Origin of the sequence: Leucobacter sp. G161 (genome assembly GCF_001482305.1) — a bacterium.
In the GTDB taxonomy this organism is placed as follows: Bacteria; Actinomycetota; Actinomycetes; order Actinomycetales; family Microbacteriaceae; genus Leucobacter.
Window position 1 is genome coordinate 1 of the sequence record NZ_LOHP01000065.1, and the last position, 57,671, is coordinate 57,671.

Here is a 57,671-nt window from a genome sequence, read left to right on the forward strand (position 1 = left end):
GTCGCACACGGTGAGTTTCACCGAAGAGCTCTCGAGCCCAGAGCCCGCAGCCACCCACGACAACGGGACCATCACTCTCCCAGAAGCCGGCGTGTACCGCCTGACCTACACGGCAACACCTTCGTCGGTCACCACCCCGGCATCGGCATCAATTGCAACCGACGTCACTTCGACTTGCTCGCTGTACCATAACGGTACGCAGCTCCCCAGCTCCGTCGTTGACCTCCCAGTCCTCAACGTGAACGTCCCTCTCGTCCTCACAGTGCGGGTGCCCCTCCAGGGCGGCTCGTTTGGCACCACGACATACCTGGAGGCACAGGCAGGAGACACCATCTCGTTCGCGAGCGAACTCGCCCCGCATGTCCCCGCCGCAGACACCACGGTCACGCTCTCCGTCGAACGAATCGCGTAACCCTAGATGCGCTCTCGCGACTGGCCAACAGGGTGAAGAACGCAAGGTTGCGTTGCTCCACGGCGCGCCCCAACACTGCATGTAGCGTGTCATTATCAACGTCGAGCGCCTCAGCATCACTATCAATTCCGCCGGCGGCAAGTGTCTCGGCTATGCCGCTGCGCCGCGGCGGCGCAGTTCCTGCCGCGTTACCCCGTACAGTTCGAGCAGCGCACGATACATCGTCGATGCCGATCCGAACCCGGACCGCTCAGCGACCTCCCCGCTCGAGAGCGCGTCATGCTCGGGGTTCTGCAGCAGCGACCGCGCGACCCTGCCCCGCTCCCGACGGAGCTCAGCTGCGACGCTCGTCTCATGCCGCGCAAACGCGAGCTGCAGTTGCCGCACGGAGCAGCCGATGGTCTCTGCGAGCTCAGCCGTGTTGAACCCGGGGCGCTTGCACTCACGCGCGATCACACCGATGGCGTTACGCCACACGTCAGAGACTCCCCTGGCGGGCTGCCCCGACAGCATTGGGAAGCGGTGCCGCAACAGGGCTCCCGCCATTTCGATCGCGACGCGAGACACCGTCGCCGCGTCACCCGGGCTCACCTGGGGCGGGGCGGCGGCCAGCTCAGTCAGATAGCTGCGCATCGCCCGCTCAGGCAGCGTGAGTTCCCCATACACAGCAGCCACTTCGGGCAGGTTCGAGAGGAACGGCAGGAGCACCTCACGGTCAATCCGGACGACCAAAAACTTCCACGGCGTCAAGAAGCGCACGCGGAGCGGGAGGCCGCTTGGCGCAATCAGGAGCGGGGCGTCTGACTCAATCCAGGCTCCGTTCTCCAGGTAGGCAAAGGTGCCGCGTTCAACGAAAACGACATCGAAGGTCGGCATACCAGGCACCAACGGCCGGCGCTCGATCTCCGTCGGCCCTCCCGAGGCATCGATGACATACACCGGGCCGAACGCGTGGACGACCGCATCCATGGCGAGCGAATCGCGGCTGCGGGTACCCTCGCGCTGCAGGTCAGCGCTCGAAAACTCGGCCACGTCGCGGTCGGAGATCTGACGCGGGGCACTGGAGTGGGGCATGTGTCAACGGTACCGAACTGTTGACCGCCCCACGGCAGAGACACGGCCGCCTTGTCACACAGCCGCCTGTGTGCGCTGCATGCTTACTCGCGCCGTTTGCTGCGCCAGATCGTGCAGGGCTGCGTCGACCCACGCCGCACTCCGCGGCAGGGTTCAATGATGAAGCTTCCGTCGCTCTCGCGATAGTTTGCAGGGTCATCAGCATCGCATTCCTCGTAGACGTTCCAGAAGATCTCGCAATCGCAGAAGCCGCCGCGCCTGCCCAGGCGGTCGGCGAGCCCCGTGGCGGCGGGCGCTCTCAGATCTCGGAAGCGTTCAGTGAAGCGCAGCGTGGTGTCGCACCCGAACTCACCCAGTTGGCGGCTGACGTAGCACGCCAGACACTCTCGATGATTCGGAACTGCGAGCGTGGACGCGGCCTCACGCAGTAATCGTTCGGCGTACTCGGTCACTTCGTTGTGTAGAGGTTTCATGGGGACAGTATGCACTCGACCTCCGACATGTACACCTCACTCGTTGCCGAACAGGGAAGCAACGCAATAACACCCAGCCTGGCTGGACATCTCAGCTCAGGCCTCAGGGAGCACGATCACGGGTGCCGGGCCAGCCCACCGCGGGCGGGCAAGGAAATCACGTTTGCGTAACTTCAGGAACGCCGCTTGCGCATCAAGTTCGGCAAAATTCCCAACCGCCCACCACGTCACACACTGAGTCCCCCACAGGGCAGGCGGACCAGTACGCAACGTTCGTAGTGCACTAATTCGCAACTGCACCACGGAAAGTCACCACTTGCGGCCTTGTCGAGCCCTCACCTAGTGTCGGGTCATGGCTCAGGCACAGCAGCAGGTCACGGGGACGCCGCCGGGCACCCCAGACAACCACGCTGCCCGCGCCCTGCCGGATTCAGGGCCGGTCGCTGATGTCGAGGTCGGCCAGTTCCTGAACCGCGGCTTGTCCCCCGGACAAACCCCGCCATGAAACGCACTGGTACCTCTCGCCGCACGACTGTCGCCGCCGGAGGTACCGCGCGCCGGTCCACGGCGTGAGTGGGACGCATTCGTCACGGAACCCGAACACCCCTGGGGCAGCACGACCCCGTGCGTGTCCCAGCCAACCACTTCCGCACTGATCCACGCTGTGCTGAAAAGCTCACGGCGGGCGACGTCGCGCACCGTCGATGCGTGGCCCCCGCAGGCCGCGATGCTACCGCGCTGGCTCGCGCGCCGGTGGCCGAACACCCCGCACCGAGACGATGGAAGGACACCTATGCAGTCATTCAGCGATATCCCGCTGCACATTCAGCAAGCGCTCTCCGCGCAGATGCGCCGCGTGGTCAAACATCAGCTCGATCGAATGGCGCGCCAGCCTGGGGCAGCAGCCCAGGGCGGCGAAGGCGCGGGCCAGGCCAGCGGCCCGCTCTCATCGGATGCGCCCGGCGCGATCATCACAGCCGCCCGCGCCGAATATCTCGCAGAGCGTACGTTCTGGAACGTCGGCGGGCCAGACATGCACGAGACACGGGAGCTCACCTTTGATCTCTCGGGAACGCAGGTCCGAGCACGCATGCACCGCCCAACGGACGCGCCCGTTCTACCGGCGATCGTCTTTATGCACGGCGGCGGGTTCATGCTCGGAAATCTCGACTCCCACGATCGGATCGCGCGGGTCCTCGCGGGAGCCTCTGGCGCTGCCGTCGTCGCCATCGACTACTCCCTCTCTCCCGAGGCACGATTCCCCCAGGCGCTCCTTGAGTGCGCCGGAGCCATAGCTCACCTCTCGCTCGGCGGCGAGCGCTACGGTATCGATGGCGGACGTCTCGCCGTCGCAGGCGATTCGGCGGGAGCCATGCTCGCGCTCGGAGCGGTGCTCATGCTTCGCGACGAACCCGCTCGCGTGCCGGGAGCCGTGGCTCAGCCCGAGCGAGTCGTTGCGGCGATCAAGGCGATGCTGCTCTACTACGGCGGGTACGGCCTCGAGGACTCCCCGTCACGGCACCGCTTTGGCGGGTTCTGGGACGGTATGTCGCCCGACGACCTCGCCCTCATCGACGACACCTACCTCACCGAGCCCTCGGATCGAGACAGCCCGTACGCCGCGCTCCTCACCGCCGATCTCGACGCACCGCTGCCACCGGCGTTCGTCGTGGGCGCGGAACTCGATCCCCTCCGAGATGACACGGAGGCGCTCGCACTCCGGCTCGCAGCTGCCGGACACGACGTGCAGTGGTCGATCGTTCCAGGAGTGCTGCACTCGTTCCTCCATTTCGGCCGCATGCTGGATTCCGCGTCGGCCGCCCTTGCGGACGGCGCCGAGTTCGCGAGACATCGCCTTGCGACACAGAGCCCGACGCCCCCGGTGTTCGTGCGCTCCAATGGCAGTCAGGAGAGCCCCAGACAGACACGTTGACCCAAGCGCCAAGCCTCGCACCCTCGGCGCCTCACCTCCTACCCAGCATGCGTTGGGTAGGAACATGCGAAAGGAAGCGATTCAATGGTGAACAGTGCCCCCAGTGTGCGCAGCTCACAGCCCCGGCAGACCCGCCGCCGCGTTCTCGGAGCCGCGCTCGCGCTCGGCCTCGCCACCCTCCTGGCAGCCTGCGGCGGCCAGACGATTCCCGACGCCGGGAGTATTGGCCCAGGATCCCCAGTGGAGGGAGGCACACTCCGCGTCGGTTTCGTCGGCGGTGGCGCCGCAGACACCCTCGACGGCGCGGTCGCGACGAACCTCGGGGACATCGCGCGTGCCGTCAACATGTACAACTCTCTGCTGTACCGCGATGATGACTTCGCGCTGCAGCCGATGCTCGCCACCTCGGTCGAGCCCAACGCCGACGCGACGGTCTGGACGGCGCATCTCCGCACGGACGTGAAGTTCTCGGATGGGAGCCCGATGACCGCTGACGATGTCGTGGCAAGCATCGAGCGCATCGTAGACCCGGAGGACCCAAAGGTCGGCGCGGCCGGTCTCGGGCATCTGCGGGAGGTCGTCGCCATCGACGACGCCACCGTGGAGTTCCGGCTGAGCCAGCCAGACTCCGCGCTCGACGACGGGCTCGGGCAATACACCATGACAATCGTTCCTGAGGACTTTGACCCGGCGGCCCCGGTTGGCACCGGCCCCTTCATGCTCCAGAGTTTCGCCCCCGGGCAGTCGACTGTTCTCAAACGGAATCCCTACTACTGGGGTGACGACGGCCCGTTCCTCGACACGATCGAACTGCTCAACTTCAATGACACCGACGCGCTCATCAACGCACTGCTCTCGAGTCAGGTCGACGCGGTCGCCCAGATTCCCGCGGCCCTCGCCGAGGTCATCGACTCCGATGCACGCATGCATATCCTCGACTCCGAGACCGGAATGTGGTTGCCCTTTACGATGCGCACCGACGTCGCTCCCTTCGACGACGAGCGGGTGCGACAGGCGTTTCGCCTCGTCGTGGATCGCGAACAGATGGTCGAACAGGTGCTGTCCGGCTACGGCACAGTGGGCAACGACATGTTCGCGAGTTTCGACCCGGCCTACCCGGAGTTCCCGCAGCGCACGCAAGACATCACGGAGGCGAAGCGTCTGCTCGCCGAGGCGGGCTACCCAGACGGCCTCTCCGTCGAACTCGCGACAGCCCCCATTCAGGCGGGCACCGTGGAGGCCGCGCAGGTCTTCGCCGAGCAGGCCGCCGAAGCGGGCATCACGGTGAAGATCAATCGCATGGACCTCACGACCTACTGGGGTGACTACCTCGAGTACCCGTTCTCGCAGAGCTTCTGGTACACCCGCAACTTCCTGCCGCAGGCGAACTCGGGCGCCATGCCAGATTCGCCATTCAACGAGACCAACTGGACAGATGAGGAGTTCGTCGACCTCGTGGTGCAGGCCCGCGGCGAGATCGACGAGGCCGCGCGCAGCGCACTCATCGAGCAGGCGCAGGCGATCATGTACGAGCGCGGTGGGCTCATTATTTGGGGCTTCGCAAACCAGCTCGACGCCTACCAGTCCTACGTCGGCGGGCTCGTCCCGAATGCCACGGGGATTCCGCTCTCGGGATTCCAGCTGCAGCGCGTCTGGATTGGAGACATGTCATGATTCTGCGACTCATCGCGCGACGCCTCGCCATCAGCGTCGCGATCCTCATCGTCGTCTCGATGGTGATCTTTTTCATCACCCTGCTCCTGCCCGGCGACCCGGCACAGGCCATCCTTGGGCAGCAGGCCACGCCCGAACGCATCGCAGCGATCCATGAACAGATGAACCTCAACGAGCCGTCGTGGAAGCGCTACGTGCTCTGGCTCGGCGGGCTGTTCGTCGGGGACTTCGGGATATCCGCGGCGACGTCCCAACCCGTCGCCGCGCTCATCGGCGAGCGGGTGGGTGCCTCGTTGTTCCTCATGGTCGCAGCAGCGGTCATCTCGATCCCGGTCGGCATCATCGTGGGCATCTGGTCCGCGCTGCGCCGCGGCCGGCCGACTGACACGGTCATCACTGGCATCTCACTCGTGCTCGCAGCGCTCCCCGAGTTCGTTGTTGGCATTGCACTCGTCGCCCTGTTTTCGACCACGGTGTTTCAGGTCCTCCCGGCTGTGACGATGCAGCCCCCAGGGACGCAGGTCTGGGATTTCCCGTCCCAGCTGGTGCTGCCCGTGCTCGTGCTCGTGCTCGTCGTGACTCCGTACATCGTGCGCATGATGCGCGCGACAATGCTCGAGGTGCTCGATTCGGGCTACGTCGAGATGGCACGCTTGAAGGGCGTGCCGGAGCGCCGCGTGATCATGCGCCACGCGCTCCCGCACGCCATCGGCCCTGTCGCACAGGTCATCGCGATCCAGCTCGCCTGGATGGCTGGCGGCGTGGTCGTCGTCGAGTTCCTCTTCAGGTACCCGGGCCTCGGCCAGGCACTCATCGAGGCAGTGAACTACCGCGACGTGATGGTCGTGGTCGCGATCACCATGATCGTTGCCGTGATCTACGTCGTCGTGAATCTTCTCGCCGACATCGTCGGGATCCTCGCGAACCCGAAACTCCGCACTCGAGGAGGGAATTAACATGTCGAATTCGCAGAACACCTCCGGCTCGCAGCCGACCGACACCCTGTCAGCACAGGATCTCGCCCAGACGAAGTCCGCACACACCGGCGCAAACGTGTCGCTCACACACCGCTTCTGGCGGCAACGGCAGGCAAAGACCGGAGTGATACTCACCGCCGCCGTCGTGCTGCTCGCGTTCCTTGGCCCGCTCCTCTTACCGTGGGCGACAGGGTATACGGCGACAGAGTTCGCCAGCCGCCCGTTCCAACCCGACGGCCTGTTCGGCACCGACAACCTCGGCCGCGACGTGTGGTCACGGTTCTTGGCAGGCGGGCTCAGCCTGCTCATCTATTCCGCGCTCGCCACACTCGTCGGGCTCGTCATCGGTGTCGCCTTCGGCATGACTGCGGCGTATACCGGCGGCTGGCTCGACTCGCTCCTCATGCGCGCGAACGACGTGCTCCTCGCCGTGCCGCAGCTGCTGTTCGCACTGCTCGCGGTGACGGTGCTCGGCCCACAGGGCTGGGTGCTCGTCACCGTGATCGGTATCACGCACGCACCGCGGATCGCTCGAGTCGCGCGTTCTGCCGCACTCAACGTCATCAACGAGGACTACATTCTTGCGGCTGAGATGTACGCGGTCCCTCGCGGCCGGATCCTCACCCGTGAAATCCTGCCGAACATTACCGGTCCGCTCGCCGTCGAGGCGGGGCTCCGACTGACGTACTCGATCGGCGCGATCGCGTCGCTCTCGTTCCTCGGGCTCGGAATTCAGCCGCCCGCGGCAGATTGGGGCCTCATGATCAACGAGAACCGCATCGCGCTGTCACTCCAACCCGCTGGCGTGCTCCTCCCGGTCCTCGCAATCGCGATCCTGACCGTCGGTACCAACCTCATTGCGGACTCGATCGCACGCGCGTCCGCCAACACGAACGCAGGTGAGCAGTCATGACCCAGCACTCCCCCGTCGCGCCCATCGCGACGGATGCGCACAAGCACGGCACCGCCTGGCAACTTCGCATGTCCGCCGACGAGCCGATCCTCGAGGTCGACGATCTCACGATCGCGGCAACAGCGACCGACCTCGCTGTGGTGTCAGAGGTCAACCTCGACCTTCGAGCTGCAGAGATTCTCGCACTCGTCGGGGAATCCGGATCTGGCAAGACGACCGTCGGCCTAGCGATCCTCGGCCACATCCGCCAGGGTCTCGCGCACACCGGCGGCACGGTCACGCTCTACCCGTCTGACAGTCCGCAACCTCGGGAGATGCTCACGCTCGACGAGTCGTCGAGGCGCCAGCTCCGCGGTGCGCGCGTCAGCTATGTGCCGCAGGATCCGGCGCTCTCGCTCAACCCAAGCATTCGCGTTGGCGCACAGATTCGCGAGGTGCTCGACATTCACGACTATGGCGCGTCAGAGGCCGAGCGGGCGGATCGAGTGCGCTCGGTGCTCCGCGAGGTGGGGCTCCCGGATAGCGACGAGTACTTGCGCCGCTGGCCGCACCAGCTGTCGGGCGGACAGCAGCAGCGCATCGGAATCGCGATGGCGTTCGCGATGTACCCCGACGTCATCGTGCTCGACGAACCCACCACCGGCCTCGACGTCACCACGCAGGAGCAGGTACTCGACACCATTCGCGACATGACCGTGAAGAACCGGGTTGCGGGGCTCTACATCACCCACGACCTCGCCGTCGTTTCGGAGATCGCTGACCGGGTCGCGGTGATGCTCCGCGGCGAGATCGTCGAGGTCGGAGACACCAGCCAGGTACTTGTGCGCCCACAGCACGACTACACACGCCGCCTCCTCGCTGCCGTGCCCGATCTTGCAGGCAAGAACCAGCTCGGCAAGCTCTCGAAGATGAACGCGCGCACCACAGAGTTCTTGACGGGCGAGCTCGACATCCTCAAGCACACCGCCCCCGACATGGTCGTCTCCCGCTCAGGCAACGGCGACGGGGGTGGCGTCACCGGAGGTGGCGCCCACGATGCTGACGACGCTCCGGCCGGCGCGGCGCCGGTTGCGGGGGCGGCGCAGATCTCGATCCGCGACCTCCGCGTCGCTTACGGCAAGAACCAGGTGCTCCGCGGTATCAACCTGGATTTCGCGGCGGGCGAGAGCACGCTCCTCCTCGGCCAATCAGGATCGGGCAAGACAACACTCGCCCGATCCATCGCCGGCCTGCTCAGAGGGTATACGGGTTCCGTGAGCTACCACGGCGAGGAGCTCGCGACGTCCACGCGGGGGCGAACCCAGGAGCAGCGGCGGGAGATCCAATACATCTTCCAGTCCCCGTTCTCGTCGCTGAACCCGCGACGCACGCTCGGGCAGTCGCTCCTCGTGCCACTCGAGATGTCGAGCGAGCACAGCGCAGAGGAGCGCCGCGAGCGGGTGAGAGACGCCCTCGACGCCGTGCAGCTCGGCCGCCAGTTCTACGACAGGCGGCCTGGCGACCTCTCGGGCGGCGAGCGTCAACGCGCCGCAATCGCGCGCGCCCTCGTCAACATGCCATCGGTGCTCGTGTGTGACGAGATCACGTCGGCACTTGACGTCTCGGTGCAGGCGAACATCATCTCGCTCCTCCACACCCTGCAGGAGGAACGAGACCTCACCGTGCTCTTCGTCACGCACAACATCGCCCTGGCGCGCCACGTCGCCTCGCGCGTCGCCGTACTCAACCGCGGCGAGATCGTGGACGATGGCCCGGTGGACGAGGTCCTGAACAACCCGAAGCACGCCTACACGAAGGAGCTCCTCGCCAATATTCCGACGCTGTAGGGCCGCGCCCACGTATCCGCCGTGGCGCGAGGCGTTGAGGATGACGCTCGCGGGTGCCGGGTCAGTCGGTCACGGGCAGGCCCGCGAGGAATGCCTTCGTCTCTGCCACGACCTCGTCACTCTTCGTGTGATGCAGGTAGTGGTCGGCGTCGATCTCGCGCGTCACCGCATAGTCGACGGTCTCCGCCTGCGCCTCGTGCATCGCGTTCCACGTCGGGAAGTCAGGGTTCTTCGCCTGGTACATGAGCAGCAGCGGGAGATCCTTCGGGAATGTCTCGCCCGCGGCGCCGGCGAAGTTCTCCCCGAGGTGGTTGATCTCGTCGATGTAGGTGGGCGCCATCGAGTTGCGCATCGTCAGCACGTCGAGCCGCTCCCGATCCAGATCTGAGTACGCGGGGTTCCCCTCGAGCGGGCTGCCCGCGAGCGACGTGACGACCCGCATGATGCCGAGCCCCCGCAGCGCGGGGCCCGCTCCGATGATGCCGGGAACCTCGTCCATCCCCGGCTGCTCGGGCACCGAGGTGTCGATCCCGACAAACGCTGTGACCTCGTCGGGGTACGTGTTCGCATAGCGCAGGCCGTAAATCCCAGTGATCGAATGCCCCATGAGGATGTATTCCTCTGCGCCGACCGCGGCAACGGCCTCGTGGACCTCGCGCACGATGTTGTCCGTGGTGCGTGGCGTATCGGCCTGATCGCTGAGCCCGTACCCGAAGGGTTCAACGGCGATGATGCGGTATTCGTCCTCAAGCCCTGCGATCACGGGAGCGAAGTCGGCGACGGGCGAAGCGGTGCCAGCTCCGGGCGTGAGCACAATGGTCTGCTCGCCCTCGCCGAAGACTGCGACGTTCATCTGCTTCCCGTCAACCTCGACGAGTTCACCGTACGGTTCGAGGTCTGCGACCTCCTTGTTCGTGAGCACCACGTTGGCGATCGATGTCGTCGCGAGGGTCACGCCGACGAGCGCGACGACCGTGCCCAAACTGATGAGGGTGATTTTCAGGGGCTTCTTCACGGAGACCTTTTCGTTCGGCAGCGGATGCGGTGAAGGGTTAACTGTGTCATGGCTCGGGCGAATTGGCCTGGGAAATACCCGGGCAGGGTGCAGAACAGTCGCGGGTTACGCTGGAGGCGTGCCGTCGTTTCGTTGCTTCGGTGCGTCGCGAGATGAGGGGTGTCATGGGAGAACCGACGACGTGGACAGCCGGGGACGCTGAGGGGTTTCTCGCTGCGCCGGGCCGTGACACCCATAAGTACTCGCGCGGCGTGCTCGGCCTACGCACCGGGTCCGCCGCGTATCCGGGCGCTGCCGTGCTCGGCGCCGAGGCCGCGTGGCGCACAGGCATCGGGCTGGTCCAGTTCTCGCCGCAGCTCGAGGACGCCGAGCCAGCGTTCGGACTGCCCTCCCCCGCAGCGGCAGTCCTCGCCCGACGCCCGGAGACCGTCGTGTCCGAGGTGACGGGGCGCTGCGACGCGTGGCTCATTGGCAGCGGAACCGACCCCCGATTGCGGACGGCTGCCGAGCAGGCCGCATTGGAAGCGCTGCTGTCGGAGAGGAACCCGGTGGTCATTGATGCCGGCGCGCTCGATCTCGGCGCGGTCCGGTCGACCGAGCGCCGTCGCACCGCGCCCGCAATCCTGACTCCACACGCCGGTGAGTTCGCTGCCCTCTGGAATGCGCTGGAGGCGCCGCGCCCCACGTCGAACGCGGACGCGGCCGCAGACCTTGCGCGGCGCCTCGACGCGACGGTGCTCCTCAAAGGATCGATCACGATCGCCGCGGCGCCCGACGGCACGATCCTCCGGGTGGGGCCCGCTACCCCCTGGCTGGCCGCGGCTGGCACTGGCGACGTGCTCGCCGGGATCCTCGGCGCGCTCACGGCGAGCCACGCTGACGCGGTCCGCGCGAATCCGGCGCTCCTGGCGGAGCTCGGTGCTACGGCTGCGCTCGTGCACGATGCGGCCGCGCGGATCGCGGCGAACGATCCACACGGCCCACACTCCACGTCGGGCACCCCGATCACCGCGCTCGACGTGGCGGGCGCTATTCCCGCGGCGGTCGGGCGGCTGCGGGAGGCACGGGGCTGAGTACTCCGCTGAGCGCAGCGAGCACTGTGTCCCGGCGCAGTCGGGCAGGATCGTCGGCAAATGCTCCCTGCAACACCGACCCGACATGGGCGGCAGTGACCACCCTGGCGGCCTCCTCGACATCGGGCAGCAGCGCCCCGCCAACCGCATCGGCAATCTGGGTGAGCACGGGAATGAAGCCCGCTTGGAACGCCTCGCCGTGCTCGCGCAGCACCGCGCTCAGCGCCGGGTCCGCCGCCGCGCGCAAGCCATACAGTGCTCGCAACGCGTACCACTGGGCGTCGGCTGGGATGACGGCGAGCAACTCGTCGACGACCGCCTCGAGCGTGCCACCGGCCTCGCTGTCAGCGAGCCCCATCGGTCGAGGCGCCACCGCGTGGCTGCGCAGGCGCTCGATGAGGGCAGCGGTTTTCCGTTCGTACAGCGCAAAGAACACGTCATCGACCGTGCGGAAGTTTGAGTAGAACGCACCGCGCGTGAAGCCCGCGCGCGCACAGATTTCGTCGATCGAGGCGCTCGGCGTGCCATGCTCGGCGAAGAGCGCTTCCGCCGCGTCGATGATCGCCGCACGCGTGTGCGCTCTGGCTCGTCGCTTCGGCGCCGCGCCCTCGTGAGGCTCAGTGCCACCTGAGAGTTTTGGCTCGACCTTCGACATTTCCTCCCCTTCGCCGCAATCTCGATACATAATGAATTCAGTAGAAACTGTATCGAATACTCACGGTGAGCACATCACCAGGAACGAGGGATCCCATGCAATTCGCACTTCCAGCAGACGCAGCACAGCGGCCGATCGTCATCGTCGGCGGCGGCACCCTCGGGCGCCGCATCGCCGCGGTCTTCGCATCGGGCGGAGCTGACGTACGGATCGCCGACCTGCAGGAGGCCCAGCGCACTGGCGCACTCGAATACGTCGAGGCAACCGTGCCCGAGCTCACCGCTCGACTCGAATCGCAGGGCATCTCGGCAACGGCCGGAACCGTCACTGCCGTGGCAGACGTCGAGTCGGCGCTCCCCGGAGCGTGGCTCGTCGTCGAGGCAGTTCCCGAGCGACTCGACATCAAGCGCCCGCTCTTCGGCACACTGGACCGGCTCGCTGACGCAGACGCGTTGCTCGCCACGAACTCGTCCTCCTACGCATCGAGCAACGTCATCGACGAGGTCTCGAACCCGGAGCGCGTCTTTAACATGCACTTCGCCATGCCACCGCAGAGCATGGCCGTCGAGCTCATGAGCGACGGCCACACGACCGAGGGCCTCCTCGAAGCCGTTGCAGGCGAGCTCAAGCGCTTCGGGCTCGCGCCGTTCATCGCGCACGCCGAAAGCACGGGCTTCATCTTCAACCGCATTTGGGCTGCCATCAAACGCGAATCTCTCGCAGTGGTCGCCGCTGGCGTCAGCACCCCCGAGGACGTCGACGCGATCATGCAGGCCAACATGGGCATCGCGGTCGGCCCGTTCGCGCTCATGGATCAGGTCGGACTCGACGTCGTGCTCGACATCGAACAGCACTACGCCGACGAGAACCCGCACCTTCCCGAGGCACCGCGCGAGCTCCTGAAGACCTACGTTGCGGCGGGCAAGCTCGGCCGCAAGACCGGCGAGGGCTTCTACAGCTACGACAAGTAGCCGATGACACCGGGTGCGATCGCCAGCCTTCCTGGTCGGCGATCGCACCCGACTCACGCACCCCGTTTACTCCTCCGGATGGAACGTCAGCACGAGCTGTGCATCCTCGATCGCGTGCACCTCGTGCACGACATCTCCAGCGGCACGCACGAGCGCGCCCTGCCCGAGTTCGTGCGCGTGGCCTCCAATGTCCATAGTGACGCGTCCGGAAGCCACATGGATGAGCACCGGAACTCCAGAGACATGCTCGGCGAGCGTGACACCGGCCGGGATATTCAGTGTCCGTACGCGGAGCCGGTCGCCGTCGAACACCCTCCCGACACTCACCCGCCCCTCACGCGTCGGCGCGAGGGAGACAAGCGCCGGGATGCCGGTTGCGAGGATATCGAAATCATCCGCGTGGTCAATCATACGTGTGTGCTCTTTCTGTTGCTGGGGCGGCCCGTTTAGAGGAGCCGCACCCGTTTGCGTTCAACCTCAATGAGGGTTTCGTCTTGCATGCGTCGCAGTTCACGCATGAGCGCTTTCGGGTTCACTCCAAGGTAGTCTGCCCAGTCAGCTCGCGAATACGGGAGGAGAATCTCGCCCTCACTGGAACGGCCAAAGGACTCGAGCGACATGAGGATCCTGTTACGCAATCTCGGCTCCGCAAGCAGATTCAGACGCACGCTGAGGTGCACGAGTTTCTTTGACATCTCCTGCACGAGGTTCGCGTGCAATCGGGCTGCACCACGCTGGCTCGCCCCGAGCAGCCGGCCCCGGTGGAGGAGCAGAACCTCGGCGTCGGTGAGCGCGACGATTTCCACCGGCGAGGGGCCGTCGCTCATGACCACAGCTTCCGCAAACGAGTCCCCCGGACCGAACCGCTCGACGATTTGTGTATTGCTGCCGCGGGGCACCGTCGCTTGGACGGCGCCGGTAAGCATGACCGGGAAGAAACTCATCCGCTCCCCGATGCGGATGATTGCCTCTCCCTGCCGATAGCTCTGGGTGATCGCACGGACTGATTCGAGGAGTCCCGCGTGTTCCTCGCGCGGAATGCCCGCAAATACGCGGGAGCGATAGGTTGCGGCTGCGTGGTTCGCCATGCCTCTCCTCACTTCTTGCCGTCACTGGACGAGAGCGTGAGCGTGTGTGCGTCGAGCAGTCCCGCGTCGTCACGACCGTGCGTCGCGGCAAGCACCGTCCGGCCTGCCGTGCGAGACCTGAGGTACCCAACGACTGTGTGTTTCGTATCCCAGTCGAGTCCGGTGAAGGGTTCATCGAGCAGGATCAGTGTGCTCGGAGCGAGCACCGCACACGCGAGCGACACCCGGCGACGCATACCGCCAGATAGCTCACGCACAGGCTGCGCAAGCGAGCGCTCGGGCAACAGTTCAGAGAGCTCCTCACGAATCCACGGCTTCGAGACGCGGCGGTCCGGGTGAACGAGCGCGACGTTCTCCACTGGGTTCAGTGTTTCACTCAGGCGATCTTCTTGGAACATCACCGAGAGTGCCCTCGGGTCAACACCCAAGATACGGCCGCTATCAGCCTGTTCGAGGCCCATCATGAGCCTGAGCAGGCTCGTCTTGCCGACTCCAGACGGACCCATGAGACAATACCTGCCACCTGCGTCGAGCCGGAAGCTCACGTTATCAAGCACCTGGTGTAGTCCGAAGCGCTTCGACAGCCCGTCAACACGGATGTCCCCCACTATCACTGCTCCTTCCCCAGCCAGCCGCCGCACGGGCGCGAACACCAGCGCAGCACAAGCATCACTAGTCGTTCACAGAGGACGCTCAACACCATGACAACCACCGTCCACGCAAACAGGGTCGGCGTATCGAGAAACGTCTTCGCGGTAAACAGCTCCTTGCCGATAGACCCTGTGGTCGTCGCAAACAGCTCTGCCATGATCCCCGCCCGCCAGCTCATCCCCACGCCCACTTTGCATGCGTTGGTGAGGAACGGCATGAATGCAGGCCGTGACAGATACCAGAAGCGCTTCCACTTGGAGAGACGAAAGACCCGAGCCCGCTCAAGATCCAGCACGCTCACCGCCCCCAGCCCAGTCAGCATGCTCGTGTACACGAGCGGCAACACGATAAGAAACGCGAGCCATGAGGTGAGCGCCTGGCCACCGAGCCAGATGAGCAGCATGATGATGAAGGACACCACCGGAACTGTCTTGATCACGGACATGAACGGCGCGAGGAGTTCACGGAACCACTGCAGGCGGTGGCCAACGACAGCAAGAAGAATCCCTGCGGCAAGCGCGGCGCAGAAGCCGAGCACGATACGCCCGAGCGACGACCCGGCGATACCCCAGAATGCCGGTTCGGCGGCCGCGGCGATGAGTGCTTCCAACGTGCGGATTGGGCCCGCCAGCAGGAGCCGGTTGTCGACGATTTGGTCCGTGAGCTCCCACAGACCCAACCAAAACAGCACAATCGCAGTCTTGCGGAGATACCAGGATCGGCCGCGTGACACCGGCGTCCGGCCGCGGGTGCGCTCGACGTTGTTCGCGCTGGCGAGGGGCGAGAGTCCTTGCGCCGAAGCGGCGTCTGCGGCTGCCCTGGCCTGGTCAGTTCCTTCGGTCGTGCTGCCTGTGTGGTGAACCACCGTTCCCGCTGACTGCATCGCTGCGACGAGGTCGCGCGGATCGGTACCATTCGCGACGAGTTCGCGGAGCACGGGAAGCATCGCAGAGGGGTCAATACCCGCCGGCGCGTGTGCGCGCATGAGCGCGAAGAGTTCTCCGTCACTCCACTGCGCGTTCCGCGCTCCCGCTGCACCGCTGGTGGCTGTCTCGGGTGTGTCTCTCACGAGGCGTCCGCCGACACCCGGTCGCTCTCGGTGAGCGTCGGTAGGTCCAGTTCGAGTGCACCGATTGGGGGCATGTAGTAGAACCCGTTGTCGGGGAGCGAACCGCCTACCGCTGCCGGGTTTTGCGAGTAGATCGCCGACAGAAATCCCGCGAGCGAATCGTGCATCACTTCACCTGTGAGACTCACGAGGCTGCAGAAGGGCATTGCGGCCGCGGCCACCTCATTGTTCAGGAACGTTCCGAGTTCCTCCTGCACCGCAGCCGCGGCCTCAATGTTGTCGAGAGTAAAATCGACTGAGGATCCCGCTTGCTGCAGGTATTCGATGACTGCGGATTCGTGTTGTTCCAGGAACGCACGGTTCACGATGGTGTGGGTCGTCACGGCCTGCGATCGATTCGTGTTCGACGGCATCTCGTCCCACGCGGCCGTGAGGTCGACCGGCGTAAACAGTTCGTCGACCATGGTGCGGGCGAGTTCGACAAAGGGCTGCGGCAATACGGCTACGCAGTTCTCCTCGCTCTGGAGCAGGTTGAGGACTTCGAACGGGGTCGCCCGATACGACATGTCGACGTCGTTGCCGAGACCATATCCGTCGAGCACTGTCGCAATCGTAAATTCTGGCGTGCCGTGTTGCCCGATCGAGTAGACAGTTCTGCCTCGCAGATCATTCATGCTGGTGATGGTCGGGTCGGTGGTTGCGACGTAGAGCACCCCGAGGTTGCCGACGTTAATCACCCGCACTTCGGTATTGATGTCGTCGTTGTTGTAGAGCACGGCGCCGATGTTCGAGGGGAGCGTGACAATGTCAAATTCACCCCGGTTGAAGCGAGCTGCCAGCGTTGCGAAGTCGATCCCAGTCACCTCGAATTCAAATGAGTGGTAGGTGTTCCCCGCCTGTGCCGCGAGAAGAAACTGGCTCAGCCCCATCGACGGCGGCCCGAGGATGAGTCCGACCCGCACGTCGACCGGGTCGAGACTTCCCATGAGTGGCCGGTTTTCGATGCGGGGCGGTCCTCCTGTCACCGGTGCTGGGTCTCGGGGCGTCCTTGCTGCGCATGCGGTCAGCATGTTGAGCGAAGTGAGCGCCCCGAGCGCCCCCAGGAATCTCCTGCGGGTGACCGTCTGCGAAGACCGCCGCTCGGCGTCGGGGAGGTTACTCGGCAGCATGGGTCGATGAGCCGGGCTTGACCGCCACGATCCCCACAGCGATAAGTGCGTCTCGGTGACGCGTGAATGTGCGCCGCATCGCGAGCACGCGCTTGCGCTCTGCTGGCATCCTGAGGACGTTGCCCGCGAAGCGTGCCGCACCGCCCAAGCCTTCGTCGGCTATGATTCGGCTGGGCTGGAGAAGCCGCATCGGCGCGAAGTGGGTTGCTTCGTGTACCTCGAAGCCGACGTCTTCGAGCAGCCCCCGCCACTCCATGTTGGTGAGGGGACGAGCGTTCACCTTGATCGACTGCGCGAGAGCTCGCTGAATGTCCTTCTTGGTGTCCTCGGGAAGCCCGTCAGGGGTGAGCCCGAGTTCGTGAATGACGTAGCGGCCACCGGGCCGAAGTACGCGAAGCGCCTCGGCCATCATGTCGCGTTTCGACCGGTCAGCCTGCATGGTGAGCATAGCTTCACCGAACACGACGTCTGCGCTGCCGTCCTCAAGACCCGTGTCGGCCGCGTCAGCTTGCAGGACCGCCCCGTCGAGCCCGAGCTTCCGATTTACCTGAGCGACCGCCGCTGGGTCGCTGTCAACTCCTCGGTATGAGCCGGGTTGCCGCCTCACAATCGCGCTCGCAGTGTGGCCGAGCCCGGGAGCGAGTTCGACGACGTCACTCCCCGCGATCTGCGCCGCATCGAGCATGCGCTCGGTGAGCTCACGGCCGCCGGGGCGGAGCACTCGTTTGCCCAGTTTGGCGAGCAGCCAATGCCCAGCCATGGTAGCGACAGGGCGATCATGTTCCGGAAGGACTGCTGGTGTGCGATTCATGAGAAATTCCTTACTGTGAGAGAAAGTGAAGTGTGGCGCAGGGCTCGTTAGTCTTCGACGAGTGGGCGTCTGATCCGGATCCGATGTCTGGCCAGGAGGGTGGCCCCGCCCGCAAGAGCAATGAGCGCCCCGATGCCGATGGCGGTCGCCACCAGCGACGATGAATCGAGGCCGCCGGTCGAATCAGCGGTCACGGGACTTGAACGCGAGGACGAACCGGTGCCAGCCCCTGCGAGCTTCGATTTTTCGTTTGCCTTGCGTGCCGCTTCGAGCGCATCGAGCGCTTTCGCCGCATCCGCCGAGTCCGCATGCTTGGCGAGCGCAGTCTGGATGGCGCTCGGAATCGCTCCGCCGCCGGAAGTGGGCACGCCAGACAGATTCACTTCGAACGCCGCGGGCCACGTGTGCTCTCGGGTGCCGCCAAAGATTGGACCGCCGATACTGTACGCGAGGTCGCCGATCGTCACCGACGCAGTCATCGCGCGCGCGATCGCTGACGCGGTGGGGTCGATGCGGCCTAGGTCCACGGTGACGCTCGAAACCGTCGAGCCGCCGCCGGTGCTCACAACTCCCCCTCCCGAAATGCTGCGCACGGTAAGAATCCGGTCCTGGATCACTACGGGGACTGTCACCCGAGCTGCCCCATCTTGGGACACGATCAGCGTGGCATTGTCTGCGACAGGGTCTTTCGGAGGGAAGGCACCGCTCGTGATGTGCGGGTCAAGCGGCAGCCCAGTGTCCGCACGGCTAAACCAGATGTTTGCACTCACCGGGTAGCTTCCTGGTGCGAGCTGGGTGTCTGCGACCGCACCACGGTCGATGCTCGCAGGGAGCCTGCTGCCCTGCTTGCCACCGGAGCCACCCTTGCCCCCAGCACCGCTGCCGGTTCCAGGGTTAGGACGCTGCCCTCCACTGCCCGAGCCGGTTTGGCTGCCCCGGGTTCCACCGGGGATCTTCACCTTGGTGTCTGCGGACAGCCATGTGGCGCTGGCGTAGTCGACCGCAAGGTGAATATCCCAGGTTTTGTCGAGCTGCAGTGGTGCCGCATACACCCGGCTCCGGGAAAACACGTAGTCCGATTTCGTGCTGTCCAGGCTGAACACTGCCTGCGTGATGCGCCCGCCAGTGTTGGCCCCGTAGGTTCGGTTATCGCGAGCGACACCGGCCAGCTCCACCCCGGCTGAGGGCGTGCCCAGCTGCATGAGCGTGAAGGCAGGGTTCGGCACGTCGACGATGAGTGAACGTGTGCCGCGCTTGTCCACGATGAGCGAGGCGTTGTCGCGCACTGGCGTGGTCGGGATGCCGTAGTTGGGGTCACGAGGGTCGACAAGTGGATTCTTGGGGTTCGTCATGTACGCGGTGAGCCCGAGAATGTCGTTCTTCGCAGCGGGGACGAACAGGTTCGCGGTGACTCGATATGTCCCGGGTAGCCATTCGTCGGGGAGTGCTTCCTCTCGCACGGACAGCGTTCCGCCCACATAGCTGAAGCGGTAGTTCGTCGCGCTTCCACCAACCGGGGTGAGTTCGTACCGCGCGCCAGCCGTGAGGGCACCCGGCGGTGCGATGACTGGGCTCACAAAGCCCGCCGCGGTCGCCGCAGTCTCATCGTTGACAAAGCCGCGGTAGCTGAGCGCAAGTCTCGGCTGCCCGTTCGCGGCTATGGTCTCGCCCCCGTACGTTGCGGTCAGTGGCGCCTTCGTGATCTCCCAAGCGATATCGACCGGGGCCATGCTCCCGTCGTTCCACACGAACCCGGTAGCAGTGTCGCACGAGCGACGTAGCTCCCCGCGTCAGCCGCTACTGGCCGCACCGACAGCTCGTATCCCTCTCCGTCGAGCACGCCGTGTTGCGGAAGCCCGGTGTAGCGAAGCGCGGTGACAGCCTGCGGTTTAGCGATCGGCTTCGGCTTCTCGCTGGCCACCAGCACGTAGGCGATCTCAGTGCCCGAGGTTTGCGCGGAATCAATGTCACCATCTTTACCTGTCGCCGCATTCCAGAGCGCGACCTGCACCATCGCTGCGGGTGATTCGGCATCAGTGTCGACCCCAACGATGGTGAACGCAGCAGAGCGCGACCCACTTCCGGCTCCCAACGGTTCTACTGACGTCAGCCCTGATCCAACCGTGCCACGGACGAGATACACCCGGTCGGCGTCCCCGCTCACAGGCACCGAGCCACTCAGACTCGTCAGCCCGCCGCCGAGCGGATACTGCCACGAGGAATGTTTCGCGACCGTCGCACCGGGAACGTTTTCGTAGCTCAAATCGAGTCCGAAGGTGAACAGTCGCACATCCGGGTCTTCAAAGGCCTCGTGTAGCAGCGCTGCTGCTTCGCTCGTGCGGGCAGCTGAAGTCTCTTCACCGAGGAACGAGTAGTATGCGCCGAGCGAATCGAGCGATTCGAAGTCCATGCCGGGAAAGTCCCAATCTGCCTCACCCGTGGTCCGATAGGTCATCGTGGTGCCCAAGTCACTCTCGAAGGTTTTCGTGTGTGCCCAGGGAACGGATGCCTCGGCGTCGACAATCGCGAATGTCCCGAGGCCATCAGGCGCAAAGGTGACGCTCGCTTCAGCAATCGCCTCAGTCTCAAGTCTCGTCGCTTTGCCACCTTCGATGGCGAACACGACCGGTGATTCAACGTCAGTGGGCAGCGTGACACGCGTCGCGATGTCGCCGCTGAGATCGATCGATTCCTCCCCGGCGAGGAGGTCAAGCCGCCAGCTCTGCGCGGTTGGTTCGCTCAGAAAGTCACGCGCGAGCGTTCGCGTTATCGCCTCATGATCGGGCGTCGGAGTGGTCGCGCCCAGCTTCGCTTCCGTGAGTCGGGGAATGCGTCCGTCGCCTTCCTCTGCTGACACGGTCACCTCGGCACCCGTTGCCGTGTGCTCATAGGTTTGTGTGAAGTCGCCGCTGAGTTGGCGCACCGCGCCAGCGAAGTCGACACTCAGGTGAATCGCCCAAGTCTTTTCGGTCGCGAGTGGAACGGGATACTGCACCGCGGGCCCAAAGGTGTATTCCCCTCCGGAGTGCGCGAGCTCAGCGGTGACGTTCACGATGCGATCTGGGTAACGCGGGTCAGGCTGAAGGTTCGCCCAGGCAATCGAACCGCCGCGCTCGATGTTGGTAATGCGCAGTTCATCGCTGCTGCTGATCTGTTGCAGCGTGAAGATTTCTTGTGTGAACGGGACGTCCACCTCGGTTGTTCCGTCCGCAGCAACGCGAAGGGTCGCATTGAGCTTCTGCGGATTGACCGGTGGGAACGACGCATCGGCCATGTATACGTTCACACCGATCGGAGCATCAGCTGCTGCAACGAACGGGTTCACCGTGGCAGTGTAAATGCCCGGCGCGAGACGAGCGGCCGATGCCGGTGCTGGCATACCGGCTGCCCCAGCTCCTCGCAGCTCGCCGAACGGCGCTGTCTCCTGTCCGGGACCTGTCGCCGCGTCATCTCCAGGGTCCGGGAAATCCCCAGGGCCAGAGTCATCCCCCGCCGAGCTCGGGGCTGAGTCAGCCGGTCCCCCGTCCTCGGCAGTCACGTCGTCGACAGTGCCGGAGGCTAGGGGCTCCTGCTCGGGAACAGCCTCTGGCAGCCCAACGCTGAGCGTCGCCGCTTCGCTGGTGGCGCTGCCTGCGGCTCCCTCAACTCGGGCGCGGAATTGGATGCCGTCGTCCGACACGGTTGGCGCCGGGACGACCAGCGTCGGGTCATCCGCTGTCTCGTTGTCCGAGGGTTCGATCTGCGTCCATAGCGTCCCCTGGTCAGCGGACGATTCCCACTGCACCGATGTGTCGCCGCTGTCGTCAAACCCTACAGAGAAGCTCGCTGGCATCCCCTCCGTAACACTCACGCTCAGTGGTTGCTGGGTGATCTCGGGAGCCGCACCGTCCGCGGTGACGGCGATCGCTGCATTGGGCGTGCCCACTGCAAGAATCACGGATAGCGCGAGGGCCGATATCGACAGGGATCTACGTGCGCGGGTGTGCATCTGGTCAAACCTTTTCGAAGAAGCTGCTCCGGGGTGCCGGCTCAGGCTGTGTGATGGGGGTGTGAACTTCGACTACTGCCTCAACGGGCTGTCGTCGTGTCCCACACGAGATTGAGATCCCACTGCTTGACACCGCGGTAGAGAAAGAAGTTCGCATACTCTTGGCTCGGGCTGAACGTCGCGACGGCAGCTCCACCCGCGAAGTCAGTCACGTCAAACGTCACTGTACTGATTCGCGTCTTCGGGCCGCCCGATGCGGTTTTCCATGCTGTGGTACCTGTCTCAACAACGCTGACGGCCCCGTCAGCTGAGGCTGCCGGGAAGCTGAGCACACCGAACGTGGTGTTTACGAGGGGGACGGTGAGCAGCTCAGTGCCATCGGGCTGCACCTCGAGAGTCGCGTTCCCAACGACGGGGCTACTCGGGTATCCCAGCGGCGGTGCTGCGGGGTTCGTCACGTAAGCATTCAGCCCGATAGGAGTATCGCTCGCGTGAACGTAGACGTTCGCGGACACAGTGTGGGTTCCCACGTTCAAGCCCGGGGTGGCTTGAGCCGCGCTCCCACCGGAGAGGACAGCTGAGGCGGCGAGTAGCGTCGCGACGGCGATGCTGAACGTGCGGTCGCGGCGCGGTACTGAGGTTCGGGGCATGGGACTTCCTTGCGTTAGCTGGCGTGTAGTCGGCCCGCTTCGAGCGGGTAAATCCACCTTCTCATTCATCAGACGAAGCAGGGGTTGCCGTGGCTACCTTTTCTGAGGTTAGCCTAACCTAACTAAGATCTGATGTTTCATCCCCACAGCTCTCCCCTATCAATCCGGGCGCCACGCACACTGCCAAACGCTCGAGCGGGTGAGCTCGGCACGGAGGTCGGAACGCATCCTCGGAAATCCACGTCACCCCACTGGCCGAAGGTTCGAAACCACCCTCAGCGAGCTACGGGAGCGGACAAGAAACGACGCCACCACACGACAGCGCCGGCTGCCGGGAACGGATTCCCGGCAGCCGGCACACGTGCGGCACTGCTTAGTTATCGAGTATGGCGACGGGTCGCCCGTTCACCTCGCCGCGCTTCAGGCGACCGAGGCCATCGGGGATCTCATCGAAGCTGATGCGCTCAGCTTTCACCGAGTCGTCGCCCGCGGCGACCAACACGCGATCACAGGTTCTCGCTCTGGCCGTATGTCACTGATTGGTCAGCAGAAGCTCGCGCACCTCGCGTCGCAGCACCTTTCCGACCATCGATCGTGGCAACTCAGGGACGAACTCAACCCGCTTGGGGACCTTGTACGCCGTGAGCCTGGTGCGGCAGAACGTACGCACTGACTCCGATTCGAGTTGCGCACCGCTCCGGGTCACAATCGCCGCCGCGACCATCTCGGCCCCATCTCCGCGTGGCAGTGACACGACCGCCGCGTCCGCGATGTCGGGGTGCGACAGCAGCACCTCTTCAACTTCAGAGGGTGACACGTTGAAGCCGCCGGTGATGATCAGCTCCTTCCGTCGGTCAACAACCGTCACAAACCCGTCCGCCGAGACGGTGACGATGTCGCCGGTGCGCAGCCAGCCGTCTTGCAGCAGGGTTTCCGCGGTGTCTTCCGGGCGCTTCCAGTACCCTGCGAACACCTGCGGGCCCCTGAGCAGGAGTTCCCCCGGCTCTCCAACACCCACCTCAACCGCCGGGTTGTCGGGGTCAACCACGCGAATCTCAGTGCTCGGAAACGGGACGCCAACGGACCCGGGCCGACGGGATGGGCCAGCGGGGTTTCCGAGCGCAACCGGCGAGGCCTCAGTCATGCCGTACCCTTCGACGAGCAGGCCCCCAGTGACCTCTTCCCAGCGCTGCACTGTCGAGACCGGCAGCGGCATCGCCCCCGAGATCGCGAATCGCACCGTCGAGAGATCGAGCTCCCCGCGAACTGCCGCGCGCGCCAGCTGGTCGTAGATAGGTGGCACCCCTGGCAGGAACGTCGGAGGCGAGTGCTTCGCAGCCTTCTGCACGAGGCCGACGTCAAACGTCGGGAACAACACCAAACGGGCACCGATACTCATCGCAAAGGTGAGGCACAGGGTCAGCCCGTACGCATGAAACAGCGGCAGAACACCGTAGAACACCTCGTCACCCTCGCGCAGGCCCGGCAGCCATTCCCGGCCTTGCATCGCATTCGCTCGCAGGTTCTCGTGGGTCAGGATCGCACCCTTCGGCCTGCCCGTCGTCCCGCTGGTGTACTGCAGCACAGCAATGTCGTCGAGCTTCGGGCCCGCCACGCGCTTTGGCAGCCGGTTCCCCAGCAGCGACTCCCACGACCGCATCGCCTTCGAGGCAGGTCGCGCCGTGAGCTTCTTTCGCGCGGCACGAGCCGCCGGAACTGGCAGCCGAAGAGCGAGCTGTTGCAGCGTTGGCATTTCTTTAGTCATGTTCACGGTGACGATGTTCTGTGGCCGCACATCCTCCGGCAGGCGATCGATTTTCTCGCTCGCAACGTCCCAGACGATCGCGAGCGTTGCTTCGTGATCCTCAAACTGATGGCGCAGTTCGCGTTCGGTGTACAGGGGATTGTGTTCGACGACGACTGCGCCCAGTCGCAACACCGCATAGAATGCGACAACGTGCTGCGGGCAATTGGGGAGGACAAGCGCGACCCGGTCTCCTGCCTTCACTCCAAGCTTGCGCAGCCCCAGGGCGGCACGTTCAACTTGCTCGTACAGTGCTTTGTACTTCGTGGTGCGCCCGAAGAACTCGAGCGCGACATGGTTCGGAAACCGCTGAGCGCTGGCCTGCAACGCTTCGGGGAGAGTCTGGCTCACCGGATCAATTTCGGGGCGCACGCCTTCGGCATAGGAAGTCAGCCATGGGCGCGACTCATTTGCCTGGGCCCCGTCAAAAACTGTAGTCATGGTGTTGGCCGTCCTATCGTCGGTGTACCCCCAGCCTAGGCAGTGCCCTATCCGCCAGAACGCATCCATTGCCTCGCACCACCCCACGGCAGGTGCGTAACCCCACCGGGCGCTCTGGTCGACGGCATCACCGCGATCACAGGCAGCGGCTCTCCAACTGCATCGTGAGCGTGCCGTCGATGGTGAAACGGTCGTCGACTGAAATCGCATACATGGCGCTCGCCCCCGTCTTCGTCGCAACAGACTTATCACGTTGTCCGTCTTCCAGTGCTTCGAGGTAGCCTGCTTGCGCCCAAGCTGCCAGGACTCGCTGCTTCGCTCGTCCCTCATCGTCGCTGGGCAGCGTAAACGCGAGCGTGAGCTGCTCCCCCAGCCCTTCCGGCTGCGCGGGCGCACAGCTGTGCGTCTTGATTGGTGGGTGCATCGCGTCGAATTCAACGGGCTTCTCGCCGGTGACCTCGACCGTCGCCGCTAGCCCACCGAAGTCGGCCATTGCCGCTTCGACGAGCACCCGCATCTCCCGATCAGCGTCCTCGCTGGAGAACGCTTCGAGGGCGGGGTCTTTGGCCCCGTTCGTCAAGGCCTCCAGCCCGGCACCACCAGTGTCTGGGACAAGACGCACCGGCCCGATCCGCTCGTGAGTCACTCTCACGATTGTGGACAGTGAGCTGCCCGACGCAAAGCCCATTGCCAGTACCGTCCCGAGGAGCATTGCGCCGCTGACGATCCCGAATCTCAACCAGATCTTGCTGCGGCGCAGGGCTGCAACGACCGCTACCACCGCAAGCGCGGCCATGACGACCACCGCTACAAGCGCGAGGCGCACGATCGATTGGGCTGCGTCGGCGAGCGCTGAGGTCCAGCGCTCGAGCATTCCGGCATCGTTCGGATCCCACAGCACCGAGGCACCCGCAAAGGCGCCCGAGAAAAACAGCACCCCGCAGTACACCGCGACCATGGCACCGAGCGCCACCGCGCACACAAGTTGAACCGCGCTCCCACGGGGACGCCGAGCTGGCGGCGATTCAGGACCCGGATCAGTCATAACGACACCATCGCCTACCGTGTCGCCGAAATCAAGTCGCCAGAAGAGTTGCCCGCCCATGGCCCGCGCCGAGAGCAGGCCTGAGCACACGAGCCGCGTGTCAAGAAACGCGAAAAGCCCCGGAAACCGGGGCTTTTCTGTGGCTGGGATACCAGGACTCGAACCTAGAATGACGGTACCAGAAACCGTAGTGTTGCCAATTACACCATATCCCAAAGTGGAAATCCGCTACCTTTTCGGGCTGCGGCACCGAGAGATAACTCTACCCGGTAACCGCACGGATTTCAAAACGGGGCGCGCGCAGCGTGTAAGCCGCGCGCGCCGCGCCCTATCCCGTGATGTGGTCGCGCACGAGCGGCCCGCGAGCGTAAGCTCCGGGTGCCGCCGCAGCGTCGATGTCCCACGCGCCCTCGAGCGCCTCGAGCGCGCGCGGGAAACGCCCCGCGTCCTCTGCGGACAGCGTGAAGAGGGGCTGCCCAGCGGTCACGCTGTCGCCCGGCTTCGCGTGCAGGTCGATGCCGGCGGAGTGGATTACGGGATCCTCAGCGCGCGCCCGGCCCGCTCCCAGTCGCCACGCTGCGATGCCGAACGGCAACCCTTCGAGCTTCGACATCACTCCTGAGGTGGGCGCGGTAACAACGTGCGTCTCGGGGGCGACGGGGAGCGGCGCGTCGGGGTCGCCACCCTGGGCGGCGATCATCTTGCGCCACACGTCCATCGCGCGCCCGTCGTCGAGGGCCGCTTCGACGTCCGCGTCAGGCTGGCCAACGAGGGCGAGCATCTCGCGGGCGAGCGCGACGGTGAGTTCGCGCACGTCGGCTGGGCCGCCGCCCGCGAGAACCTCGACGGACTCGCGCACCTCGTTCGCGTTGCCGATCGTGAGGCCGAGCGGCACGTTCATATCGGTGAGCAACGCAGAGGTGCGCACGCCTGAGTCGGTGCCGAGGGCGACCATCGTTTCGGCGAGCTCGCGGGCCATCGCGTAGTCCTGCATGAAGGCGCCCGAACCGAACTTCACGTCGAGCACGAGCGCGCCCGTGCCCTCCGCGATCTTCTTCGACATAATGCTCGAGGCGATGAGTGGGATCGAGTCCACCGTGCCGGTGACGTCCCGCAGCGCGTAGAGCTTCTTGTCGGCGGGCGCGAGGCCCGATCCCGCAGCGCAGATCACCGCGCCCACGTCACCGTCGAGCTGCGCGAACAGCGCGTCGTTCGTGAGCGCCGCCTGCCAGCCGGGGATCGCTTCGAGCTTGTCGAGGGTGCCGCCCGTGTGGCCGAGGCCGCGGCCTGACAGCTGCGGCACGGCGACCCCGAAGGCTGCGACGAGCGGCGCGAGCGGCAGCGTGATCTTGTCGCCGACGCCGCCGGTCGAGTGCTTGTCGACGGTCGGCTTCGAGAGCCCGGCAAAACTCATGCGCTCACCCGAGTTGATCATCGCGTCGGTCAGGACGCGGATCTCGTCGCGCACCATGCCTCGCTGGTAGATCGCCATCGCGAACGATGCCATCTGCGCTTCGGACACATACCCGCGCGTGAAGGCATCAATCATCCACCGGAGTGCCGGTTCTGGGACCTCTCCCCCGTCGCGCTTGGCGCGAATCACGTCAACGGCGTCAAACGGCTCGACACTCATGTTCAGGTCCTTTCGTGGAGACGAACCGGCGCCTGCGCGCCGGCAGATACAACTATTCGGCGACCCGCTCGAGGTCACGCGGCCCGAAGGCGTCAGGGAGTACCTCGTCGATGGTGCGGATGCCTGACACGGTCTCGAGGAGCATGCCCTCAGCCGAGTGTTCGTAGAGCAGCTGCCGGCAGCGCCCGCACGGCATGATCGTCTCTTCCTTGCCGTTCACGCAGACGAACGCGACGAGTTTGCCACCGCCGCCCATGTGCAGGTCGCCGACAAGGGCACACTCGGCACAGAGCGTGAGCCCGTACGAGGCGTTCTCGACGTTGCAGCCGGAGACAATGCGGCCGCTGTCGGTGAGGGCCGCGGCCCCCACTGGATACCTCGAGTACGGCACGTAGGCGTGCGGGAGCGCGGCGATAGCGGCCTCGCGCAGCGCTGCCCAGTCGATGTCAGACACGACTATCCCTTCACGTACGCCTTGCCGCTTGCCGCTGGAGAGCGGGAGCGACCGGCGAACCCTACGACAGCGAGGATCGTCACGACGTACGGCAGCATTGACATAAATTCGGACGGGATCGGCGAGCCGAGGTTGTTCAGCAGCGTCTCAAGGTTCTTCGTGAAGCCGAAGAGCAGCGCAGCGAGCGTCGCACGCAACGGGTCCCAGCCGCCGAAGATGACCGCGGCGAGGGCGATGAAGCCGAGCCCACCGGTCATTTCCTTATCGAACGCGCCAACCGAGCCGAGCGTGAAGTAGGCGCCGCCGATGCCGGCGATGCCGCCCGCGAGCAGCAGGTTCCAGAACCGAGTCGGGTTCACCTTGATGCCGACGGTGTCTGCGGCCTGCGGGTGCTCGCCGACCGCTCGAAGGCGGAGGCCCCAACGGGTGCGGTATAGGGCCCAGGCGACCAGCGGCACGATGATGTATGCAAGGTACACGATGAGCGTCTGGTTGAAAAAGACGGGCCCGACAATGGGGATCTCGCTCAGGCCCGGGATCGCCCACCGCGGGAATCGCGGCGGCGTGTTCAGCGTCTCAGCGTTGGGCTGCATGATCGCACCGTGCAGGAAGCTGGTCAGTCCGGTGATGAGCACGTTGAGCACGACACCGACGATCACCTGTTCGACGACGTACGTGATCGAGAAGACGGCGAGGATCGCGGCGACAAGTGCACCGGCAACGATCGCGCCGATGAGGCCAGCTACGTACGATCCGGTGATCGACGCGATGAGCGCGCTCGAGAACGCCGCGAACAGGAACTGTGCCTCGATGGCGACGTTCACGACACCGACGCGCTCGCCGATGACGCCACCGAGCGCGCCGAAGATCAGCGGAACCGATAGCGAGAGTGCGCCAAACAACAGACCTGTCACGGGCACGGTGCCACCGGCCGATGACCAGGCAAGGAACAGGAAAACGCCTACGAGCGCGAACACGACCGTGAACCACAGCGGGATGGGGCGGTAGCGGCTGGCGTACCAGAAACTCAGCCCAGCCATCGCTGCCAGCAGCAGCGCGCAGGCGATCACCGTGGGAACGGTCGGCAGCGCGATGTCGGGCAGCGCGAACGACTGGGTGCGGTCGCTCAGTCGGAAGTTACTCAGCCCCTCGCGAGCGCCGGGGAACGCAAGCACGAGGGCGATGATCGCGACCACGGTGAACGCGATCGGAGCCTTCATGCTGCGGGTGCGGACAACGCCTGCGCCGTCGACGACGACGTGGGTGCCGGTGAGTTCGTGAACCGCGCTCATGCCGAGGCTCCCTTCTGCTGGAGGCCGTGGATGCGGTCAAAGCGTTTCATGCCGAACACGGTGCGCACGAGCGGCGGTGCCGCGATGAAGAGCACGATGAGTGCCTGCACGACGAGCACGATGTCTACAGGGATCTGCTGCGTGATCTGCATGGTAAAGCTGCCGGCCTTCAGCGCTCCGAAGAGCAGACCTGCCGCGACGATTCCGCCTGCGCGCGAGCGCCCGAGCAGCGCCACCGTAATGGCATCGAAGCCGATGCCCGCGTCGATGTGACTGCCGAAACCGGTGGTAATGGTGCCCGCGATCTGATTCACACCGGCAAGGCCAGCAAGACCGCCCGCGAAGGCCATGGCATAGAAGATCACACGCTCAACCTTGATGCCGGCTGCGCGTGCGGCGTGTGGGTTCTCCCCCACCGCCCGCATTCGGAAGCCGAGCGCCGAACGCTCCATGAGCCACCACACGAACACGGCTGCGAGCAGCACCACGATGAAGCCCCAGTTCGTGGTGAGCGGTGCACCAAAGAGGAGGGGGAACTTTGCGCTCTCCGGGGTGACCGGTGAGATCGGCTGGTTGCCGCCCGGGCGCATGAGCAGACCGGGCGTCGAGAGCAGCCAGGCGATGAAGTAGAACGCGATGAAGTTCGTCATGATCGTGAGAATCACTTCGTGGGCACCGGTGCGCGCCTTCAAGAAGCCGACCAGGCCGCCCCAGAGCACGCCACCCGCGATACCTGCGATGATCACGAGCGGGAGGTGGATGATGAACGGCAGTTTGACGCCGAACATCACGAAGCCAGCGGCTGCGGCGCCCATGAGCATCTGGCCGCGGCCACCAATATTGAACAGGCCAACGCGGAACGCGAGGCCCACGCCGAGGCCCGCCGCGATGAGCGGGGTGGCGAAGTTCAAGGTGTCTGACAGGGGCTTGATTGCGCGCAGGAACGTGGGCGCTTCATAGTTGAAGATCGAGCCACGGAACAGTGCGGCGTAGCCGCCTGCGATCGCGTCCCAGAGCGCGACCAGGGTGTCGCCTGGGCGGCTGAAGAAATAGCCTGCCGACTTCTGCACGTCAGGGTCAGTGAAGCCTATGAGCAGACCCCCGATGACCATCGAGAGCACAATCGCCAGCACTGTCGTGGTGACCGAGCTCGACAGCAGCTCGGTGATGAGCTTGTTCTGCCTGGGAGCCTCGAGGGTTTTCACTGGCTCAGGGCTGGGGGCCGCCTGCGTGGCGGACTGCTGGGTGGGGTCGCTCACGCCGCAACTCCTTCGGGGGTTTCGCCGGCCATCATCAGGCCGAGGGTCTCACGCGAGGCGTTACCGGGCACAATGCCGATCACCGCTCCCTTGTACATCACTGCAATGCGGTCCGCGAGCGCAGACACTTCGTCAAGCTCCGTGGAGACGAGCACCACGGGCACTCCAGCATCACGGGTTTCGACGATGCGGGTGTGAATGAACTCGATTGAGCCGACGTCGACGCCGCGGGTCGGTTGCGATGCGACGAGCAGGTTGAGGTCACGGCTGAGTTCGCGCGCAATGACTACCTTCTGCTGGTTGCCACCCGAGAGGCTCCCGGCGGCCGAGTGTGGGCCGCGCGTACGGATGTCGTACTCTTCGATCTTCTGCTCGGCGAACTCGGTGAGCGCGGCGCGCTTCACCGTGCCACCGGAGACAAACGCCGGGTCGGTGGTGCGGTTGAGCATGAGGTTCTCAGCGACGCTGAAGCTGCCCACCAGGCCTTCCTCGATGCGGTCCTCCGGCACGAAAGCGACGCCAGCGTCGATAATCTGCTTCACCGGCTTGCCGAGAATGCTCTCGCCCCCGAGCGTGATCTCTCCCGAGGTGACCTGTTGCAGCCCAACAAGCGCTGAGGCGAGCTCGGTCTGCCCGTTGCCCTGCACCCCCGCGATCGCGAGGATCTCTCCGGGACGCACCTCGAGCGAGACCCGATCCACCACGATGTGGCCGGTGTCGTCGGCGATGGTGAGGTCGCTGATCTTCAGCCCGCCCTCGGAAGTCTTCGGGGCACCCTTCTGCACGGTGAGTTCGACGGCGCGGCCCACCATGAGCGAGGCGAGCTCGTTCGTCGAGTCTTCGGGCGAAGCTTCCGCGACGACCTTGCCGTGGCGGATCACCGTGATTCTGTCTGCAACCTCGCGCACCTCGCGCAGCTTATGCGTGATGAACACGATCGCGGTTCCGTCGTTGCGGAGCTGCCGCATGATCTGCATGAGTTCGTCGGTCTCTTGCGGGGTGAGCACGGCGGTCGGCTCGTCAAACACGAGAATCTTCGCGTCACGCGAAAGCGCCTTGATGATCTCGACACGCTGCTGCACTCCGACGGGGAGATCCTCGACAACGGCGTCGGGATCCACTTCGAAGCCGAACCGGTCGGCGACGGCGCGCACGTGCGCGCGGGCGCTCGCGAGATCGAGGGCTCCGGCAAACTTGGTGGTTTCGTGGCCAAGCATCACGTTCTCGGCGACGGTGAATACCGGCACGAGCATGAAGTGCTGGTGCACCATGCCGATTCCGGCTGCCATCGCGTCGCCCGGGCCACGAAAGTGCTGCGGCACGCCGTCGACGAGGATCTCGCCCTCCTCGGGCTGGTACAGGCCGTAGAGCACGTTCATCAGCGTGGACTTGCCCGCGCCGTTCTCCCCGAGCAGGGCGTGGATTTCTCCGGGTCGCACCTCAAGGTTGATGCGGTCATTTGCGGTGAAAGATCCGAATCGCTTCGTGATTCCGCGCAGTTCGAGCGTCATGCCGTCAATCTATCTAAGTTCAATGGGTGTGGATAGTGGCCGGAGCATAGTCCGCGCACAAAAATAGCACGGGCCGGTGACTCGGAAGTTACCGAGTCACCGGCCCGCCGCTCCAGCCTTACGGTGAGGAAGGCGACTCGACCTTGATCTTGCCGGCAATGATGTCTGCCGAGATCTTGTCGAGACGATCCTGGAGGTCGTCCGAGACCTTGTCCTCGAAGGAGTTGAAGCCCGAGAGGCTGACGCCCTCGTTCTCAAGCACGCCGACGAAGGGGTCGGTGCTGAAGTTGCCCTTAGCAGCTTCCATCGCCGCATCGTAGACGGCGATGTCCATGCTCTTCATGATCGAGGTGAAGAGGATGTCCTGCACCTTCGGGTCGGTGTCAAAGACGTTCGCGTCGACGCCCATGAGGGCCGCGGTGCCACCCGAATCACGGATTGCCTCGGCAGCCGACTGGTAGACCGGACCGCCGACGGGGAGCAGCACGTCTGCGCCCTGGTCGAGGAGACCCTGGGCCATCTGCTTCGCGGTGTCGTTCGCAGCGAACTCGCCGGTGAACTGGCCGTCCTGCTTCTCAACGTCCCAGCCGATGACCTTCACGTCAGCGTCGTTCTGCTCGTTGTAGTACTCAGCGCCGAGCTGGAAGCCGTCCATGAAGATGGTGACGGGCGGGATCTTTGCGCCGCCGAAGGTACCGAGCGTGCCCGACTCCGAAAGGTCAGCAGCAGCGTAGCCACCGAGGAACGCAGCCTGTGCCGTGTCGAACACGAGCGGCTTGATGTTCGGGGCATCGGTGGTGCCGTCGAAGTCGTTGTCTGCCCAGTCGTCGATGATCGCGAACTGCACGTCGGGGTTAGCCTTCGCGGTGTTCACGGTCGGCTCGGAGAGCATGAAGCCCACCGAAACAATGAAGGTACAGCCCGCATCGACGAGGCCGTCGAGGTTGGCCGCGTAATCACTCGCGCTCTTCGACTCGGTCTCGATGACCTTGACGTCGAGCTCAGCGGCCGCCTTCTGCAGGCCTTCGTAGCCGAGCTGGTTGAACGACTTGTCGTCGAAGCCGCCCTCGTCAGACACCATGCAGGGCTGGAAGCCCTTCACTGCCTCGACATCCGAGCCGCCTTCGGCTTCGGGTGCCTGGCCACAGGCCGAAAGGCCGAGCACAAGACCAGCCGCGGCCGTGAGGCCGATCAGCTTCTGAGTAGTGGAGATGGTCACAGTATGCCCCCCTGGTTATGCGCCCGCGCGAGCCGCGGGCGGTTGTTGACTCACAGTGTATTCCTACAGCAGGATACGCAATGACGCACGCTCTGGGCGGCAATGGTTGCGATTCCGATATGAAAGCCTCAATAGTGGAACGTTTTCCTCAGCGAAGACAGCCCTGCAGAATTGAATCCGCAGCTCACCCTTCGTCGGAAACAGGGTCGGTGCCCCGCCCGTCAAGCGCGTCGATGTAGCGCAGCACGATCCCCTCGCGCAGCGCCCAGGGCGAAATCGTCAGCGTCGACACGTCGAACACCTTCATCGCGGTGCGCAGCACGACCGCGCCCGCCATGATCTGGTAGCCGCGCTCGGGCGTGATGCCCGGCAGATACTCTCGCACCGACCCAGGCATGTCGCGCAGCGTCGGCTCCCACTCCCGGAGGCCGGCGTAGTGCAGTTCGGCGAGATCCCCGGTTGCCGGGTCCGGCGGCCCACCGATGAGCCGCGCAAGCGAGCGAATCGTCTTCGACGTGCCGACCACGCGCTTCGGCTTCGGCCGCCCCTTGAAGAACTCGTTGCGCGCGTTCGTGAACTCCTCGCGCGCGTGGGCACGCAGCCGCGAAATCCCCTCGGCGCTGGGCGGATCTTCGGGGAGGTACATGATCGTTGAGCGACCAGCGCCGAGCGGCAGGGACACCTGCACGTCGGGATACTCGTCCGCTCCCTGCGCGATCTCGAATGATCCGCCGCCGATATCGAACAGCAGAATCTCCCCCGCCGACCAGCCCAGCCAGCGGCGGACCGCGAGCATCGTGATCCGCGCTTCGTCTTCGCCCGAGAGCACGTCGAGCTTCAGCCCGGTTTCGCGCTCGATCCGCGCGAGCACTTCTTCACCGTTCGCAGCCTCGCGGATCGCCGAAGTTGCCGTCGCCAGGAGGTCATCAGCGCCGATCTCTTGCACCGTCTTCACGGCGTCCCCGATCGCACCGATGATGCGGGTCACGCCCTCTTCAGTGATCGCACCGTCGGCATCGAGGTAGCGCATGAGGCGCAGCGTCGAGCGCTGCGAGTGGTACGGATTCGGGCTTGCGCCAGGGTGCGCGTCAACCACGAGGAGATGAACGGTATTCGAACCTACGTCGATGACTCCGAGTCGCATGAGAGTGATTCTATTCGTCCGGTAGTGCACAACCGAACTCAGCGGGCAGTTCCCACAAATGCGGGAAAAGTGGGTGACAGTAGTCGCCCCGCGTTTTACGATGGCACGACGCGGGCTGCGGCGCCGCCAGCTGGCCCCTCACCGGAGAGGAACACCATGAAAGCTGTCGTCTTCACCGACACCGACACACCGATTACGCTCACCGACGTCACCCTTGCCCCGCCGAAGGCGAACGAGGTGCGCGTCAGGGTCGTGGCAGCGGGCGTCTGCCACTCAGATCTGCACGTGCAGCGCGGGGAATGGCAGGTCCCCGCCCCCCCCGTCATGGGCCACGAGGGCGCTGGAGTCGTGACCGAAGTCGGCGAGGGGGTCACCAGCCTCGCCGTCGGCGATCACGTCGTGCTCAGCTGGGTGCCGCCCTGCGGCGAGTGCCGCTACTGCCTGCGGGGTAAGCAATCGAACTGCGAACGCGTCACCACTGTCATCAACGCGCAGGGCACCCTGTTTGACGGCAGCTCGCGATTGAGCACGGCTGGCGCGGACGGGTCGTCAACGACGCTGCATCATTTTCTGGGCGTCTCTGCGTTCGCGGAGGAAGTTGTCGTCCCCGTCTCGGGCGCGATCAAGGTTCGCGAAGACGCTCCCCTCGATGTGATCGCGGTCGTAGGATGCGCGGTCGCGACCGGCATCGGCGCGGTCACGAACACGGCTGAGGTGCGACCCGGTTCGAGCGTGGTCGTGATCGGCTGTGGCGGGGTCGGACTGAACATCGTGCAGGGCGCAAGGCTCGCTGGCGCCGAGCAGATTATTGCGGTCGACGTCGTTGCAGACAAGCTCGACGCCGCGCGGCAGTTCGGCGCGACACACACCGTGAACGCCGCGGGCGGCGACACGCTCGAGCAAGTGTTCGCGCTCGCGGCGACCGGCGTCGACTACGCCTTCGACGCCATCGGGCGGCCCACCACCACTGAACAGGCGGTGACGATGCTCGGCATTGGCGGCACCGCGGTCGTGGTGGGGCTGCCTGCCGACGGCGAGACGGCCTCCTTCCAGCCGCTGGTGCTCGCAATGGGCGGCCAGCGAATCCTCGGCTCCCACTACGGTTCGGTGCGCCCGTCCGTCGACATTCCCGCGCTCGTCGATAAGTACATGTCGGACGAGCTGCTGCTGGACCCACTCATCTCCGGCCGCCGCCCACTAGCCGAGGCAGCTGCGGCGCTCGACGAGCTCGCCGCCGGGGGCGTGCTGCGTACCCTACTGGTCCCCTAGCGGCGGCGCGGGTCCCCCACGCCTAGGCCTGAGGCTCGAACCCGAGGGCCCGGAGCGCGAGCCAGGCTGCCGCCCGATCGTCGGGCCGAGCCATCGACAACCCCGACAGCTCCTCGATGCGGTGGATACGGGACACGAGAGTCTGGCGGTGGACCCCCAGGCGCGCGGCGCTTGCGCGGTGTGCGCCGTGTTCGGAGAGGAACACAAACAGCGTGGTCAGGAGGTCGCCGCGCCCGCCGTCGGCATCACGCAGGTCGTCGAGGACTCCACCGAGTTGCACGCGCTGCTCAGCGGAGATCGCGTCGAGCACAAAGTCGACGGTCGGCAGCGCGGAGTACCGCTGCGTGCCCTGCCCCGAGTCGAGGGCGACGTCGAACGCCTGCCGCGCTTGCAGGGAGCTGCGGCCCAAGGCGTCGATACTCGCGGGCGCCCCGAGGCCGAGGTGCAGAGCACTCGCCCCGACCGAGTCGAATCGTTCGACGCGATCCGCGAGCTCCGCGGTGCGGTGCTCGGGCACGAACCCGCGCACGCGGCCCGGATCCTCAACGAAGAGGTGCTCCACCCCGAGTTCGTCACACCACCGTTCGACAAGCCGGTCGAGGTCGACCGTCCGCGTTCGCGTGCCGAGCACGAACGCGGTGAGCTCTACCTCACGCACGCCCCAGCGCCGCAGCAGGTCGGTGGCGTCGCTGCCGCCGGCCTCGAGGATGTCGAGCAGCGCCTCCCTGCCGAGGTGCTCAGTCAGCGAGGGGTTTCGGGTCCGCAGCACGAGGTCAAACAGCGCCGCCGCTTGCGAGGCGAGGTCGCGGATCCGTCCGGTCGCGCTCGAGCGCGAGGCAACCACAAGATAGCCGGTGAAATCGAGATCCGAGCCCACCTGGTGGGTTTGCAGCCCGGGGTGGCGCACGCGCACCGGCTTGCCGAGGGCGACCGCCTTGGCGTCATCGAGGTGCAGTCGCCCCGCGCCCGCGCTCGCGATGAGCTGACCGTGCGCATCGAGCAGCACCGCCCAGCCGTCGATGCGATGTGCGAGCTCCGCCATTACGGCCGTCGCGCCGCCGCGCCGCGCGACCTGAGTGAGCACCCGCGTTCCTGAAGCGACGAGCCTGTCGGAGGCTGCCCGGTCGTCGGCGAGGGGCGCGGCGAGCCTGAGGTGGAGTGCGTCTTCCACGGTCGTCGCCCCAAGCACCGCACTCATACCGTGTGCAGCGAGGGTTTTGCGGAGTCGTGGCGTGTCCTGATCCGTGACGAACACCGCACGCGCGGTGACCTTTGCCGCCTCGCTGCCCTGCGCGAACCTCGCCTGCAGTTCCGCCACGCTTCCCGTGACGAGTGTCGCAAATTCGGCGCTCGCTACCACGACGTATTCGCCGACGCGGGCGAGCCCTTCGCAGGACGTGTGGTCGGGAATCCCGTTGTCGACGTAGCTGCCGCCGACGACCCGGGTGACGGTACGGAGGTCAAAACTCATGCATCAACTGTACCAAGTGACGAAACACTCCAAACGCTTTCACCACTTGGCGCAGTGACATTGCGCCCCAAAGATACTTACCATCTCCTGGACGAACTTTTGCGCCCACGAGAGCGCACCCCAATGGAGGAGGAAAACATGAAAGCAGTCGTGTTCCGGGAACCCAACACCCGGGTCGCCGTCGCTGACGTCACACTCGCACCGCCCAAGGCAGGCGAAGTCCGGGTGAAGATCGCCGCGGCCGGAGTCTGCCACTCTGACCTGCACGTGAAGCGCGGCGAGTGGGAAGCCCCCGCGCCGATGGTCATGGGTCACGAGGGCTCCGGCGTGGTGCTCGAACTCGGCGAGGGCGTCACCTCGCTCGCCGTCGGCGACCACGTTGTTCTGAGCTGGGTGCCGCCGTGCGGCGAGTGCCGGTACTGCCTGCAGGGGCACGAGGCTCGCTGCCAGAAGGTCGCGCAGGTCATCAATGCGAAGGGATCGCTGTTTGACGGCACCTCGCGTCTGAGCCTCGAGCAGGAGGACGGCGACACCGAGTCGCTGCACCACTACCTCGGTGTCTCATCGTTCGCCGAGGAGGTCGTCGTGCCGGCGTCGGGCGCCATCAAGGTGCGCGACGACGCCCCGCTCGATGTCATCGCGGTCGTCGGCTGCGCCGTCGCGACCGGCGTCGGCGCCGTAATGAACACCGGGGCGGTCGAGCCCGGCTCGATCGTCGCCGTCATTGGTTGCGGCGGAGTCGGCCTCAACGTCGTGCAGGGCGCGAAGCTTGCGGGCGCCGAGCGGATCATTGCGATCGATGTCGTGCCCGAGAAGACCGACATGGCGATGCAGTTCGGCGCGACCGACCGCATCGATGCGTCCGAGGGGAACGCGGTCGAGCAGCTCTTCGAGCTCATCCCCGATGGCGTCGACTACGCGTTCGACGCCATCGGCCGGACCGTGACCACGGAACAGGCGATCCAGATGCTCGGGCTCGGTGGCGCAGCCGTCATCGTCGGGCTCCCCCCGACCGGCGCCAAGGCTTCGTTCGAGCCGCTCGTGCTCGCGGAAGCAGATCAGCGCATTCTCGGGTCGAATTACGGTTCCGTGCGCCCCTCGATCGATATCCCCGCGCTCGTCGATCGCTACATGGACGGACAGCTCAAGCTCGATCCGCTCATCTCGGGGCGCCGTCCGCTCGACGAGGCTGCTGAAGCGCTCGACGATCTCGCTTCGGGTGGCGTGCTCCGCACGCTCCTCATTCCATAACACTTCACAACATCTCAAAGGAGAGTTGCATGTCGCAGTCCACTACCCAGAAGGTCGACGCCGGCCTTCGCGAAGGGGTCATGTCTGGCCCCGAGCTTGCGGCTCAGGCCATCGCAAGCATCGCGCCGAGCGCGGTCATCGCGTTCACCGCCGCGTCAATCTTCCTCGGCGCCGGAAGCGGCACCATGTTTGCGTTCGTGCTCGCCACGATCGTCATTCTGTGTGTCGGATACATCATCAGCATGTTCGCGAAGCGTCACGCTTCGGCCGGCTCGCTGTACACCTACGTCGCGCAGGGCCTCGGCCCGGCCGGCGCGTTCGCAGCGGGCGTCGCGCTGCTCATCGGCTCGTGGGGCATCGCGGCAGGCTCGCTGGGCGGCGCCGTGTCGTACATGTCTGATCTGCTCGTGATCTTCGGCGTCGAGTCCGCCGGCAGCCTGCCCTGGCTCATCGCGCTCGCCGTGATCATCGGCGGCGGCGCGACGTTCTTCACGATCCGCGGCATCCGGGTCTCGGCCCGCATCTCGCTCGTGCTCGAGCTGCTCTCGGTCGCGATCATCCTCGTGCTCCTCATCACCGCGCTCATCGTGCTCGGCGATGCGGCATGGGATCCGTCGCAATTCAGGTTCGAGGGCGTCCCCTTCCAGGGCGTCGCAGCAGGCATGGTGCTCGGCATCCTCGGCTTCGTTGGCTTCTCCTCGGCTGACGCGCTCGGCCGCGAAGCGAAGGATCCGAAGAAGGCAATCCCACGTGCGATCATGTGGAGCGCCGTCGCCGTCGGCGTGCTCTACGTCTTCGCCGCCTACACGCAGATCGCAGTGCTCGGTGACGAACTCGGCACGGTCGCGAGCCCGCTCCAGGCAGTCGCCGAGAAGGTGAACATGCCCGGCTGGTTCACCCCGATCCTCGTGTTCGGTGTCGCGGCATCGTTCTTCGCCGTCGTCGTTGCTCCGCTCAACGTAGTCGGCCGCATCCTCTACGTCATGGGCAAGGAAGGCATGGTGCCCGAGCGCTTCGGCCGCACGCACGAGACCCACCCCCCCCCGCCCCGGGTGCTGCTCATCGCGGGCCCCGCCGCGATCGTGCTCGACATCATCCTGTTGCTCATGGGCACGCACCCGATGGACATCACCGTGTGGGTCGACACCTACGGCACCTACGGCTACATGGTGGCGTACTCGCTCGTCGCGATTGCAGGTGTCGTGTACACCACCCGCGAGGGCATCAAGAACCGCCTCGTGTGGGTGACCGCGGTCATCGCTGTCCTCGCCATGGCGTACGTGTTCATCGCGAACGTCTACCCGGTGCCGGTGTTCCCGATCAACGTGATCCCGTACATCTTCCTGGCGACGATGCTCATCGCGTTCTCGCGGTACTGGTGGATCAAGGCGAAGCAGCCTGCAGTGCTCGGCCGCATCGGCAAGACACACGTCGAGGAGATGGCCGGCATCGGCTAATCCTCCGCAACACGGAGCGGGTCATGGCGTCGGGCTTTATGCTGGGCGCTATGACCCGCTTTGTGCTTGCCCTGGATCCAGACTCCGCAGTGCCCCCATTCCGGCAGCTCCACGATGCCGTCATCGCCGCGGTGGCCGCTGGCGAGCTCGCGCCCGGGTCCCGGCTGCCGACCGTCCGCGCGCTTGCCGCGGAGCTGAGCATCGCCACGAACACCGTCGCATCGGCGTATCGTTCCCTCGAGGAGGCTGGCGTGGTTGAGGGGCGCGGGCGCGCAGGCACGTTCGTGCGCCTGGGCGACGATCCGGTCGAGGCGCGAGCGCGCGAGATCGCGCAGGGCGCGGCCCGATCCCTCACCGAGCTCGGTGTGGATCGAGACCGCGCCCTGGCGCTGCTCGGAGACGCGTACGGCGCCCTGTAGTCGGGCACAGTTGTTCGGAGCCCAACGCTCCTAGCGAAATCCCCAAGAATTCTCCGAGCACGGAGTGTCGGTCAGGCGGGAACAGTACGCTTGAAAGACTGACGAAAGGGTGCTGATGGAGCGCGATGGCCAGGTGTCTGGGGGCTACTCACCACGACCACAGACCGCGAGCGAAAAGACACTCGCTGTGCTCGAGGCTGCGCTCTTGAACAGCCGCTTCACCGACATCGTTGAGGCCGCCCAACTTCCCAAGTCGACCGTCCACCGCATCCTCGCGATGCTCATCGCGGCTGGCTTCATCACCGGCGACGCGGAGCACGGCTTCCGTGCTGGGCGACGATTCACTCACCTCGCCGGACGCACGCTCACGGAGCTCGACGTCGTCGCCCTCGCGCGGCCCGTCATCGAAGACCTCGTTGCAGACACGCAGTGCACGGTGCACCTTGCCGAAGTCGGCCCCGAAACGGTGGACTTCGTGTTCGGCGCCGAGTCGCTGCGCCCCTACCGGGTGCGCTCTCGGGTCGGGCTCTCGGCGCCGCTGCACACCACAGGGGTCGGCAAAGCGGTGCTCTCGCAACGTGACGTCACCGAGGTGCGCGACTATGCGGAGCACACCGGGCTCCCCGCGCACACCGATGCCACCCTCACGGTGGTCGACGATCTCATTGAGGATCTCGGGCGCGCGAGCAAGCGCGGCTACGCGCTCGATCTTGGCGAGCACGAGGTCGGCACCGTCTGCGTCTCAGCCCCAATCTTCAACCATCGGGGCGAGCCGGTGTACGGGCTCTCGATCTCATCGCTGGTTGTCTCGCACCCCGATGCCGCGATCGAACGGTTCGCGGAGCGTGCGGTCAGCGCGGCGGCTGAGATCTCAGAACTCCTCGGCGCCCGGCGCTAGGTCAGCCCGGCCCTAGGTCAGCCCGGCGCTGGTCAAGTTCGGCGCGAGCTCGGCGCCGCGGGCGTGTCGGCGGGCGTCGCAATCATGTGCACCCGTTCACCGTGCTCAAGCAACCCCATGCGCGCCTCCGTATGCACGAGCTCAGTATGGAATCGGCTCGGCGCATCAGTCACGGTACGGAACCCACAGCGCTCGTAAAACGGCGCGTTCCAGGGAACATCGGCGAAGGTGCGGAGCGTCACCGCGCGAACACCGCGCGCGGCGGCGTCCGTGAGCACCGCGGCCACCAGCGCGGCCCCGATCCCCCGCCTGGCGCGGTCCGGGCGCACCGAGAGCTGCTCGAGGTGGAGGAACTCTCCGACCTCGAGCAGCCTGGCGAAGCCGAGCACCTTGCCGTCTTCGACGGCTTCGATGAGGCGCTCACGGTGCCCGTCCTCGGCAGGGCCCGCGGCGTTCTCATCCCACGGGAGCACCCCGAAGTGCCCCCGGAAGAGCTCGTCCGCGGCGGCTTCGATCTCGCCGTGCAGCGCGGGATCGAAGCCCGCAGCTGCCCGAATCTCGACCGGCACCGCACGCATGTTTTAGTAGCCGGAGCCCTCAGCTGCCGCGGCAGAGTCCCAACCGGCAACGATCGCGCCGGTCGCGGAGACACCGAAGCGCGTCGCGCCAGCAGCCCAGAGCTCGCGAGCCGTCTCGGCGTCGCGGATGCCGCCCGAGGCCTTCACGCCGAGGCGATCGCCGACGGTCTCTGCCATGATCCGGACCGCGTGCACGCTTGCACCGCCTGCCGCGTTGAACCCGGTCGAGGTCTTCACGAAGTCGGCGCCGGCCGCTTCGGAGGCCTTGCAGCAGCCAACGATCTGCTCGTCGGTAAGCGAGGCGCTCTCAATGATGACCTTCAGCACGCTGTCCGGGCATGCGGCCCGCACGGTGCGAATCTCTGCTGCGAGCGCTTCCCACTCGCCCGCGTGCACGAGCGCGGGGTTCACGACCATGTCGACCTCGTCTGCGCCGTCCGCGACAGCCTGCGCTGCCTCAAATGCCTTCACCTCGGCCTTGTGCACGCCTGACGGGAACCCGACGACGGTGACGATCCCGAGGCCGCGCTTGTCGACCGGGAGCAGCGACGGGCTCACGCAGACGCGCTTCACGCCCAGCGCGGCGGCGTCCGTGAGGAACGCGTCGAGCTCTGCGGCGGTGGTCGGAGGGGCGAGCAGCGTGTGGTCCGCGTTCGCAAGGAAGTGTTCAGTGGTCAATGCCGCAAGAGTCATAGCTTTGAGTCTAGATAGCCGCAGTCGTCCGCGCGAGTTGGCGGGGCATACTCGCAGCATCCCACCGCCGCTGGGAGTGTCAGACCGTCGGCCCCACCCGGGTCACTCGGACGACTGGCTCGCCTTCAAGCTCGGACTCGCCGAGATCGATCTCGCCCTCGATCGCCCAGTCACGGTCGCCTGCTGGGTCGAGGAGTACCTGGCGGAACTCCCAGACACCCTGCTCCGCCATCGACCGGTCGAGGCTGAGCAGCCCGGCCGCCCGCGCATCGGCGTCGACCCGGATCTCGTCGTACTCGGTGAAGTAGCCGTCGAGCGCGTCACGCCACTTCTGCACCCCGAAGCCGTGGGCGGCGTCGAGTTCTTCGAGCTCGTCGTACTTTTCGAACGCCGCGGCCTGCACGCGCCGGAAGAGCGTGTTGCGCACCATCACGAGGAAGGCGCGCTCGTTGGCGAGCAGCGACCGGGCGGGCGGCGGGCCGACGAGCGCCGCCTCGTCGGAGCCGTGACGCGTCGCGAGTTCGGCCGCGATATCGGGGTTGGAGAGTTCGGTCCATTCGTCGACGAGGCTCGAGTCGACCTGCCGCACGAGCTCGCCGAGCCAGTCGATGATCTCGTCGAGCTCGTCGGTCTTCGCCGCCTCGGGCACCGTGCGCTCGAGCGCGCGGTACGCGTCACTGAGGTAACGCAGCACCCCGCCCTCCGAGCGGCCGAGCCCGTAGTAGTTCACGAGATCCCGGAAGCCGAAGGCCCGCTCGATCATGTCACGCACGACGGACTTGGGGCGCAACTCGTAGTCACGCGCCCACGGCACCTCCTTGAGGTACGCCTCGAAGGCTTCCCCGAGCAGCTCCTTGAGGGGCTGCGGGTGGGTAATCTCCTCGAGGAGCTCCATCCGCTCCTCGTATTCGATCCCGTCGGCCTTCATCTGGCCGATCGCTTCGCCGCGCGCCCGGTGCTCCTGCGCGCGGACGATCGCACGCGGATCCTCGAGCGTGGCCTCGATGACCGAGATCGCGTCGAGCGCGTAGCTGGGAGACTCTGGTTCGAGGAGTTCGAGCGCGGCGAGCGCGAAGGGCGACAGCGGCTGGTTCAGGGCAAAGTTCGACTGCAGATCGATCGTGAGCCGGAGCAGGCGCTGGCCGCGACCGTCGACGTGGTACTCGACGATGTCGCCGCGCACGAGCGTGCGGAAGATGTCGATGGCGGTGCGGGCGTGCGCGAACTGCGCTGCGCGGGGTTCGTGGCTGTCGAATACGAGCGTGCGGAGGGTATCCAGCGCATCGCCCTCGTATTCCTCGCCGCGGCCAATGACGCCGAGCACCATCGCGTGGGTGATCCGCATGCGGCTCACCAGCGGCTCGGGCGAAGCAGCGACGAGTTTGTCGAGGGTCTGCTCCGTCCAGGCGACGAAGCCCTGCGGCGGGGACTTCTTCTTGGCGGGTTTCGCTTTCTTGCCGCCGGTCGCCTTCGCCGCGGCCTTCGCGGCGGCGCGCACGTTCTCGACTTCGAACTCGGGCGCGAGCGCGATGACGTCGCCCTCGGTGTCGAACCCTGCGCGGCCCGCGCGACCCGCGATCTGGTGGAACTCGCGGGCGGAGAGCCTGCGCATCTTCTGTCCGTCGTATTTCGTGAGCGCGGTGATGACGACCGTGCGGATCGGCACGTTGATGCCTACCCCGAGGGTGTCCGTGCCGCAGATCACCTTGAGCAGGCCGCGCTGTGCGAGCTGCTCAACAAGCCTGCGGTACTTCGGCAGCATGCCGGCGTGGTGCACGCCGATGCCGGAGCGCACGAGCCGAGACAGGGTCTGGCCGAAGCCCGCCGAGAACCGGAACGTTCCGATCGCCTCCGCGATCTCGTCGCGCCCGGCGCGATCAACGAGCTTCAGGCTCGAGAGTGCCTGCGCCTGCTCGACAGCGTGCGACTGGTTGAAGTGCACCAGGTACGCCGGGGTCTCGCGATCCGCCACGAGCTGCTCGACGACCTCGTGGGTCGGCGCGACCGCGTACGTGAACTCGAGCGGTACGGGACGCTCGACACCGGTGACGAGCTCGGTGTCGCGGCCGGTGCGCCTGCTGAGATCGTCGGCAAGTTCAGTGACGTCACCGAGCGTCGCAGACATGAGCAGGAACTGCGCGTCCGCCATGAGGAGCAGCGGCACCTGCCAGGCCCAGCCGCGGTCGGGGTCGGCGTAGAAGTGGAACTCGTCCATCACGACCTGCGTGATGCCGTTCGCGTCGCGGTCGCGCAGCGCCAGGTTTGCGATGATTTCCGCCGTGCAGCAGATGATCGGCGCATCGGCGTTAATCGCGGTATCTCCCGTGATCATGCCGACCCGGTCTGCGCCGAATACCGCCACCAGCTCGAAGAACTTCTCGCTCACCAGTGCCTTGATCGGCGCCGTGTACGCGGTGCGGCGCCCCTCGGACAGTGCGGCGAAGTGCGCGCCGAGCGCGACGAGACTCTTGCCCGTGCCAGTCGGCGTCGCGAGCACGACGTTTGCCCCGAGGGTCATCCCGAGGATGGCTTCTTCCTGTGCTGGGTAGAGCCTAAGCCCACGCTCTTCCCACGCCCACTCTTCGAAGGCTGCGAAGGTCTCGTCGGCAGACGGGATCCCCCCAGATCGGGTGATCTCGTCGAGCTGGCGCGCAAGACTCATCGCGTGTCCTTTCAGTTGTTCGGGCTGAGGTCTGGAAAAAGCACGCCGTCTCCGCGCAGGCTACTCACACCCTGCCCGTCGGCGACGACCTCGAGGCCGCCAGCCAGCCGTTCTTTGAGTTCGGCAACGTGGCTGATGAGCGCGACCGTACGTCCACCTTCGCGCAGCCCGTCGAGCGTGGCGAGCGCCTGGTCGAGCGCATCGGGGTCCAGCGATCCGAACCCCTCGTCAATGAATAGCGTATCGAGTTCGAGGCCGCCTGACTCCGCAGTGACCACATCGGCGAGGCCGAGGGCGAGCGCGAGCGACGCGAGGAAGCTCTCGCCACCCGACAGCGAGTCCGTCGTTCGTGACCGACCCGTGTACTCGTCGATGACCGCGAGTCCGAGGCCGGACTGTCGCCCGCGCGCCCGCAGACCGTCGTCGTGCGCGAGCCGGTAGCGCCCGCCGACCATCGTCGAGAGCCTGCGGTTCGCGGCCTCAACGATCGCTTCGAGTCGCGCTGCGAGCACGAACACCTCGAGCCGCATTCGTTTCGTGTTCGGGTCCTTGCCCTGGAGGGTGTCAGCGAGCCGACGGAGCTGGAGTAGTGCGTCGCCCGCTGCCGCGGAGCCGGACAGTTCGCGGTCCACTCGTTCGAGGGTGGATCTGTGCTCGCTCGCGATTCGCGCGGCCGCTGCGTGCAGCGACAGCGCCGCTTCGGCCTGCTCTGCGGTGAGCGCTGCGGCCTCCGCGAGTGGAGCGAGGTCGACCGGGTCACGGTCAATCCCTTGGAGGTCGGCAGCCGCGAGCTCGCCGGCGTTGCGCTGCGTGCCCTCGTCGAATGCGCGCACCCGTGCCCGGAGCTGCTCGCGCTTGCCGGAGTCGAGGTGGGCGGTTGCGGCGGCCGTCGCCGCGGCGGCGACGGCGCTCGTTGTGCTCCCGGAGTCGGCGAAGCCCTGTTCGATGAGTTCGTCCGTAAAGCCCCGCTCGGCGAGCAACAGGGTGCGTGCCGCGTTGGCGCGATCCCCACCGGCGCGGAGCACGCGATTGAGCGCCGCATGAAGCCGGTCGACTTGAGCGATGCGCTCGTCAACGCTCGCGCAGCCAGCTCGAGCCGTTTCGATGTCTGCTGCGAGCGCGAGCGCTTGCGCTTCAGCCGCCTGCAGCTGCGCGGTCAGCGTTGCCGCCTGCGCCCCCAGATCGGTGACGCGGCCACGGCGGGTCTCGGTCTCGGCCTCGAGTTCGATCACACGGTGATCAAGGTCGGCGAGCTCGGTCGCGGCGGTGTTCGCGCGGTCCAGCGCCGTGGTGGCCGCGGCATGGGCCGTCTCGGCCGCGGCCTCGGTCATCCCGGCGGCGGCGCCGCGTGCGGTCGCGAGCCGCTCGTCGAGGGCGTGCTCGGCGTCACGGGCGGTGTCAAGGCGCTGCTGTGCCTCGCGCTGCTCACGCTCGGCCGTCTCGATGGCCTCCGGCGTGACCGGGTCTGAGTGTTCGGCAGGTGCTGGGTGCTGCAGCGAGCCGCACACCGTGCAGGGTTCGCCGTCTTGCAGCGCGTCCGCGAGTTCGCCTGCCATACCTGCGATGCGCCTGGCGAGCAGGTCGCTCACCGCTGCCGTGCGCGCGGCCGCAGCCGCTGCGAGTTCGGCGGAGCGCGCCTGGGCCATCAGCACGTCGGCGGCGAGCGAGGCCGCGAGTTTCGCTGCGTCCAGGCGCTCCGCGGCGAGCGTCACCTCGCCCCCGCGCTGGTCGACGAGTGCGGCCTCGACGGCTAGGGCCTCCCGTTCGACCCGCAGAGCGGCAAGTCGCTCGGGTAGTGCCGCAAGCGCCTCGGTCTCGGTGGCCTCTGCCACAGTCACCTCCGCGAGCGTCGAGCGAAACCGTTCAGTCTCCGCGCGGAGTTGCAGGAGCCGTTGCTCGTCAGCCCGTGCGTCGGCCAGCGAGCCAAGCTGACGCGCAGCGGCATCACGCTCTGCGGTGAGCGCCTGTTGTTGGTCTGGCCAGGCCGCTTCGGCAGAGCGCGCGGCGCGTTCGGCGGCGGCGTCGTCAGCAGCTGTCTCCGCCTCGCTGAGCTCCGCCCACGCTGCACTCCAGTCGGCCTCGGCGTCCGTCTTCGCGGCTGTGGCCTGGTCGAGGGTGCGGCGGGCACCAACGACGTGCGCGGCGCGATCCGCCCGGTCAAGTTCAGCCCGGGCGATGTCGATGTCTGCGCGCTGCGCGTCGAGTTCGCGGCTGCGCGCCTCGGCGGCGAACAGCCGGTGCTGCGCGGCGGTGAGCGTCTTGGCTTGTTCGTGGCGCGCTGCGGCATCCCGCTGCGCCACACGGCTCGCGTCTGCGGCCGCGGCGAGTTCGCCCGCGCGCGCATCGAGAGCGTCAATCGCTTGGGCGGCAGCGGCACGCCGAGAGGTGAGGGTACGTTCCGCAGCGTGGGGTGCGCCTGCTGGAGCCGCTGGTGCTCCGTCGCCCGCAGTCGGCTGGGCGGCCGCGTCGCGTTCGAGGGCGTCTTCGAGCCCGCCCAGCAGCCCCTCGATGCGGGCCTCGCTGTCGCGCACCGAGCCGTCGAGGGTCTTGCGCCGCTCGACGAGTGCCGCCTCGATGTCTGCGAAGCGCTCGGTTTGGAAGAGCGTGCGCAGCGTCGCCTGCCGTTCGTCGTCGGCCGCGCGCAGGAAGCGCTGGAAGCCGCCCTGCGACAGCATGACGACCTGCAGGAACTGGTGATGGCTGAGCCGCAGCACCGGGGTGAGTGCGGCAGCGACATCGACCGGGCGGGAAGCGAGCCCCTCCCAGTCGTTCGCCGCCGCGTCCCAGCGCCAGAGCCGCGCTTCGGTTTTTTGCGTCGTCGTGCCGCCGCCGCGCTTCGCCGGCCTGGTGTACTCGGGGCTGCGCTCAACGAGATATTTGTCGCCAGCGACCTCGAATTCAAGGCGCACGAGCGTGGGCCGCTCGGGCGCCGAGTGGTCCGAGCGAACCCGCGACACTTGCCCGTCGTACCGGGGCACCGCGCCGTACAGGGCGAAGCTCACCGCGTCGAGCAGGCTCGACTTGCCGGCCCCGGTGCGGCCAGAAATCAGCAGCAGCCCACCGGCAGCGGCCTGGGCGAAGTCGAGGACCTGCCGGTCACGGAACGGCCCAAACCCCTCGACGTCGAGTTTCAGGATCCTCATCCGTGTGACCCCTCGCTCGCGACCGACGTCGCCCGGCTGTCTGGCCCTGCGACCTCCGCGAGCACCTCGCGCATGAGGTCGCGTTCGGCACCGTCGAGCCGTTCTCCGCCGCGCACGAGCCCGAGGAATTCGTCGACGATATCGATGTCGCTCTTGCGCGCTACCCGCTCCGTTTAGGTCGTCTGGGGCGCATCGGGCAGCGTTGCGGGCGCGAACTCGATGTGGGCGCAGTAGGGAAAGCGCTCGCGTAGCCGCCGCATCGAGTCGATCGGGCGAACGGTGTCAGTGAGCGTTGCCTCAACCCAGCTCGCCTCGTGCACGGCGAACTGGTCGTCGCCCAGGAGCTCGTCAATTGAGCCGCGGAGACGCGCGAGTGGGCGCTGCACCGGCAGATCGACCCAGGATGCCTCACGGTAGCCGTCGGCGTCGAGGTCGACGAGCCACCCACCGCGCGGCTTGGCCGCCTCGCTGAACGAGAAGTGCACGGGGGCCCCGCTGTAGCGAATCTGCGGAGTGAGGGTCGAGCGGCCGTGGATGTGGCCGAGTGCGGCGTAGTCCACGCCGTTAAACGCTTCGGCCGGGACCACGTCGATGCCGCCGGCCGTGAGATCCCACACGAGCCCCTCCCCGGCCGCTGCGACGGCCTCGGGCGCGCTGCTGTTCACCGCAAAGCAGTGCGACATGACCACTGAACGGTTGCCGCGCGCTGCGGCGAGCGCGCGCACCTCATCCATCACCCGGCTGAGCAGCGCCGCGTGGCTGCGCAGCTTCTCGTCGGGGTACAGCGTGGTGTGGAGCATGGGTTCGAGATACGGGATCGCGAACACGTCGACCTCGCCGAACTCGTCGGTGAGCGTGACGGGGGTGCGGAAGGCGTCGCCGCGCGTCACGACGTGGACGCCGCCGAGCGCCGCCCACTCAGATTGAAACCCCAGCCGGGCGGCGTTGTCGTGATTGCCGCTCGAAACGATGACGGTTGCGCCGGCGTCGCGGATGCCGCGGATCGCGTGTGCGAGCACCCCATAGAGCTCGGCTGCTGGCGCCGCGTGGTCGAAGACATCCCCGGCGACGAGCACGGCGTCGACACCGTGCTCGCGCACGATCTGCGGGAGCACGCCAAGCACCTCGCGCAGCTGCGGGAGCGTCGAATTGCCGTGGAAGCTTCGACCGAGGTGCCAGTCTGAGGTGTGCAGCAGCCGCAAGGCGTGATCCTCTCTCTATCGGTGTGGATCGGGACTGGGTTAAGCCTGTCACAGGGCTCCGACATTCGCTGGTGCAGGCGACGAAGCCGTGCCGGTTTCCACAGCCCCGGTGCGATTGTCGGTCCCTCAGGCTAGCCTTGGCCCATGCCGAACCCTCTCCTCTTTCAGCCCTTCTCGCTTCGCGGTCTCGAGGTTCGTAACCGTCTGTGGGTGTCCCCCATGTGCCAGTACTCGGTTGCCGAACGCGACGGGGTGCCGCGCGACTGGCATCTCCAGCACATTGGTGGGCTCGCGCGTGGCGGGGCCGGGCTGGTTGTGGTCGAGGCGACCGCAGTTGTCCCCGAGGGGCGAATCTCGCCGGAGGATCTCGGGTTGTGGAACGGTGAGCAAGAGCAGGCGTTCGCGAGGCTCGCGACTGTTGCGCACTCGCACGGGGCCGCGATTGCTGTGCAGCTGGCGCACGCTGGCCGGAAGGCGGGCACGTTCAAGGGCTGGCCCGGTGAGCCATACGGGTCCGTCCCGGTCGCCGAGGGCGGCTGGGAGACTGTCGGTCCTTCCCCCGTGCGCTTCGACGAGCATCACACGGAGCCGCGCGAACTCACGGTGGCCGAAATCGGCGAGCTGGTGCAGGCGTTTGCTACAGCTGCTGATCGCGCGGTGCGCGCCGGCTTCGACGCTGTCGAGGTGCACGCCGCGCACGGGTATCTGCTGCAGGAGTTCATGTCGCCGCTGTCGAACCAGCGCAGTGACGACTACGGGGGTTCATTGGAGAACCGCGCAAGACTCACGCGTGAGGTCGTCCGCGCAATCCGCGGCGATCACCCGGGCCTGCCGATCCTCGTCCGCATCTCGGGCACGGATTGGATCGACGGCGGCTTCGACGTTGAGGAGGCGGCGCTCGTGAGCGGCTGGCTTGCCGCCGACGGGGCGGACCTCATCGATGTGTCCTCGGGCGGGAACTCGCCCTCGATCCGCATCTCGGCCGGCCCGTCCTACCAGGTGCCGCTCGCGGATCGGGTGCGCCGGGAGGGACACCTCCCGGTCGGGGCCGTCGGTGCGATTACCTCCGCGCAGCAGGCCGAAGGCATCCTCGTCACCGGCCAGGCGGACATTGTGTTCCTTGGCAGGCCCCTCCTCACGAACCCGCACCTGCCGCTGCAGTGGGCCACCGACCTGCGTGCCCCGTCGGCCCCGGCACTCGTGCCGCCCCAGTACCACCGGGCCCGGTTCTAGCGCGTGAGCATCACCCTCACCGATGCGGCCCTCCTCAGGGTTCGCATGCGCGCCCTCGGGCTCGACGGAGCATGCGCAGCCGATGCGGTCACGCCTGGCGAGGCGACCGGCGCCGACCGGGTGCACTCCGTCGTCGCGCACCTCTTCGCGCTCCAGGGACAAGATTGGCGTTCCTCGCAGTGGGCTGTCGGTTCCCGTGCGCCAGGCATCAGCTCGGGTGATGTCGTCGAGGCAATGCATACCGGCAGGGTCGTTCGGTCGTGGCCCATGCGCGGCACGGTTCATCTGGTGGCGTCCGAGGACATCGGTTGGATGCAGCGGCTCACGAACCCGCGCGTGCTTGCCGGTGCGCCGAAACGGCGCGCATTCCTCGGGGTGAGCGATGCCGTGCTCGAACGCGTCACGGAGGTGTCGCTCGCGGCGCTCGCGGGCGGCACCAGCCTCGACCGCGCAGAGCTCGGTCAGGTGTGGACGGACGCTGGGATCGATTGGAAGCCGAACTGGCGCTATCACCTGATTTGGTGGTTGTGTCAGAACGGTCTCACGACGTTCGGACCGATTGCCGCTGGTGCTGGTGGATCGAGCGCCCCGGAGCCGAGGCTCGTGCTCGCCTCCGAGTGGATCACCGCTCCGCGCATACTCGACGGCGACGACGCGCTCGCCGAGTTCGCGCTTCGCTACGTACGTGGCCGCGGCGCCGTGAGCCGGAAGGATCTCGCGTCCTGGGCGCTCCTGCCGGCACCGTCAGTTGCCCGTGGGCTCGAACTCGCTGTCGCACGGGGCTCGATCATCACAGCGCGACGCGATGATGTCGCTGGCGCCGCCGGGGCGCTCTGGGTCGATCCGACTGCCCTCGCAGCCGCGGAGTCTGCGGTGGACTCACCCGACGGCACCGGGTGGCGTCTCCTCCCCGCGTTCGACGAGCATCTGCTCGGCTTCTCCGACCGCTCGCCGCAGTTCGACGCCGCGCACCTGGGTGAATTGGTGCCCGGGAAGAACGGAGTGTTCCTCGCCACCGTCGTGCACCGCGGCCGAGCCGTTGGCACGTGGCGCAGGGATCCGAAGTCGCAGGCGGTGACAGTGACAGCGTTTCCCGGCGAACACATCGATATCGCCGCGCTGACCCCCGAGCTCGTCCGCTGGGCGGCCTTCACCGGCGGAGACATCCCGGACCTCGTGCTGCGCTGACACCGCGTTCGTGCGTGTGAGAAGCTAGGACGATGGAGCTTGCCCTTGTCGCAGTAGCCGCTGTTGTCGTGCTCGTTGGTGTGTCGCTCGTGAGCGGCCGGATCGGCATCGCCGCCCCGCTCGTCCTCGTGGTCGTTGGCATCGGCATCGGGTACCTCCCCGGGGTGCCGCTCGTCGAAATCAACCCGGAGATCATCCTGCTCGGGATCCTTCCGCCGCTGTTGTACTCGGCAGCGATGAACGTTCCCTTCGTGGACTTCCGGCGCAACCTGCGCCCGGTCGCCGGGCTTTCGGTGCTCCTCGTCATCCTCTCTGCGCTGCTCGTTGGTTGGCTGCTCCACCTCGCGGTGCCCGCGCTTCCATTCCCGGCGGCGGTCGCCCTTGGCGCCGTCATCAGCCCACCCGACGCGGTCGCCGCGACGTCGATCGGAAAACGGCTCGGGCTCCCCGAGCGCATTGTCTCGATCCTCGAGGGCGAGAGCCTCGTCAACGATGCGACCTCACTCGTGCTGCTCCGCACCGCCCTCGCCGCGGTGTCTGGCAGCTTCGTCTTCTGGGAAGCCGCGGGGGCGTTCGTGTTCTCCGTGGTGGCTGCGATCGGCGTCGGCTTCCTCATGGGGTTCATCACCGTGTGGATCCGCGCCAGACTGAACAACCCCGTGCACGACACGCTCGTGTCCTTCGTTGTGCCCTTCGTCGCGTTTATTCCCGCCGAGGTCATCGGCGCCTCAGGAGTGCTCTCGGTCGTCGTCACCGGGCTCTACACCGGCTATCACTCAGTGCGCCGATTCAGCGCTATCGCCCGCACAAATGAGCGCCTGAACTGGCGGACCGTTTCGTTCATTCTCGAGAACGGCGTCTTCCTCATCATGGGCTTGCAGTTGCACGTGCTCGTGAACGAGGTCACCGATTCGAGCTTCCATCTCGGGCACGTCGCGCTCATTGCCGGCGCCCTCGTGCTGCTGCTCATCGTGAGTCGTGCTCTGTTCGTCGTGCCGCTGGTGTTCCTCATGCGTGGAGAAACGGGGCGTCGCCGAGCGAAGGGTGACGAGATTGCACGGCTTGAGGCGAAGCTCGCGAAGAACGGCAGGGCCAACAACGAGCGCGCGCAACGCCGCCTGAAACTCATGAAGGACCGTGCGCAGGCCGATCTTGACCACGAGATCGAGCAACAGCTGGGTTGGCGCGACGGTGTCGTGCTCACCTGGAGCGCGATGCGCGGAGTCGTCACGCTCGCGGCCGCCCAGTCGATCTCGACCGACGTCCCGTACCGCCCGCAGATCATCCTCATCGCGTTTCTCGTCGCTGTTGCAACGCTCCTGCTGCACGGGCTCACCCTGCCCGCCGTGATCAAGTGGCTCTGGCCGCGCGGGGTGAAGTCGGGCGTGGACAACACCGAGGTCGAAGCGTTGAGCCACGACCTTGTCGACGCGGGTCTCGAAGCGATCGACGACGAACTCACCGTCGAGACCGACGACCCCGACCGTGTGATGACGCCCGACCCCATCGTGCAGCGCGCGAAGATCGCGACAAAGGCCGCGCTCGGCCCGCTCGCGCTGCGGTTCCACGAGACCGGTGCGGTCGTCGTCCCCACGGCCGAGACGCCGGCCGAATCCTATCTGCGCCTCACCCGCATCGCGCTCGAGGCCCAGCGCGCAACCCTCAGCGAGGAACGGGCCATCGGTCGCTACAGTTCCAAGGCGCTGCGCGCGGCCGGCCTCGCGCTCGACGCGCAGGAGGCACGACTGTCTCCCTACACCGGCGAGTAGGCACACTGCCCGGTATCGCGAATTGGGCCGGGTAGAGTGCCGCGGCTGCAACAGCGGGGGGGCTGCCCGCAGAACGATTCCGTCCAGTGGGCGCCTTGAGCGATCCTTGAGGTTTCGGTCGCTAGTCGCTGGCCCCTCCGAGGGTATTCTGTGTGACAGCTAACGCGATCGTTGGGGCGTCTATTCACGGACGTAACAGTGCCGCATGAAGTACGGACTCGGCTCGCTGCCGAGCAGAAACGGGAGCCAGCATGACGCAGTCCGGCCCATCAAGCACACACGATGAGCTCGAGCGGGGGCTCTCCAACCGCCACCTGCAGCTCATCGCGATCGGCGGCGCGATTGGCACAGGCCTGTTCCTCGGTTCGGGCAAGGTCATCAGCCTCACTGGCCCGTCGGTGCTGTTCATCTACGCGGTCATCGGCTGCATGATGTTCCTGCTCATGCGCGCGCTCGGTGAGCTGCTGCTCTCAAACCTGAATTACAAGACCTTCGGCGACATCGCCAAGGACCTCATCGGCCCGTGGGCCGGTTTCTTCGTGTCGTGGACGTACTGGGTGACGTGGATCGTTATCTGCATCGCGGACATCATCGCCATCACGAGTTATGTCAACTACATCAACGCCGAGATCCCGAACTGGGTGCCCGCGCTCGTCACCGCCATCGTGCTCGTCATCCTCAACCTGCAGCCGGTGAAGTTCTTCGGCGAGTTCGAATTCTGGTTCTCGATCATCAAGATCGTCGCGATTCTCGCGCTCATCGTCACCGGAGTCATCCTGCTCGTGACCGGTTTCGAGAACCCGGACACGGGGACGAGCTCGTCGATCACGCATCTCTGGGATCACGGCGGCCTGTTCCCGTTCGGCGCGAGCGGATTCCTGCTCGGCTTCCAGCTTGGCATCTTCTCGTTCATTGGTGTCGAGCTCATCGGCACGGCCGCCGCCGAGACCAAGGATCCGCAGCACAACCTCCCGCGCGCGATCAACTCGATTGTCGTCCGCGTCCTCATCTTCTACATCGGCGCGCTCACCGTGATCATGGCGATCACCCCGTGGGACCAGCTCGACCCGGATCAGAGCCCCTTCGTCACAACGTTCGCCTACGCCGGCTTCGGTGCGGCGGCGTTCGCGATCAACCTCGTGGTGCTCACCTCGGCGGCATCGAGCGCAAATTCCGGGTTCTACTCAGGGACGCGCATGATGCACTCGCTCGCGCGCGACGGTCACGCACCGCGCGGCTTCGCGCTCACGGATTTGCGGGGTGTCCCCCGCCGAGCCGTGTTCTTCTCGACCGTTTTTGTGCTGTCCTCGGTACCGATCCTGCTGCTCGGCGACGGCGTCATTGAAGCGTTCACGTTCGTCACCTCGGTCGCTTCGACCTTCATTCTGTTCGTGTGGAGCATGATCGCGATCAGCTTTATCCAGTACCTGCGCCGCCACCCCGAACGGCACGCGGCATCGAGCTTCCGCACGCCACTCGCCAGGCTCACGCCGTGGGCGGTGCTCGCGTTCTTCGCGTTCATCCTCGTCACGCTGTTCCTCGCGGAGGACACGCGGCTGCCGCTACTGTTCACGCCCATCTGGTTCGCGCTGCTCGCCGTGCTCTGGCAGTTCACCAAGCGCCGCCTCGTCAAGAACGGCCAGCCTCTCACCGCCGCGGTCGACATCCCCGAGAGCGCAGGGCTGTAGCTCGCGGCAGCGCGTCGCTACAGGATCTCGATGCCTGCGGCGGCGAGCTCCTTGATCGCTGCAACTGAGGTCTCCGGGGCGACGCCAGCGATGAGATCGCCCCGCACCCGCACTCGGAGACCGAGCTCGCGTGCATCGAGCGCCGAGGCGCGCACGCAGTAGTCGGTCGCGATCCCGACAACGTCGAGCTCGGCGATGCCTGACTCGCTCAGCACCGCTGCGAGCGTGGGCCCGTCGCCGGCGATGCCCTCAAACGCGGAGTACGCAGGCTCGCCCATCCCCTTGCGGATATGCACGTCGATGCGGTCAATATCGAGCGCCGGGTGATACTGGGCGCCCATCGTGCCACTCACACAGTGCGCGGGCCAGGTTCCGGCGAAATCAGGATCGGTGCCCGCGGCCGCAAAATGGCCGCCGTTGTCACCCTCGGGATCGTGCCAGTCGCGCGATGCGATAACGATCGAGTACTGTTCGGCAGCGCGCTCGTCGCGCAGCAGCTCCGTCACACCCTTCGCGACCGCCGTTCCACCCGCCACTCCAAGGGCGCCGCCCTCCGTGAAGTCGTTCTGCACATCAACAATCAGTAGCGCACGGGACACAGCGATCCACCCCTCAATCTCCGCCGGATCGACGGCGGGTCTTGTTCGACCGGCCGACAGCGGATCCGCTGCGACCACTCACCACCATACGCGGCGAGCGGGAGGGTTGGCCAGAGCCTGAGTGGCGGCCAGCGCTTAGGCCTGGCGCACCGGGTTCTGGTGGTGCGAGAAGACGATGCTCGTGCGAGTCGACGAGACAGCCGGATGCGCCGACAGGTTCTCCATCACGAAGTCGCGAACGTGATCAGAGTCACGGGCGGCCAAGTGAATAATGAAGTCCTCAACACCGCCGAGGAAAAACAGCTGCATGACCTCCGGCAACGACCGGAGTTCGTCGCTCATCTCAGCGATCCGCTGGCGCGCGCCAGATCGGACCGTCACACTCACGAGTACCTGTAGGTCGAGCCCCATCGCGCGCGGGTCGACCGCCGCGGTGAAGCCCGTGATGACGCGACGAGAGACCAGGCTGCGCACCCGAGCGATACAGGTCGACGCCGCAACGCCGACACGCTCAGCGAGCTCGGCGTTGGTCATTCGACCGTTTGCCTGCAGTTCTTCCATGATCTTGCGGTCGACCGCATCCAGATCACTTTCGGGGCGCAGATTCTTCGATTCCATGCGAGAATTCCCTCTTCCACTTCGTGCGAGGTAAGCATAACAACTGATTCCGAAGAGAATTCACCAAATCTCTGCGGATATCGAATATACTTCAATCCTATCGCGTCACATCCGCGCTTTCGACCCCTTAGCTGGGGAAGTTCTGCGGATCTCGCGATGCATACACCCACCCGTTACGCATTTATTTGGAGAAGATCATGCGCGTCGGTATTCCCACCGAAATCAAGAACAACGAGAATCGCGTCGCCATCACGCAGGCGGGCGTCTTCGAGCTCAAGCAGCGCGGGCACGAGGTCTTCGTGCAGGCTGGCGCAGGCCTGGGCTCAGCGATCACTGACGATGAGTACGTCGCAGCTGGCGCGACCATCGTCCCTTCGGCCGACCAGGTGTGGGCTGACAGCGACATGATCCTCAAGGTCAAGGAGCCGATCCCCTCCGAGTACAGCAAGATGCGTAAGGGCCAGGTGCTCTTCACCTACCTGCACCTCGCAGCTGACAAGACCCTCTCCGAGGCAGTCGTCGACTCCGGCATCACCGCTATCGCGTACGAGACCGTGCAGCTCGCGAACCGTGGCCTGCCGCTCCTCGCCCCGATGTCTGAGGTCGCAGGTCGTCTCTCGGTCCAGGTTGGCGCGTACTCGCTGATGAAGGCAAACGGCGGCCGCGGCATCCTCCTCGGCGGCGTCACCGCGACCCGTCGCGGCAAGGTCGTCGTCATCGGCGGCGGCGCAGCGGGCGAGCAGGCAGCACGCATCGCATACGGCATGGGCGCAGAGGTCACCGTCATCGACATCTTCATCCCCCGCCTCAAGCAGCTCGAGGACGAGTTCAGCGGTCGCATCCAGACCCGCACCTCGAACAAGCACAACATCACCGAGGCCCTCAAGGAAGCCGATCTCGTCATCGGCTCGGTCCTCATCCCAGGCGAGAAGGCACCGAAGCTCGTCACCGACGAGATGGTTGCGCAGATGAAGCCGGGCTCCGTGCTCGTCGACATCGCGATCGACCAGGGCGGCTGCTTCGAGAACTCACGCCCGACCACGCACGACGACCCCACCTTCCCGGTGCACAACTCGATCTACTACTGCGTGGCGAACATGCCCGGCGCGGTCCCCGAGACCTCGACCGCAGCACTCACCAACGCAACCCTCCCCTACGTCGTCGCACTCGCCGACAAGGGCTGGGTCAAGGCGCTCTCGGCAGACGAGGCACTCGCGAAGGGCCTCCACGCACACGACGGCGTTGTGACCTTCAAGGGCGTCGTAGACGCGTTCCCCGAGCTGCCCTTCAAGGCAGTCGACGAGGTACT

At 66.1% G+C, this 57,671-nt stretch carries 50 protein-coding genes and 1 tRNA gene (1 of these 51 running past the window's edge); 19 read left to right on the forward strand and 32 right to left on the reverse strand.

Translation table 11 applies throughout. The annotated features are described in order from the left end of the window. The coding region (locus AUL38_RS17405) for a hypothetical protein (protein ID WP_201023735.1) at positions 1–412 on the forward strand (412 nt) is incomplete at its 5' end. 150 nt (positions 413–562) lie between these two features. On the opposite strand, the gene AUL38_RS10720 is transcribed toward AUL38_RS17405, so the two are convergent. Both AUL38_RS10720 and AUL38_RS10725 read right to left on the reverse strand, forming a co-directional pair. Next, positions 563–1,486: a helix-turn-helix domain-containing protein gene (locus AUL38_RS10720; RefSeq protein ID WP_059062025.1), complete on the reverse strand. Its 924-nt coding sequence runs from the start codon at positions 1,484–1,486 to the stop codon at positions 563–565. Between the two features lie 83 nt (positions 1,487–1,569). Further along, entirely contained in the window at positions 1,570–1,938 is a 369-nt protein-coding gene (locus AUL38_RS10725) for a DUF2695 domain-containing protein (RefSeq protein ID WP_059062027.1), read from the reverse strand. 373 nt (positions 1,939–2,311) lie between these two features. On the opposite strand from AUL38_RS10725, the gene AUL38_RS17410 reads away from it, so the two are divergent. The 6 genes from AUL38_RS17410 to AUL38_RS10750 all read left to right on the forward strand — a co-directional run bounded on the left by AUL38_RS17410 (position 2,312) and on the right by AUL38_RS10750 (position 9,282). Further along, positions 2,312–2,464, forward strand: coding sequence for a hypothetical protein (locus tag AUL38_RS17410; RefSeq protein ID WP_161937435.1), 153 nt, complete (start codon positions 2,312–2,314; stop codon positions 2,462–2,464). A gap of 288 nt (positions 2,465–2,752) precedes the next feature. Then, complete coding sequence (locus AUL38_RS10730; RefSeq protein WP_083506799.1) at positions 2,753–3,892, forward strand: alpha/beta hydrolase fold domain-containing protein; 1,140 nt, start codon at positions 2,753–2,755, stop codon at positions 3,890–3,892. A gap of 84 nt (positions 3,893–3,976) precedes the next feature. Then, positions 3,977–5,566 carry an ABC transporter substrate-binding protein gene (locus AUL38_RS10735; protein ID WP_059062029.1) on the forward strand — a complete coding sequence of 530 codons (1,590 nt, stop codon included), beginning with the start codon at positions 3,977–3,979 and terminating at the stop codon, positions 5,564–5,566. Further along, complete coding sequence (locus AUL38_RS10740; protein ID WP_059062031.1) at positions 5,563–6,522, forward strand: ABC transporter permease; 960 nt, start codon at positions 5,563–5,565, stop codon at positions 6,520–6,522. Before AUL38_RS10735 ends, AUL38_RS10740 begins: the two co-directional genes overlap by 4 nt. A gap of 1 nt (position 6,523) precedes the next feature. Then, the gene (locus AUL38_RS10745) at positions 6,524–7,456 is read left to right on the forward strand and encodes an ABC transporter permease (RefSeq protein ID WP_083506800.1); all 933 of its coding nucleotides are present in this window, start codon (positions 6,524–6,526) and stop codon (positions 7,454–7,456) included. Then, entirely contained in the window at positions 7,453–9,282 is a 1,830-nt protein-coding gene (locus tag AUL38_RS10750; protein WP_235590690.1) for an ABC transporter ATP-binding protein, read from the forward strand. The genes AUL38_RS10745 and AUL38_RS10750 overlap by 4 nt, the downstream gene beginning before the upstream one ends. A 61-nt stretch (positions 9,283–9,343) precedes the next feature. Here the strand turns inward: AUL38_RS10750 and AUL38_RS10755 are convergent, their stop codons facing one another. Next, positions 9,344–10,297, reverse strand: coding sequence for an alpha/beta fold hydrolase (locus AUL38_RS10755; protein WP_059062033.1), 954 nt, complete (start codon positions 10,295–10,297; stop codon positions 9,344–9,346). 164 nt (positions 10,298–10,461) lie between these two features. Here AUL38_RS10755 and AUL38_RS10760 point away from each other — a divergent pair, with 164 nt between their 5' ends. Further along, complete coding sequence (locus tag AUL38_RS10760; RefSeq protein WP_059062035.1) at positions 10,462–11,370, forward strand: ADP/ATP-dependent (S)-NAD(P)H-hydrate dehydratase; 909 nt, start codon at positions 10,462–10,464, stop codon at positions 11,368–11,370. Here AUL38_RS10760 and AUL38_RS10765 read toward each other — a convergent pair. Next, positions 11,327–12,025, reverse strand: a complete 699-nt coding sequence (locus tag AUL38_RS10765; protein ID WP_059062037.1) for a TetR/AcrR family transcriptional regulator — start codon at positions 12,023–12,025, stop codon at positions 11,327–11,329. The genes AUL38_RS10760 and AUL38_RS10765 overlap by 44 nt on opposite strands. Positions 12,026–12,120: 95 nt before the next feature. On the opposite strand from AUL38_RS10765, the gene AUL38_RS10770 reads away from it, so the two are divergent. Beyond that, complete coding sequence (locus AUL38_RS10770) at positions 12,121–12,996, forward strand: 3-hydroxyacyl-CoA dehydrogenase family protein (protein ID WP_059062039.1); 876 nt, start codon at positions 12,121–12,123, stop codon at positions 12,994–12,996. Between the two features lie 66 nt (positions 12,997–13,062). Here AUL38_RS10770 and AUL38_RS10775 read toward each other — a convergent pair whose 3' ends face one another. The 20 genes from AUL38_RS10775 to AUL38_RS10865 all read right to left on the reverse strand — a co-directional run bounded on the left by AUL38_RS10775 (position 13,063) and on the right by AUL38_RS10865 (position 34,224). Further along, positions 13,063–13,407 (reverse strand): hypothetical protein, encoded by a 345-nt coding sequence (locus tag AUL38_RS10775; protein ID WP_059062041.1) that lies wholly within the window; start codon positions 13,405–13,407, stop codon positions 13,063–13,065. Positions 13,408–13,442: 35 nt separating this feature from the next. Continuing rightward, a complete protein-coding gene (locus tag AUL38_RS10780) occupies positions 13,443–14,084 on the reverse strand; it encodes a Crp/Fnr family transcriptional regulator (RefSeq protein WP_059062043.1) in 642 nt (213 codons plus the stop codon). Positions 14,085–14,092: 8 nt separating this feature from the next. Continuing rightward, complete coding sequence (locus tag AUL38_RS10785) at positions 14,093–14,692, reverse strand: ATP-binding cassette domain-containing protein (protein ID WP_201023736.1); 600 nt, start codon at positions 14,690–14,692, stop codon at positions 14,093–14,095. Between the two features lie 2 nt (positions 14,693–14,694). Beyond that, positions 14,695–15,804: an ABC transporter permease gene (locus tag AUL38_RS10790; protein ID WP_059062045.1), complete on the reverse strand. Its 1,110-nt coding sequence runs from the start codon at positions 15,802–15,804 to the stop codon at positions 14,695–14,697. Then, on the reverse strand, positions 15,801–16,973 hold the full coding sequence (locus tag AUL38_RS10795) for a hypothetical protein (protein ID WP_059062047.1): 1,173 nt from the start codon (positions 16,971–16,973) through the stop codon (positions 15,801–15,803). Before AUL38_RS10795 ends, AUL38_RS10790 begins: the two co-directional genes overlap by 4 nt. Further along, positions 16,960–17,784 carry a class I SAM-dependent methyltransferase gene (locus tag AUL38_RS10800; RefSeq protein WP_059062050.1) on the reverse strand — a complete coding sequence of 275 codons (825 nt, stop codon included), beginning with the start codon at positions 17,782–17,784 and terminating at the stop codon, positions 16,960–16,962. The genes AUL38_RS10795 and AUL38_RS10800 overlap by 14 nt, the downstream gene beginning before the upstream one ends. Before the next feature lie 47 nt (positions 17,785–17,831). Next, positions 17,832–19,514, reverse strand: coding sequence for an MBG domain-containing protein (locus tag AUL38_RS10805; protein WP_059062051.1), 1,683 nt, complete (start codon positions 19,512–19,514; stop codon positions 17,832–17,834). Then, entirely contained in the window at positions 19,469–21,772 is a 2,304-nt protein-coding gene (locus AUL38_RS10810) for a hypothetical protein (RefSeq protein ID WP_059062053.1), read from the reverse strand. The genes AUL38_RS10805 and AUL38_RS10810 overlap by 46 nt, the downstream gene beginning before the upstream one ends. 80 nt (positions 21,773–21,852) lie before the next feature. Next, on the reverse strand, positions 21,853–22,422 hold the full coding sequence (locus AUL38_RS10815) for a hypothetical protein (RefSeq protein ID WP_059062056.1): 570 nt from the start codon (positions 22,420–22,422) through the stop codon (positions 21,853–21,855). Positions 22,423–22,795: 373 nt separating this feature from the next. Then, complete coding sequence (locus AUL38_RS17895; RefSeq protein WP_255355610.1) at positions 22,796–22,924, reverse strand: hypothetical protein; 129 nt, start codon at positions 22,922–22,924, stop codon at positions 22,796–22,798. 30 nt (positions 22,925–22,954) lie between these two features. Next, positions 22,955–24,667, reverse strand: a complete 1,713-nt coding sequence (locus tag AUL38_RS10820; protein WP_059062058.1) for a long-chain-fatty-acid--CoA ligase — start codon at positions 24,665–24,667, stop codon at positions 22,955–22,957. A gap of 136 nt (positions 24,668–24,803) precedes the next feature. After that, entirely contained in the window at positions 24,804–25,640 is an 837-nt protein-coding gene (locus AUL38_RS10825; RefSeq protein ID WP_059062060.1) for a hypothetical protein, read from the reverse strand. Positions 25,641–25,852: 212 nt separating this feature from the next. Further along, positions 25,853–25,927: transfer RNA gene (locus AUL38_RS10830), tRNA-Gln, on the reverse strand. A 113-nt stretch (positions 25,928–26,040) separates the two neighbouring features. After that, positions 26,041–27,345, reverse strand: coding sequence for a thymidine phosphorylase (locus tag AUL38_RS10835; protein WP_059062062.1), 1,305 nt, complete (start codon positions 27,343–27,345; stop codon positions 26,041–26,043). Between the two features lie 52 nt (positions 27,346–27,397). Further along, positions 27,398–27,799 (reverse strand): cytidine deaminase, encoded by a 402-nt coding sequence (locus AUL38_RS10840; RefSeq protein WP_059062063.1) that lies wholly within the window; start codon positions 27,797–27,799, stop codon positions 27,398–27,400. Between the two features lie 2 nt (positions 27,800–27,801). Next, on the reverse strand, positions 27,802–29,091 hold the full coding sequence (locus tag AUL38_RS10845; protein WP_059062065.1) for an ABC transporter permease: 1,290 nt from the start codon (positions 29,089–29,091) through the stop codon (positions 27,802–27,804). Continuing rightward, the gene (locus tag AUL38_RS10850) at positions 29,088–30,350 is read right to left on the reverse strand and encodes an ABC transporter permease (RefSeq protein WP_059062067.1); all 1,263 of its coding nucleotides are present in this window, start codon (positions 30,348–30,350) and stop codon (positions 29,088–29,090) included. The genes AUL38_RS10845 and AUL38_RS10850 overlap by 4 nt, the downstream gene beginning before the upstream one ends. Then, complete coding sequence (locus tag AUL38_RS10855) at positions 30,347–31,861, reverse strand: ABC transporter ATP-binding protein (RefSeq protein ID WP_059062069.1); 1,515 nt, start codon at positions 31,859–31,861, stop codon at positions 30,347–30,349. The genes AUL38_RS10850 and AUL38_RS10855 overlap by 4 nt, the downstream gene beginning before the upstream one ends. A gap of 118 nt (positions 31,862–31,979) precedes the next feature. Beyond that, positions 31,980–33,080 carry a BMP family protein gene (locus AUL38_RS10860; protein ID WP_059062071.1) on the reverse strand — a complete coding sequence of 367 codons (1,101 nt, stop codon included), beginning with the start codon at positions 33,078–33,080 and terminating at the stop codon, positions 31,980–31,982. Positions 33,081–33,264: 184 nt separating this feature from the next. Beyond that, positions 33,265–34,224 carry a Ppx/GppA phosphatase family protein gene (locus tag AUL38_RS10865; protein ID WP_059062073.1) on the reverse strand — a complete coding sequence of 320 codons (960 nt, stop codon included), beginning with the start codon at positions 34,222–34,224 and terminating at the stop codon, positions 33,265–33,267. Between the two features lie 156 nt (positions 34,225–34,380). Here AUL38_RS10865 and AUL38_RS10870 point away from each other — a divergent pair, with 156 nt between their 5' ends. Beyond that, a complete protein-coding gene (locus AUL38_RS10870) occupies positions 34,381–35,493 on the forward strand; it encodes a zinc-binding dehydrogenase (protein WP_059062075.1) in 1,113 nt (370 codons plus the stop codon). A gap of 22 nt (positions 35,494–35,515) precedes the next feature. Here the strand turns inward: AUL38_RS10870 and AUL38_RS10875 are convergent, their stop codons facing one another. Next, entirely contained in the window at positions 35,516–36,964 is a 1,449-nt protein-coding gene (locus AUL38_RS10875; protein ID WP_059062077.1) for a CdaR family transcriptional regulator, read from the reverse strand. Between the two features lie 138 nt (positions 36,965–37,102). Between AUL38_RS10875 and AUL38_RS10880 the strand changes: the two genes are divergently transcribed. The 4 genes from AUL38_RS10880 to AUL38_RS10895 all read left to right on the forward strand — a co-directional run bounded on the left by AUL38_RS10880 (position 37,103) and on the right by AUL38_RS10895 (position 40,989). Beyond that, the gene (locus AUL38_RS10880; protein ID WP_059062112.1) at positions 37,103–38,215 is read left to right on the forward strand and encodes an alcohol dehydrogenase catalytic domain-containing protein; all 1,113 of its coding nucleotides are present in this window, start codon (positions 37,103–37,105) and stop codon (positions 38,213–38,215) included. A 29-nt stretch (positions 38,216–38,244) separates the two neighbouring features. Next, complete coding sequence (locus AUL38_RS10885) at positions 38,245–39,672, forward strand: APC family permease (protein WP_059062079.1); 1,428 nt, start codon at positions 38,245–38,247, stop codon at positions 39,670–39,672. Positions 39,673–39,722: 50 nt separating this feature from the next. Then, positions 39,723–40,091, forward strand: coding sequence for a GntR family transcriptional regulator (locus AUL38_RS10890; protein WP_059062114.1), 369 nt, complete (start codon positions 39,723–39,725; stop codon positions 40,089–40,091). A gap of 115 nt (positions 40,092–40,206) precedes the next feature. Beyond that, positions 40,207–40,989 (forward strand): IclR family transcriptional regulator, encoded by a 783-nt coding sequence (locus tag AUL38_RS10895; protein WP_059062082.1) that lies wholly within the window; start codon positions 40,207–40,209, stop codon positions 40,987–40,989. A gap of 32 nt (positions 40,990–41,021) precedes the next feature. Here the strand turns inward: AUL38_RS10895 and AUL38_RS10900 are convergent, their stop codons facing one another. The 5 genes from AUL38_RS10900 to AUL38_RS10920 all read right to left on the reverse strand — a co-directional run bounded on the left by AUL38_RS10900 (position 41,022) and on the right by AUL38_RS10920 (position 49,267). Then, entirely contained in the window at positions 41,022–41,558 is a 537-nt protein-coding gene (locus AUL38_RS10900) for a GNAT family N-acetyltransferase (protein WP_059062084.1), read from the reverse strand. 12 nt (positions 41,559–41,570) lie between these two features. After that, a complete protein-coding gene (gene deoC / locus AUL38_RS10905; protein WP_153006558.1) occupies positions 41,571–42,260 on the reverse strand; it encodes a deoxyribose-phosphate aldolase in 690 nt (229 codons plus the stop codon). 79 nt (positions 42,261–42,339) lie between these two features. Next, positions 42,340–44,922, reverse strand: coding sequence for an RNA helicase (locus AUL38_RS10910; protein WP_059062086.1), 2,583 nt, complete (start codon positions 44,920–44,922; stop codon positions 42,340–42,342). A gap of 11 nt (positions 44,923–44,933) precedes the next feature. Further along, positions 44,934–48,065 (reverse strand): AAA family ATPase, encoded by a 3,132-nt coding sequence (locus tag AUL38_RS10915; RefSeq protein WP_059062090.1) that lies wholly within the window; start codon positions 48,063–48,065, stop codon positions 44,934–44,936. Positions 48,066–48,238: 173 nt separating this feature from the next. Beyond that, positions 48,239–49,267: an exonuclease SbcCD subunit D gene (locus AUL38_RS10920; protein WP_235590691.1), complete on the reverse strand. Its 1,029-nt coding sequence runs from the start codon at positions 49,265–49,267 to the stop codon at positions 48,239–48,241. Positions 49,268–49,411: 144 nt separating this feature from the next. On the opposite strand from AUL38_RS10920, the gene AUL38_RS10925 reads away from it, so the two are divergent. From AUL38_RS10925 to AUL38_RS10940, 4 genes are all read left to right on the forward strand, one after another. Next, positions 49,412–50,500, forward strand: coding sequence for an NADH:flavin oxidoreductase/NADH oxidase (locus tag AUL38_RS10925; protein ID WP_059062093.1), 1,089 nt, complete (start codon positions 49,412–49,414; stop codon positions 50,498–50,500). Positions 50,501–50,503: 3 nt separating this feature from the next. Next, entirely contained in the window at positions 50,504–51,688 is a 1,185-nt protein-coding gene (locus AUL38_RS10930) for a winged helix DNA-binding domain-containing protein (protein ID WP_059062095.1), read from the forward strand. 32 nt (positions 51,689–51,720) lie between these two features. Then, positions 51,721–53,457, forward strand: a complete 1,737-nt coding sequence (locus tag AUL38_RS10935; protein WP_059062097.1) for a sodium:proton antiporter — start codon at positions 51,721–51,723, stop codon at positions 53,455–53,457. Between the two features lie 251 nt (positions 53,458–53,708). Continuing rightward, positions 53,709–55,145 (forward strand): amino acid permease, encoded by a 1,437-nt coding sequence (locus tag AUL38_RS10940; RefSeq protein WP_059062099.1) that lies wholly within the window; start codon positions 53,709–53,711, stop codon positions 55,143–55,145. A gap of 17 nt (positions 55,146–55,162) precedes the next feature. On the opposite strand, the gene AUL38_RS10945 is transcribed toward AUL38_RS10940, so the two are convergent. Together AUL38_RS10945 and AUL38_RS10950 are read right to left on the reverse strand one after the other, a co-directional pair. Next, positions 55,163–55,744 carry an isochorismatase family protein gene (locus tag AUL38_RS10945; protein WP_059062118.1) on the reverse strand — a complete coding sequence of 194 codons (582 nt, stop codon included), beginning with the start codon at positions 55,742–55,744 and terminating at the stop codon, positions 55,163–55,165. 135 nt (positions 55,745–55,879) lie between these two features. Beyond that, the gene (locus AUL38_RS10950) at positions 55,880–56,362 is read right to left on the reverse strand and encodes an Lrp/AsnC family transcriptional regulator (RefSeq protein ID WP_042543283.1); all 483 of its coding nucleotides are present in this window, start codon (positions 56,360–56,362) and stop codon (positions 55,880–55,882) included. Positions 56,363–56,559: 197 nt separating this feature from the next. Here AUL38_RS10950 and ald point away from each other — a divergent pair, with 197 nt between their 5' ends. Next, a protein-coding gene (ald, locus tag AUL38_RS10955; protein WP_059062120.1) for an alanine dehydrogenase crosses the window boundary here: on the forward strand, positions 56,560–57,671 show its 5' portion. The gene runs 16 nt beyond the window's last position; only the first 1,112 of its 1,128 coding nucleotides appear in the window; it begins with the start codon at positions 56,560–56,562; the stop codon falls past the right edge of the window.

Coding starts and splice junctions, on each gene's coding strand:
- AUL38_RS10870 (WP_059062075.1), top strand. CDS start 34,381: ATGAAAGCTGTCGTCTTCACCGACACCGACACACCGATTACGCTCACC.
- AUL38_RS10865 (WP_059062073.1), bottom strand. CDS start 34,224: ATGCGACTCGGAGTCATCGACGTAGGTTCGAATACCGTTCATCTCCTC.
- AUL38_RS10765 (WP_059062037.1), bottom strand. CDS start 12,025: ATGTCGAAGGTCGAGCCAAAACTCTCAGGTGGCACTGAGCCTCACGAG.
- AUL38_RS10730 (WP_083506799.1), top strand. CDS start 2,753: ATGCAGTCATTCAGCGATATCCCGCTGCACATTCAGCAAGCGCTCTCC.
- AUL38_RS10740 (WP_059062031.1), top strand. CDS start 5,563: ATGATTCTGCGACTCATCGCGCGACGCCTCGCCATCAGCGTCGCGATC.
- AUL38_RS17410 (WP_161937435.1), top strand. CDS start 2,312: ATGGCTCAGGCACAGCAGCAGGTCACGGGGACGCCGCCGGGCACCCCA.
- AUL38_RS10745 (WP_083506800.1), top strand. CDS start 6,524: ATGTCGAATTCGCAGAACACCTCCGGCTCGCAGCCGACCGACACCCTG.
- AUL38_RS10880 (WP_059062112.1), top strand. CDS start 37,103: ATGAAAGCAGTCGTGTTCCGGGAACCCAACACCCGGGTCGCCGTCGCT.
- AUL38_RS10875 (WP_059062077.1), bottom strand. CDS start 36,964: ATGAGTTTTGACCTCCGTACCGTCACCCGGGTCGTCGGCGGCAGCTAC.
- AUL38_RS10750 (WP_235590690.1), top strand. CDS start 7,453: ATGACCCAGCACTCCCCCGTCGCGCCCATCGCGACGGATGCGCACAAG.
- AUL38_RS10915 (WP_059062090.1), bottom strand. CDS start 48,065: ATGAGGATCCTGAAACTCGACGTCGAGGGGTTTGGGCCGTTCCGTGAC.
- AUL38_RS10720 (WP_059062025.1), bottom strand. CDS start 1,486: ATGCCCCACTCCAGTGCCCCGCGTCAGATCTCCGACCGCGACGTGGCC.
- AUL38_RS10940 (WP_059062099.1), top strand. CDS start 53,709: ATGACGCAGTCCGGCCCATCAAGCACACACGATGAGCTCGAGCGGGGG.
- AUL38_RS10775 (WP_059062041.1), bottom strand. CDS start 13,407: ATGATTGACCACGCGGATGATTTCGATATCCTCGCAACCGGCATCCCG.
- AUL38_RS10780 (WP_059062043.1), bottom strand. CDS start 14,084: ATGGCGAACCACGCAGCCGCAACCTATCGCTCCCGCGTATTTGCGGGC.
- AUL38_RS10760 (WP_059062035.1), top strand. CDS start 10,462: ATGGGAGAACCGACGACGTGGACAGCCGGGGACGCTGAGGGGTTTCTC.
- AUL38_RS10895 (WP_059062082.1), top strand. CDS start 40,207: ATGGAGCGCGATGGCCAGGTGTCTGGGGGCTACTCACCACGACCACAG.
- deoC (WP_153006558.1), bottom strand. CDS start 42,260: ATGACTCTTGCGGCATTGACCACTGAACACTTCCTTGCGAACGCGGAC.
- AUL38_RS10925 (WP_059062093.1), top strand. CDS start 49,412: ATGCCGAACCCTCTCCTCTTTCAGCCCTTCTCGCTTCGCGGTCTCGAG.
- AUL38_RS10820 (WP_059062058.1), bottom strand. CDS start 24,667: ATGACTACAGTTTTTGACGGGGCCCAGGCAAATGAGTCGCGCCCATGG.
- AUL38_RS10735 (WP_059062029.1), top strand. CDS start 3,977: ATGGTGAACAGTGCCCCCAGTGTGCGCAGCTCACAGCCCCGGCAGACC.
- AUL38_RS10885 (WP_059062079.1), top strand. CDS start 38,245: ATGTCGCAGTCCACTACCCAGAAGGTCGACGCCGGCCTTCGCGAAGGG.
- AUL38_RS10890 (WP_059062114.1), top strand. CDS start 39,723: ATGACCCGCTTTGTGCTTGCCCTGGATCCAGACTCCGCAGTGCCCCCA.
- AUL38_RS10795 (WP_059062047.1), bottom strand. CDS start 16,973: ATGCTGCCGAGTAACCTCCCCGACGCCGAGCGGCGGTCTTCGCAGACG.
- AUL38_RS10770 (WP_059062039.1), top strand. CDS start 12,121: ATGCAATTCGCACTTCCAGCAGACGCAGCACAGCGGCCGATCGTCATC.
- AUL38_RS10950 (WP_042543283.1), bottom strand. CDS start 56,362: ATGGAATCGAAGAATCTGCGCCCCGAAAGTGATCTGGATGCGGTCGAC.
- AUL38_RS10935 (WP_059062097.1), top strand. CDS start 51,721: ATGGAGCTTGCCCTTGTCGCAGTAGCCGCTGTTGTCGTGCTCGTTGGT.
- AUL38_RS10845 (WP_059062065.1), bottom strand. CDS start 29,091: ATGAGCGCGGTTCACGAACTCACCGGCACCCACGTCGTCGTCGACGGC.
- AUL38_RS10815 (WP_059062056.1), bottom strand. CDS start 22,422: ATGCCCCGAACCTCAGTACCGCGCCGCGACCGCACGTTCAGCATCGCC.
- AUL38_RS10835 (WP_059062062.1), bottom strand. CDS start 27,345: ATGAGTGTCGAGCCGTTTGACGCCGTTGACGTGATTCGCGCCAAGCGC.
- AUL38_RS10805 (WP_059062051.1), bottom strand. CDS start 19,514: ATGGCCCCGGTCGATATCGCTTGGGAGATCACGAAGGCGCCACTGACC.
- AUL38_RS10855 (WP_059062069.1), bottom strand. CDS start 31,861: ATGACGCTCGAACTGCGCGGAATCACGAAGCGATTCGGATCTTTCACC.
- AUL38_RS10910 (WP_059062086.1), bottom strand. CDS start 44,922: ATGAGTCTTGCGCGCCAGCTCGACGAGATCACCCGATCTGGGGGGATC.
- AUL38_RS10810 (WP_059062053.1), bottom strand. CDS start 21,772: ATGCACACCCGCGCACGTAGATCCCTGTCGATATCGGCCCTCGCGCTA.
- AUL38_RS10800 (WP_059062050.1), bottom strand. CDS start 17,784: ATGAATCGCACACCAGCAGTCCTTCCGGAACATGATCGCCCTGTCGCT.